A 57,671-nucleotide genomic window follows, 5' to 3' on the forward strand; every position below is an offset into this window, starting at 1 on the left:
CCTGGCCCAATCACGCCCCAATCTTCGAAGCGGCCGGCCTCACGGTCGCGGCACACGCCTATTACGATCACGACACCTCGACGCTCGATTTCGCGGCGATGATGGCCGACCTCAAATCTGCCGTGCGCGGCGATGTCGTGCTGCTGCACGGCTGTTGCCACAATCCCACCGGCACCGGTTTCTCGATCGCTCAGTGGCGCGCGCTGGCCGACGATTTCGCGGCACGCGGAATCCTGCCCTTTATCGACCTGGCCTATCAGGGCCTGGGGGATGGCCTTGAGGAAGACGCCGCCGGCATGCGCATCCTGCTTGAGGCAGTGCCGGAAGCCCTGATCGCCTATAGCTGCGACAAGAATTTCGGCCTCTACCGCGAACGTCTTGGCGCGCTGTGGGCGCTTTCGACGAATGCCGCAGCTGTTCCGCCAGTGCGCGGCAACCTGCTGGTGCTGGCGCGTAGCCTCTGGTCGATGCCGCCGGACCACGGCGCGGCGACTGTACGGGTCATCCTCGAAAACCCGGGCCTGACAGAGCTGTGGCGCACCGAACTGGAGGAGATGCGCGTCAGCGTCGGCAGCTTGCGGACTGCCCTGGCCGCGGCCGAGCCGCGGCTCGCCGCGATCGCGGAGCAGCGCGGGCTGTTCGCTATCCTGCCGATCGACGCGGCTGCGGTCGCGGCGCTGCGCGCGGATCACGGCATCTACATGGCCGGTTCCGGCCGGATCAACGTGGCCGGGCTGCACCTCGACAGCATCGCGCGCTTCGCCGCCGCCCTTGCCCCCTATCTGCCGGCGTAAGCCAGGAGTTTTCAGCGTGCCAATTATCGACGACACCCACGATCCCCGCCGCACAAGCTGGGTCGCCACCGCTGCTGGCCACCGGGACTTCCCGATCCAGAACCTGCCGCTAGGCGTCTTTTCGCCGCCGGGCGAAGCGCCGCGCGGAGGAATCGCGATCGGGGATTCGATCCTGGATCTGAAAGCTCTCACCGAGAGCGGTCTGCTGGAAGGCGACGCCCTTGGCGCGGCCGAGGCAGCCGCGGGACCGACGCTCAATCCGTTGCTGGCGCTTGGGGCCGGGCCCCGACGAGCGCTCCGCGCGCGGGTGTCGACGCTGCTGTCCGACCCGGCCCATGCGGCAGCGATCACACCGCTGCTGTTCGAGGCGGCGGACTGCACGATGCACCTGCCGGCGACGATCGGCGACTATACCGATTTCTATGTCGGCATTCACCACGCGATCAATATCGGGCGGCTGTTCCGCCCGGACAATCCGCTGCTGCCCAACTACAAGCACGTCCCGATCGGTTATCACGGCCGCGCCTCGTCGGTCGGCGTATCGGGCGCGCCCGTGCGGCGACCCAATGGCCAGCTCAAGCTCCCCGATGCGGAAGCGCCGGTCTTCGGCCGCTCCGCCCGGCTCGATTATGAGCTCGAAATGGGCGTGTGGATCGGGCCCGGGAATGCGGCGGGCGAGATGATCCCGATCGCGGATGCCCCCAGGCACATCGCCGGATTGTCGCTGCTGAACGACTGGTCCGCTCGTGACTTGCAGGCCTGGGAATATCAGCCGCTCGGCCCGTTCCTGGCCAAGAGCTTCGCCACGACGATCTCGCCCTGGATCGTGACGGAGGAGGCGCTGGCCCCGTTCCGGATTGCCCAGCCGGAACGGCCAGCGGAAGATCCCCGGCCCCTGCCCTATCTCGATGGCGCGGACGATCAGGCGCACGGTGCTTATGCGATCACGCTGGAAGCCTGGATCGAAACGGCGCGGATGCGTGACGCGGGGATCGAACCGCATCGCCTGAGCCACGGCCCGGCCAGCAACATGTACTGGACGGTTGCGCAGATGGTGACTCACCACGCCTCCAACGGCTGCAACCTCAACCCCGGCGACCTGCTCGGCACCGGCACGATCTCGGCCCCGACCGAAGACGGCTATGGCAGCCTGATCGAGCTCAGCCGGGGCGGACAGCAGGCGATCACCCTGCCCGGCGATGAAACCCGCCGCTTCCTGGAAGATGGCGACGCGCTCATCCTGACCGGACGGATGGAAGCCGAGGGCTTCGTCCCGATCGGTTTCGGCCCCTGCATGGGCGTCATCGGCCCGGCCGCGCCGCGTCCGTGACTGGGGCGCGCCTTTCCACGACGCCCGCGGGGATAAGATTGTGCGCCCTCGACGAGATCCCCGCGGGGACCGCGCGCAATTTCGTCGTACAGCTCGATGCCGGCCGGTTCCACGGCTTCGTGGTCCGGCGCGGGCACGAGGTCAGCGGCTATGTCGATCGTTGTCCCCATGCCGGCATGCCCCTCGCCCACGAGCTCGACCAGTATCTCACGCCGGACGGCACACTGATCCAGTGCGACTGGCACGGCGCGCTGTTCGAGATTGAGGATGGCCGGTGCATCGCCGGCCCGTGCAAGGGGGCAAGGCTGACGGCATGGCCGGTCGCCGTGAAGGACGATGTCATCAGGACGGCCGCTGCGCCGGGAGAGGAGTCGCACGATGGACGCACTGACCCAGCATGAGCGGGACACCGCGCTACAGACAGTGCCGGACTGGAGCTATGACGAACTGCGCGGCGCGCTGTATCGGCGGATCGTGCTCGCGGATTTTTCGGCCGCGTTCGGATTGATGACCCGGATCGCGCTGGCTGCAGAGAAGAGCGACCATCATCCCGAATGGTTCAACGTCTATAACCGGCTCGAGATCTGGCTGACGACGCATGACGCCGGCGGCGTCTCCGTCCGCGATACCACGATGGCGAGCACGATCGACCGGCTGCTGCAGGCCAGCTGAGGGGCGTCAGGCGGGGACGCTGGCCGATCGCTGCTCAGGCAACACACCGAACAGATCAGCGGCCCGCTCGATCAGCGCCGCCGGCAACGACCGCGAACGGCGTGCGGCGAGATCGAAACAGACAGTGCGCGCGACGAGGGTTGCGCACAGCCGGTCATCGGATCGCGCGAAGATCCGCAGCTCCGTCGTGATGGAGCTGCGCCCCAACGCCACCACGCGCCCGTCGATCCGGATCAAGGCACCCATGGGCAGCTCGGCACGATACTCCAGCTCGTGCCGCACATCGGCCCAACCCTGCTGCGCGATCTGGCCGGCTGCCGGATCGTAACCCAGCGCCGCAAAGAGCTGATAGGAAGCGTCGTCGAAAAAGGCGAGGTAATGCCGGGTCGTCAAATGCCCCATGGCATCGCACAGCCAGGGATGGACCACCCCGAATCCGCATTCGACATAGCCGTCAGCCATGATTGCCGACCTCCCAGCCATGCGCGGAGATATTGGCCTTGGCGAAGCTCAGTGGCGTTGCCTCTAGCGGGATGGCCAGGCTGTCGTTCCACCGATTGAAGAAGCCGTACAGCGAGACGACCGCCAGCAATTCGACGATCTCGATTTCGCTATAGTGCCGCTTCAGCTCCGCGACGTCCTCGTCCTGAACGCCGGACGGTGCCTGGCCAGCCAGCTGCGCGAACCGCAGCGCCGCGCGCTCGGCCTCGCTGAACAAGGGGCTGCGCTCATAATCCCAGACCGCGGCGACTTTCTCCGAACCCGCGCCGTGCGCCGCGTTGCTGGCGGTATGCGCCGAGCAATAACGGCACCCGGCCGACATGCTGGCCAGATAACCGGCCAGATATTTGAGCTCGGCGGGCAGCGAGCCTCCACCCATCACGGCCTGCCACAGGCCGAGCGTGCCCTGCAGGATATCGGGACGATAGCCGAGCGTCGCCACGCTGCCCGGCAGTTCGGCAAAATCCTTCAGGAACGGCGCTACGTCGACGCCGCGCTCCTGAAGCTGATCGATGGTGAGCGCCGTGATGCGTGCCATCTCAGCCCTCCCATTCGGCATTGCCGTCGACGCCGACGATCTGGCCAGTGATGTGGTGCGCCGCATCCGAGGCGAAGAACCACGCCATCTCGCCGATCTCGCTCGGCTGGATCTTGGTGCGCAGCGAGATGTAGCCGAGCGCCTCGGCCTCGACTTCGGGCACGGTGCGGCCGCTCCGTTCCGCCGCGCGTGCCATGATTCCGCGCATCCGCTCGGTATCCATGAATCCCGGCCGGATTGCGTTGACCCGGATGCCGGCCGGACCAAGCTCGCGCGCGAGCGTCCGCGTCAGCCCTTCAAGCGCCCATTTCGACGCAACATAGGCGGAACGCCCGGGTAGCCCGGTCACGGTCGACGCGGTTGAGATGTTGATGATCTTGCCGGCTCCCGCCGCGCGCATCGCCGGGACGACCGCTCGGATCATGTGAAAAGCACCATGCACATTGACCGCGAAGCAGCGCGCCCAATCGTCGGGATCGTTGGTCTCGATGCCGCCAACCGGACCGGCGACGCCGGCATTGTTGATCAGCACCTCGACTGGCCCCGCCTCAGCGACGAGTGCCTCAACCGCGGCAGGATCGGACACGTCGGCCCGGATCGCCGCCAGCCCCTTCAGCTGATCGGCGGCGCTGTCGAGCGCCGCCTGATCGACGTCGCACACGATCACGCGGTCACCGCGGGCGACGAAGACCTCGGCAATGGCCAGGCCGATGCCCGACGCTCCGGCGGTGACTAGGACTGAACGCGCGCTCATGCCATCGCTCCACGGGCCTGAGCCGTCGCCGCCGCAGCGACCGTGCCGTCGGCCGACAGCACCACGCCATAGACCGATTGCGCGCGATCCACGCTGATCAGCCCGTCGGCGACATCCTCCGCGACCCGGTCAGCCGATCGGCCGGAGGGCGGACCATAGCCCCCTCCCCCGCACGATATCGCGATGATCCGTTCGCCCTGCCTGATGCGGACCTGAGCGCACGCCTCGAGCGCACCCCGCGTGCCGTCCCGATCGATCAGATATTGGTCGGCCCCGCCGCCGCTGCCCCCGCCGCGAACGCCGGTGGGCGGATTGCAATGGCCGTCGGACAGATAGCCGATATCGATATCGGCACCGAGCGGCCCGAACTCGACGATGGTCGAAGGCGCGCCGGTATTGGTGCCCGCGCCTTCGGTATCGGGCAGGAAGCCGCGCGCATGGACCACGATCGGCTGCGACAGTTCGGCCAGTTCGACGCCGTCGATGCAGCACAGGCCGGCATTGCCGACATGCCCGATCGTCCACCACGCATCGCTCGCCGGGCTGGCGGCGCCGCCGCTCATCGCCAGGAACATCTGGTTGACGAAGGGCTGGCCCGACCGGGGATCGATCCCCGAAACCACGCCAGCGGACGGCGCGATGACCGATCCGACCTCCGCCATGCCGATCCCCTCGCCCAGAGCGGCAAGGCCGGTCTGCACGCTGTTGGCGACGCGGTCGGCGATATTGGTGGTGGCGGCCGAACAGGAGAAGGGATGGATCGGGATACCGGCGATGCAACCCACCCGCAGGGCGACGTCGATCCGGCGGAACGATCCGGCATTCTTCGGCACGCGGTGATCGATGCTGTTGAACACGCCGATCATCGCGGCGGTCCGTGCGCAGGCCTCGGACAGGTTCATGCCGCAAGGCAGGCAATCGGGATTGTCCCTGAGATCGACGGCGACGCGGCCCCCGGCGGGGTCGACATCGATCCTGGCCTGAATCCGCAGACCCTCGGCCGGCAGGCCGGGAAAGGGGTCATGCCTGCTCGATCCGGTCACCGATCCGGCTGGAAGCTTGCCGATCGCTTCCGCCATCAGGGTTTCGGAATAATCGAACCACTGGCCGGAAAAGGCCTCGATCCGATCCCAGCCGATCTCGCCCGCCAGCTGAGTCAGCGCCTTCTCGCCGATGCGCACCGCCCCGACCGTGGAGAGATAATCCCCGCGCCATTGATGCGGCACGCGGATACGCATCTCGCACATGCGAATGATGTCGTCGATGTCCTGCCAGTCGCGCTGCACCTGCACCGCCGGGAAGATCAGCGCGCCCTCGTGATACACGTCGCGCGCCTCGGCCATGTAGGTGGTCGGCTGGGAGTTGCCGATATCGGCCTGATGCGCCTTGGCGAGCACGGTGAAGCGATGGTTGCCGGCCTCATCCATCACCGGCGCGATTACCGTCAGATCGGCCGGGTGCGAACAGCCATGATAAGGCGAATTGTGCAGAAAGGCGTCGCCCGCGCGCTGATCGGGATGAAACAGCGCGACCGAGCGGGCCATCAGATCGGGACCGGAGAGGACATGGATCGGCAGGCTGTCCGCCGCGCTGAGCAGATCGCCGTCCCGCGTGAGCAAACAGCAGGAGAAATCGCGCGCACGGTTGAGCACGCCCGACCGCCCGGTCCGCAGCAGCGTGTTCGACATCTTGCGGACGATCCCGTCCAGCCGGCTGCGCATCACGGCCATTTCAGCGCCGTTCATGATCGCCCCTACAGTTTCGGTCATCGTCAGGCCTCGATCAAAAGCGCGCCGGCAACCGACCGGCGAAAGCGCGCGGGGGGATCGACGACGACCGTGGTGAAGGGAGATTCGATCAGGGCCGGCCCGTCGAAATTCATGTCGGCGGGGATCGCGTCCCAGCGCAGGATCGGCGTCTCGATCCACCCCGCGCCGGCGAAATAGACGGGTCGCGTGCGCAGCGCCGATTCAACGGCCTCGGCCGGTTTGAGCAGGAACGGCGCGTCCGACCGCGCAGCGCAGCGGATGCGGGCCCGCAGCCCGATCAACTCCACTTCGGACGCCTCGTCCCGGATAGTGAAGATCTGCTCGTGCATCGCATCGAAGGCAGTGCGGAACGCCGCGACGTCGTCTGCCGTCGCGAACTCCGTCGAGGCCAGCGGCACGTCGATATCCCAGGCCTGACCCTCATAGCGCGCCTCGGCGATGAACTCGGTGACGCCAGGCAAGCCGGTGCGGGCTGCAAATGCGTCCGCCTCGCCCCGCAATCGATTGATCGCGGCATTGGCGCGCCCACTGTCGAACGCGGCAGTGGACGTGTGCGCCGTCACCGCGAATTCGCTGGTGATGTCGGAGATCATCGCGCCGGCAGCGCTCATCGCTGCTCCGGTTTCGGGGATGAGCAACCGGCGGCAACCGAGCCGGCGCGCGATGAACACCGAATTGAGCCCCGCCGCCCCACCGCCGCCGATCAACACTGCCTCGGCCGGGTCGATGCCCTGGTTGACCGTCAGTTCCTGAATCGCCTGGACCATATTCTCGGTGGCGAGATCGAGGATGCTCCACGCGGCTTCCTCGACACTTGTGCCCAGGCGCCCGGCGACGTCGCGCGCGATCGCATCCCGCGATGCCGCAGCATCGAGCTTCATCGAGCCGCCCAGGAAATAATCCGGATCGAGATAGCCGAGCACCATGCAGGCATCGGTCACCGTCGGACGAGTCCCGCCGCGACCATAGCAAGCGGGCCCTGGCGTCGATCCGGCGCTGTCAGGCCCGACATGCAGCAGGCCCGCGCCATCGAGCGAGGCAATGCTGCCGCCGCCTGCACCGACGCTCTTCACATCGACGGACGGATAGCCGGCGAGATGGCCGCGATAGGGCTCCCCGATCCACAGGTCGCGCGTCATCGGAATGCGCCCGTCGCTGACTAGGCTGATATCGTAGGTCGTACCGCCCGTGTCAGCGACGATCGCGGTACGCCAGCCGCCTTCGCGCTCGGCATAATGGCGCCCGGCGACCGGGGCCATGGACGGGCCCGAATTGATGATCCGGATCGGCGCGGCCGCCACTTCGGACGCCTCGACCATGCCGCCCGCGCTCGTCAGCACCATCACCTCACCAGCAAAGCCTTCCGCCGCAAGGCGTGCCGAAAGGCTGCCAAGATAGCGCGTCATCAGTGGCTTGAGCGACGCATCGATCGCAGCCGACGAAGCACGCCGAAACTCGCGCAGCGTGGCATTGACGGCGTGCGACAGGCTGTAGGGGACACCCGGCAGATGGGCTTCGATCAGTTCCCCGATGCGCAGTTCATGGGCGGGATGCACGGTCGACCAGAGCAGCGACACGGCAACTGCCTCGATCTCCAGGCTCCGCATCTGTTCGAGCACCGCAATAACCGCCGCTTCATCGAGCGGGACCAGCACGGTCCCGTCCGCCAGCAGCCGCTCCGGCGCCTCGAAGGTAAGCGCGCGCGGGATATAGGGCTTGGGATAGGGGATCGTGTGGTTGAACGGCTCGGTCCGTCCGCCTTCGCGGAACAGCAGGATGTCGCGGTGGCCCGCCGTCACGATCAGCCCGGTACGCGCCGCGCGCCCGGTGATGATCGCGTTGATCGCATGGGTCGTGCCATGAATGAAGCTGTCAGCCCGCCCGAGCAGTTCGCGGAGCGTCAGTCCCCGCGCCTCGGCCGCGACGGCCAGCGCGTCGAGCACGCCCGCCACCGGATCGGAGGGAATGGTTGATGCCTTGTGCAGGGTGATCGAGCCGTCATCGTCCTCCACCACCAGATCGGTGAAGGTGCCCCCTGTGTCGGTTGCGAAGCGCATATCAGAAGGCCACCGCGTCGGCGCCCTTGAGGCCGAGCATGACGCGAGCCTCGGCAGGCGTCGCGACTTCGATCTCGAGCACGTCCAAGATAGACCGGAGCTTCAGCACTTGCTGGGCATTGCTCGTCGCCAGTTCGCCCTTGCTGATATAGAGGCTGTCCTCGAGCCCGACCCGCACGCTACCGCCGACGAGCGCGCACTGGGCGAGGAACTTCATCTGCGGGCGGCCGACTGCAAAGCAGGACAGCATATAGTCGTCGCCGAACAGGCGATCGGCGGTCTGCTTGAACATCATGAAATTCTCGAGATCGGCGCCGATCCCGCCCAGGATTCCGAAAATCCCCTGGATCAGGAAAGGCGGCTTGATTAGCCCGAGATCGGCGAAATGCTTGACGTTGTAGAGGTGGCCGATGTCGTAGCATTCATATTCGAAGCGAGTGCCGTGCCCCTGCCCCAGCTCGACCATGATCCGCTCGATCAGCGCGAAATTGTGGTTGGCGGGAAAGCGCTTGGATCCAAGCATCAGCTCGCGTTCCCAGTCATGCTTCCAGTCGAATTTGTCGGCCAGGCCGAAAAAGCCGAAATTCATCGATCCCATGTTGAGCGACGTCATCTCGGGGCTGGCGCGTAGCGGGCCCGCCAGCCGGTCTTCCTCGCTGAAGCCAGGGGCGCCGCCCGTCGTGATGTTGATGACGACGTCCGACGCCTGTTTGATCCGCGGCAGGAACTGCATGTAGAGTTCGGGATCGGGGGACGGCCGGCCATCGGCCGGGTCGCGCGCGTGCAGATGGAGGATCGCCGCGCCCGCTTCGGCCGCTGCGATCGCCTGCTCGGCGATCTCGTCCGGCGTGACCGGCAGATAGGGCGACATCGAAGGGGTATGGATCGATCCAGTCACCGCGCAGGTGATGATGGCCTTGCCGGTCTTGCGCATGGAAATACTCCTGGTTGAATCAGCGCGCAGCCGCGGTGAGCGCGGCGGTGCGTTCGAAGGGGCGCTGGCTGGCGAGCGCGAGGGCGATACCGATCGCGGCAACGCCGGAAATCACGATCATCAGGGCATTGCCGAGTTCGAGCGGCCCGCCGGCGAGATCGCTGCAAATCCCGATCAGCGCCGGGCCGATGCCGATCCCGACCAGGGTCGTGACGGCAAGGAACATCGAGGTGACGATGCCGCGCAGCCGATCCGGCGTCAGCATCTGCACGCCCGCCAGTGACGCGGGCGCCGCCAGCGTGGCGAAGAAGCTGAGCAGCCCGTACGCCGCCAGCGAGACCGGCAGGCTCGAACTCGTCACGAACAGCATCACGCTCGGGATCGCGCAGGCCAGGCCGATCACGATCACTGGCGCGGCCGGCGACGGCCAGCGCCGCGCCTGGAACCAGTCGGTCAGCATGCCGCCGGTCAGATGGCCGAGCGGCGCCGCGACCAGGATGACCGATCCGATCGCGAGGCCGGCCTGCGGCGGCGTCATGTCGAAGAAGCGTACATAGAAGGACGGTGCCCAGGCGCCCAGCGACTGGATGGTGAGCACGACAAGCGCCGAGGCGCCGGTATGACGGATAAAGGCCGCGCGGTTGGCGACGACATAGCGCCAGGCCTCCGCGACGCCCGGCCGTGCCGTCAGGCTCACAGCCCGCGCCGGTTCGCGCACGCTGAACATCAGCAGCGCCAGCACGATGCCGGGGATCGCCATGACCACGAAGGTCCCCTGCCAGGGTGCCAGCCGCCCGAACCCGACCAGGTCGAACCCGCCGGCAATGGTCAGCACGGCAAGGACCGCGCCGCCGCCGATCAGCGCCGCGCTCTTGCCGAGCGAGGCGCCGGTGGTGAACAACGATACGGCGCGGCCCAGCTGGTGCCGCGGAAAATAGGCGGCGAGCAGCGACATCGCCGCCGGCACCAATGCGGCCTCGCCGAAACCCACCCCGATCCGCGCGGCGAAGAGCCAGCCGAACGAGGAGGCAAGGCCGCACATCGCGGTGGCGAGGCTCCACACCAATATGCCAGCGACGATCAGGTTACGGCGATTGACCCGGTCGGCGGTCAGCCCGAGCGGCACCGCGACCAGGGTGTAGAGCACGACGAAACCGGTGCCCTGCAGGAGCCCGAGTTGCGTGTCGCTGACGCCGAGATCCGCCTTGAGCGGCTCCATCATCAGGCTCATCAGATAGCGGTCGATGAACGACACCAGATGCGCCGTGGCGAGCAGCAGCGCGACGTACCACGCATAGGCCGGCGCCGATGGCGCTACTGGCAGCCGGTCCGCCGCGCTCGCCATCACCCGATCGCCGCCGAAATGCCTTCATCGGCAAGCCAAACCGCGCCATGAACCGGCCGCGCGCGCTCCGACAGGAGGAACAGCACGATGCCGGCGATATCAGTGACATCGCTGAAGGCGTTGCCGCTGGGTGTCATCTGCCGCATGCCTTCGGCCATCGCCGGATCGGCCCGCACGCCAGCGTTCATCGGCGTCGCCGTATTGCCCGGCGCCACTGCATTGACCGCGATATTGTCGGGCGCCAGCTCGGCGGCGAGCGCCCGCGTCATCATCGCGACGGCGGCCTTGCTCGCGCAATACAGCGCGAAGCCCTTGATCCCGACAAAGGCCGCGACCGAGGCGAGATTGACGATCCGCCCGCCCCCGCGCCGCTTCATCGCCGGCACCGTCGCCGAGATCGCGTTCCACAGACCCGAGACGTTGATATCGATCATCCGCGAGCCGGCAGCCGGATCGCCATCGGCGACCGGCGTGGGATAAAACACGCCCGCTGCGTTGACGAGCAGATCGACCCCGCCGAAGCGCTCCTCCACCGTCGCGACGAGCGCCGCGAACGCAGCCGCATCCCGCACATCGGCCGCGACGCCGATCGCGCTGCCGCCATTGGCGACGATCGCGTTCGCGACGGCTTCGGCCTTGTCCAGGCTGCTGCTCGCGACCACGGCGACATGCGCGCCGCCAGCGGCCAGCGCCTCGGCAACGGCCTGGCCGATACCAGAGCTGCCACCAGTGACGATCGCAACCTTGCCGGCGAATTCCCCGCTCATGCGTACACCGCCGAGGTCAGGGCGAGGCAGCGCTCGCCGAGACCACCACCGGCACACATCAGAGACGGGCTGTAGGAAAAGGCGATGCCGTTTTCGGGATCGGCGAAACCGAGCGATCCACCGGCGCCGGGATGCCCGAAGGCACGCGGGTTGGTCCCCATGGGGGACATCAGCGGCTCGTTCAGAAAAAAGCCATAGGCATAACGGAAGATCCGATCAGTCATTTCACAGGGTCCAAACCAGCTTTCGGTGCGCATCCGGTCGATCGTCTCCGGGGAGACGAGGCGGACCCCGTCGAGCGTGCCGCCCGATGCGAGGGCTGCGTAGATGCGCGCCACGGCGCGCGCATTGCCGTGCCCGTTGGTCGAGGGCAGCAGGCCGGAGCGCATCCGCGGATCATTATAATGGTCGGGAGAATCCGGCCGCATCCGCCAGGCCCGGCCCATCTTGGTCGAGGGGTCGCGCGACTGGACGAAAGTGTGGCTGTCGGGGTTCGGAATGATATCCGCCACGCGGTCCGGATTGGCCCACGCCGCGCCATAGCCATAATCGGCGCCGAGCGGTGCGGTCACTTCCTCGCGCAGGAACTGGTCGAGCGGTCGGCCATCGACCTGGCGAATGAGCTCACCGAGCAGATAGCCGGCGGTCGCGGAATGATAGCCATGCGCCGTGCCCGGTTCCCAGGCCGGTTCCTGACGTTCGAGCGCGTCGATCATCACGTCCCAGTCATAGCCGGCACCGGCAGGGGCGTGATCGGCATAGAGCAGGCCCGCCTTGCCAGCCAGCAGCGTCCCGACGGTGATGGCGCCCTTGCCCGCTTGCGCGAAGCCCGGCCAGTAGCGCGCCACCGGCGCGTCGAGATCGATCAACCCGCGATCGATCAGCATCCAGACGCCCAGGGCCGCCATGCCCTTGCCGACGGACATCATGCAGACGATCGTATCCTGCTGCCAGGGGCGGGTCTGCGCGGCATCCGCCCAGCCGCCCCACAGATCGACCATTTTCTGCCCGTGCTGATAGACGGCCACCGCGGCCCCAAGCTCGCCCCGGTCGCGAAAGTTGGCGGCGAAGGTCTCGCCGACTTTCGCGAACGCCGGGTCGCAATATCCGATCATGGGGCCGAGCGTCGTTGCCATGGTCAGAACTTCGCCACGGCGCGGATGCCGTAGGTGCGTGGCTCGCCGACCCGCCCGACGATGCCGGAGGCGAAGCTTGCCGTGCTCGTCACATATTCGCGATCGGTGAGGTTGCGGGCGAACGCCAGCAGCTCGAAATTCTCGCCGGGGAAGGTGTAGCCGATGCTGGCGTTTAGAAGGCCATAGCCCGGCTGGGTGTCGAGCCCGGAATTGGACGCGGTGAAGAATTGGCGCGTGCGATAATTATACTCGCCACGGATGAAACCTGAGCCCGCACCGATCGCGGTATCGGCCTCGGCGAACACCGAATAGGACCATTTGGGCGCCAGATTCAGCCGGTTGCCCGATGCGTCATAAGGAATGTTCCCGGGCAGCAGAGCGGAGGTGTAGTTCTTGTAGCGCGCATTCAGATAGGCAAGGTTGCCGCCCAGCTTGAGCCATGAGGCCGGCCGTAATTGCGCTTCGAATTCGGCGCCGTCGACCTTCGCATCGGAGGCGTTGGTGATATCGACCACGCCCGGCGACAGGAAGGACTGAACCTGCAGATCGCTATAATCGTAATGGAAGACCGTCGCGTTCAGCCGCACCAGCCGATCGAGCAGATCGAGCTTGGCGCCGGCTTCGTAGCTCCACAGCATTTCGGGATCGAAACCCTGGGCCGCATTGGCGCTTGAGAAGTTGAAACCACCCGATTTGAAGCCCTTGGTCGCCGAGGCGTAGATCAGGAGGCCGTCGGTCGGCCGGAGTTCGATGCCGAATTTCGGAGTCCAGGCCTTGTACGTGTTCTCGGTGCTGTAAGTGCGCGGATAGGTCGCATTCGGCAGGCCGGTGGCCAGCGAGAAATTGGTCGCGATCTGGTCGAACTTCTTCTTCTCGCTCGTATAGCGGATGCCCGCGGTGAGCGTGATCTGCTCCGTCACCGCAAAGCTGCCCTGCGCGAAGCCGGCGATCGCGTCGGTGTTGATCGTCGGATTGAAATTGGCCCGGACGTTGGTGGCGTAGGTCGTAACGCTCGAATCGACCAGAATGTGCTCGTTGAAGTAGTAGGCGCCCAGGATATAGGTCAGCGCACCTGTCTTGCCGGTCAGGTTCACTTCCTGGGAAAACTGGTGCTGGTCCTCGAACTGGTCGGTCCGCCGGCCGTTCAGCGCGGTGCCGTCGGTATCGCCGACCTGAGTCAGGCGGTTCGCCCGATAGGCAGTGAGGGATTTCAGCTGAAGGCCATCGGCCACGTCATAATTGACCTCGCCCGCAGTGCCCCATTGCCGGCGGTTGGAAGCCGGACGGATATTGACCGCGATCTTGCGATAGTCGCCGAGGGTGCTGTTCGCGAGCGGATCGGTCGTCGTCTGCAGCAGCTTCACATAACCGGCCAAGGCGTCGTCCGAATGGACGTAATCGGCCCGCAGGATGATCTCAAGCGGCGCGCTCGGCGTGAAACGAAGCTGCCCGCGGCCGCCGATCGTGCGCTCGTTATCCGCGTCGCCGACGCCCGGCACGATATTCTTGAGGTAGCCGTCGCGGCGCGAACCGATGAACGAGATCGACGCGGCGAGCTTGTCCTCGACGAGCGGGCCGCTGACATAGCCTTCGGCTCGCGCGAAATTATAATTGCCGTACGTCGCCTGGATCCGGCCGACAAACTCGTTGCCCGGCTTGCGGCTGATCACGTTGATCGTGCCGCCGACCGAGTTGCGACCATAGAGCGTACCTTGCGGCCCGCGCAGGACCTCGATCCGCTCGACGTCGAGGAAATTGGTCAGATAGCTGGCCGGCCGGGCAAGATAGACGCCGTCCAGATGAATCGTCGACGATGGGTCCGATCCGCCGAAGACGTTGTTCGAGCCGATGCCGCGGATATAGATCTGGGAGAAGGATGCGTTCTGGGTGACCAGCAGGTTGGGCGTCACTGCCGCGAGATCGCGCACGTCCTTGACGCCGGTCCGCTCGAGCATCTCGGCGTTGAACGCCGTCACCGCAAAAGGGGTATCCTGCAACAGGGTGGCGCCGGTCTTGCTCGCCGTCACCACGATGTCGCCGGAGTCGACTCCGTCCTGATCAGGCGCCGTCTGGGCATGCGCCGCCGCACTTGTGAGAAGCAAAGCTGCACCAAAGCGCAACGTGAATCCAGTCGCCGCCATGTCTGTTCCCTTTCGTGACCGGACCTGCCGTTCCTGGCCTCGTCCGATAACCAAAAGAGATCATGATTCGTTAACGCATGCAAGCGATTGTCGACGATTCATTCAAAAAGCGTGGCAGAAACAGCCTGACTCGTCCGAAATCATCCGTTATCGTCGACAATTATTGCCCATAAGCCGCTTTCGGATCGAGCAGGGAGACGCACCAGTCAGCATGATACAGCATGATCGCCTCGGCCGATCTCGCGTCTCCGGCGATCAGTGCGTCGGTGATGCGTTGATAATTCGCGACATATTTCCCGGCGTGCTGCTCCAGGTCGATCGCTGCGGCAAGCAGCCTGTTCCAATATTCGATATTCACCGCGCGCAGGACGAGATCGACATGCGGCTTCTCGGCGATGGCATTCACGAGATAGTGGAACTCATTGAGCACCAGAAAAAAGCCGAAATTCGACGGCGTATCATCGCCCGCCGCCCGGATCGCCGCCATTGCCGCGCGGATTCGCTCGGCATTGTCACCCAGATCGATGCGCCGCGCAGCCTCGCGCAAGCCGATAGCGGCGACCGGGGCGCTCACTTCGTAGATCGCCGCGAGATCGCGCACGCTCATCGGTCGCAGCATGGCACCGCGATCCGGCAGCAGCTCGACCAGTCCCTGCCCCGCCAGCACCGCCAGCGCCTCGCGCACCGGCGCCCGGCTCAACCCCAGCCGCGTCGCGAGTTCGGAGGCGATGATGCGGCTGCCCGGCGTCAGTTCGCCCGCGTCGAGCGCCGCCATGATCGTCTCGTAGACCAGCTGGACGAGCGAGGTCTTCAGGCCGCCGTCGGAATCCTGCTTGGGCGATCCGAACGGCAGCCCGCTCGGCCCGGCAAATTCGCGGTCGGCATCCTGCGGCACTCTCTTGGGACGAGTCATGGTTCGTTCGCAGCCTTTTGTACGGATGTTCGACAATCCCCTTACCGGCCGGCGCAGCGCAGGGCCACCATCTCCCGGAGACGACCGCATGGCTGACGACACCACATCCCTTTACGTGGCCATGGCGGCCGCGCTGACAGCCACCGGTGATCGAATCGCGATCGTCGACGACAGCCGCGCCATGAGCGGCGCGGCGTTGCTCGACGGCGCCGAACGCTGGGCAGCCGGGCTTGCCGCACTGGGCGTGGGCGCGGGTGACCGCGTCGCGGTCCAGGCGGAAAAGTCGCTCGATCTGGTACAGCTCTATCTGGCGACGCTGCGCCTCGGCGCCGTCTACCTGCCGCTCAACAGCGGGTATCAGCCTGCCGAGATCGCGTATTTCCTCACCGACGCGAATCCGGCGCTGTTCGTGTGCGATCCGTCACGGGCAGTGCTGTTCGGCGATAGCGGCATCCCCATCGCCACGCTCGGCGCCGATGGTTCGGGCAGCCTCGCCGAAACGGTCGCCGCATCGAATCCGCCCGCGCCACCACACGGCTGCCACGCCGGGGATCTCGCGGTCATCATCTACACCTCGGGCACAACCGGGCGCTCGAAGGGCGCCATGATCACGCACGGCAATCTCCTGTCCAATGCACGGGCGCTGATCGCTGCCTGGGGGATCGGCCCGGAAGACGTCCTGCTCCACGCGCTCCCGCTGTTTCACATCCACGGTCTGTTCGTGGGGCTCAACCCGCTCCTCCTCGCGGGCGCCGAGGTCCGGTTCATGGCCGGCTTCGACAGCACCGGCGCGATCGATCGTTTCCCCGGGGCCAGCCTGTTCATGGGAGTGCCGACCTATTACACCCGATTGCTGGCCGATGCCCGTCTCGACCAGCACGCCGCCGCCGACATCCGCCTGTTCATCTGCGGCTCGGCGCCGCTCACCACCGCCACCTTCGACTCGTTCGAGGCCCGCACCGGCCACCGCATCCTCGAACGCTATGGCATGTCCGAATGCGGCATCATCTGTTCCAATCCGCTCGACGGGCAACGCGTGGCCGGGGCGGTCGGCCGGCCGCTTGACGGCACCACCGTCCGCATCGCCGACGGCAAGGAAATCGGCGTGCTCGAGGTCAGCGGGCCCAATGTCTTTGCCGGTTATTGGCAGCAACCCGATAAGACCCGTGCCGAATTCCGCGACGACGGATTCTTCATCACCGGCGATATCGCCAGCATCGACGGTGACGGCGTCGTCCGCATCGTCGGCCGCGACAAGGACATGATCATCGCAGGCGGACTGAACGTCTATCCCAGCGAGGTCGAGACGCTGATCGATCAACTGCCCGGCGTCGGCGAATCGGCAGTGATCGGCCTGCCCCATCCCGATTTCGGCGAAGTGGTCGCCGCCGTCATCCGGCCGGAGCCTGGCCATGCCGTCGATCCGGACGCGATCGTCGCGGCGCTCCGCCCGCAGCTCGCCGGGTTCAAGCTGCCCAAGGCAGTGTTCGCCGTCGACGATCTGCCGCGCAATACGATGGGCAAGGTGCAGAAGGCGCTGCTCCGAGCCGAATATTCAACCTGGTTCGGGGGCTGACCCATGCATCTGCGGCTGTTCCGGCGGACGCCGGTTTCCTCGCTCACTCATGCCCGACATCTGTCCGAAAAACTGATCGGACGCGCCGGCGAGGCGGAAGGCACCAGCCTCGCCGCCAGCCTCGCCGATCGTTGCCGGTCGTTCGACGATGATGAGCGGCTGACCTATTTCCGGTGGCTGGTCGATGCGCTGCCCCCGCTTCAGCCGGCGCTGCTCGACGCGGCCCGGGCCTATACCGGCGATCCCTCGGTGGCCAACGCCGCGATGCTCACGCGCCACGCCGAACCCCGCCGGCAGAATCTGATGCGCCGGCTTAATGCTGCGCCCGGCGGCACCGCGTTGATCGTCAGCCTGCGGGCGCAACTCCAGCGCCTGTTGCCCGACCATCCCGAACTGCAACCGCTCGAGGATGACATGCGGCATCTCCTGGTCTCGTGGTTCAACCGCGGCTTCCTCGATCTCCGCCGGATCGACTGGAACAGCCCCGCCGCGATCCTGGAGAAGCTGATCGAATATGAGGCCGTCCACGCCATCCGCAGCTGGGACGATCTGCGCGGCCGGCTCAGCGGTAGCAGGCGCTGCTACGGCTTCTTCCACCCGGCACTCCCCGGCGAGCCGTTGATCTTCGTCGAGGTGGCGCTGACCGACGGAATCAGCGACTCGATCGGCCCGCTGATCGATCCCGCCGCGCCCGCCGGCACGACCAAGCCGACCACCGCGATCTTCTATTCGATCAGCAATTGCCAGCGCGGCCTGCGCGGCATCAGCTTCGGCAACCTGCTGATCAAGCAGATCACCACTCAACTCAAGGCCGAGCATCCGTCGCTGCGCACTTTTGCGACGCTATCCCCCGTGCCGGGATTTCGTCGCTGGCTGGATGCTAGGGACGGCGATCCTGCCCCCAAGGATGACGCGTTGCGGCAGTTATGCGCGCAATATCTGTGCGGCGGCGATGGAGTAGGGCGGCAGACCACCGACCCCGTCGCTAAATTCCATCTCTCCAACGGCGCCCGGCTCGAACGGATCAATCTGGCCGCCGATGCTTCGGACAAGGGCCTTGCGCAAAGCCACGGTGTCATGGTCAATTATCGCTATCTGCCCGAGCAGATCGATGCGAATGTGCAGCGCTTCCTCACTGAAGGTCAGGTTGCGGTCTCGCCACCGATCGCGAAGTTGCTCGGCCGCCCCGCGACCCTCCACGAAGGACGGTTCTAGCGCACCGCCGCGCGCGATCGGTGGCGGTCCATCGCCAGCTTGAAGACAGCCCCGACGACGGTCCACCCGGCAAGCAGCGCATAGGGCCGCCAGTCCGCCTCGAGCCCGAGGAACACCAGCGCGAGGGCACAAAGCATGCCGCCATAGGCAAGGCGGCGCATAACCGGCCGGCTGAACTTGAACGCGGCGGATTCATACAGATCCGGATGCCGCTCCGTCACCCGCGCCGCGACCAGGCAGATGCTCGCATATTTCAGCAGATTGGGGATGTTGACGGCCAGAAACAGGAAGGTCAGCTCCATCGGCAGGAACAGCCCGACGCAACCGATCGCGAATACCGTGAACAGCGCGATATGCGGCGTCTGCCAGCGCGGATGGACTCGCCCCAGCGCGCCCGGCAACACGCCGGCAACGCCCATCGCGTATAGGCTGCGGCTGAACATCGCGAATATGGCGTTGAGCGACTTGCCGATCGAAAGCACTGCGGCGAGCACGATCACCGGCGTGCCGATCGGCCCCATGAACGTCTTGGCCGCGTCTAGGATCGGCGCGTCGCTCGCGCCCAGCGCCGCGCTGCCGAGCGTACCGAGCGCGACGAACCCCACCGCCAGATAGAGCAGGGTCGCCGAACCGATCGAAAGCGCGATGCCGAGCGGGATCGTGCGGCGGCTGTCGGCCACCTCGGCGCCCGCCTCGGTCGCCGCCTCGATCCCGAAGAACAAGCCCATCAGCAACGGAGTCGCCGCCAGCATGCCGCGCCAGCCATGCGGGAACACCGGCTCGAGCCGCGCCACATCGACTGCGCTCGCCCCACCCCAGACCACGAACACCGCAAACAACACCAGCATCGCGGTCAGCAGGATCTTCTGCACGCGCGCCGCGATATGAACGCCGAACAGATTGGCGAGCAGCGCCAGCACCAGCACCGCGAACATCGTCGGCTTGAGCGGGAGCGGCACGAGCATGGAACCGTAGCGCACCAGAACCAGCGCGAGCACCACCATCGCACCCATATTGGCGACGATCCGCGCCCAGGCGATGAAAAAGCCCCAGGCAGGGTGAAGGAACCGCGCCGGCCAGACGAAGGAAGCCCCCGAAACCGGGATCGCCGAACCCAGAAACGCATAGCTGACCGCGATCAGATACATCGGGAAAGCCGCGAGCAAGGCCGCCAGCAGCATCGCCGGCCCGGCCAGCGCCGCCGCCGGTGCAAGCGCCGAGAAGATCGAGACTCCCACCGCGGTACCGAGGCCGAGCGCGACGACGCCCCACAAATCGATACCCTTGGCGAGGGTCCGGTCAGCCTGCTCGACGCTCATTTGGCTCCTTCCGGGCGCAGGAATTGCCGGATGTCGGCCACCAGCTTGCGCCAGCTGGCGTCGTCCGAATAGGCGACATGACCCGCTGGATAGCGCTCGTTGCGGAAACGGTCGGGCGTCAGCGACGATTGGGCGAACAGATAATCCGCCGCACCGACCGTGGTGGTGAGATCGTAGAGCCCCGTGCCGACGAACAGCCGAAGCCCGGGATTGACGGCCATCGCCTGCTCGAGCCGCGCCATGAACGGCCAGTCGTTGAACGGAGAATCGCCCGCGCCATAAGCCCAGTCGCCCTCGAACCGCGCGATCACCTGATACCGCGACGCATCGCGCACGCCGATCCGCTCCAACTGGCCGATCACCGCCTTGCCGTAGAGCTCCGAGACGGCCGAGAACGCATCGGGCCCGACCGTATCGCCGGCATTCGCGGCGCGCGGCGCGGTATAGCGGGCGTCATAACGGCCGAGCACCTTGCCCGCGCCGCGCAACAGCTGGACGCGAAATTGCTCTTTCGAAATGCGCAGGTCATGGGCGAGATAATAGGCGCTGGAGATGCCGGTCAGCGCTTCCAGCTTCGCCGCGATCGCCGCCCGCGCGTCGGGCGCAAGCGCCCTGCCGCGGAACAGCGCATCGAGATAGGTCGGTCCGAACGACGTGGCCTCTTGCGCCTGCGCGACGGGATCGCACGGCTCGGGGAGGGCATGATGGTAACAGGCAATGGCGGCCAGCGTCGGCAACGCGATCGGATAGGTAATGGCATTGTCGGGCCGCTGCGACGTCTCGATCATGTTGAGCGCCTGGCCGAGCAGCAGCACGCCGCGCAGCGTCAGTGCCGGATCGAGCGTGTGCAGCGCATCGACCATCGCCGCGGCGCGGATCGTGCCATAGCTCTCGCCGAGGATATAGAGCGGCGCCCCGGTCCGCCCATGCGCGACGAGCCAGGCCCGCGCCGCCTGGGCGACGGCATCGGCGTCGCCAGTGACAGACTGGTAGAAGCTCCGGTCGGCACCCGGCGCGATGGTCGAGAAACCCGTGCCCGGCGGATCGAGAAACACCAGATCGGCGATATCGAGCAACGACGCGTCATTGGCCGCCACCTCGGCTGCGGCCGGAAGCGGCGCGGCCGGGTCCTGCGGCACCCGCGCCCGCATCGGCCCCAGCGCCCCCATCTGCAGATAGGCGGAGGCAGCGCCCGGCCCGCCGTTGAACACGAACAGCACCGGGCGATCCACCGGGCCGGTGTGGAGATAGGAGATATAGCCCGCCGTCGCATCCGGCTGACCGGCCTTGCTCGCCACCGGCACCAGCCCGACTTCGGCTGTGTAGCGCAGCTGCCGCCCAGCGATCCTGGCGGTCTGCTCGCTGCGCGCCTGGACTTCGATCCCCGACTGAGCAACGGCGGCCGAGGCAGTCGCAAGCACGAGTGTGCCGCAAACGATGCGGGCGATCAGCTTCATCATGCGCCCAATCCCTTTTCACGCGTGCGCTGGTCGCGATAGCGCAGCATTCCGTCAGTCAATGCCTGCAAGCCATAGTCGATATCGCCGGGCGCGCGGGCGAACCCGATGCGGATATGCCCGGCGGCGCCGAAATACTCGCCCGGCGCCACGATCACGCCGCAGCGTTCCGCCAGCCATTCGGAGAAGGCAATGCTGTCGCCAATATCGAGCAGCCGCGGAAAGGCAATGCAGCCGAACCGCGGCAGATCGCCGGTCACGAGTCCCTTGGCGCGCCAATGGGTGTGATAGGATTCCATGATCGGGCGGGCGCGAAGCATGATCTGCGCGCGGTAATCGTCAATGGCTTCGGGCTGTTCGAGCACCAGCGCAGCGACGGCGTGCGCCAGGTTCGAAACGCCGAAATCGATCTCCTCCGCCAGCGCACGGATCCGGCGCATCTTTTCCGGCTCGGCGACGATCCAGCCGCATCGCAGCGTGCTCAGTCCATGCGATTTCGTCAGGCTGCTGACGCTGATGATCGCCGGAGAAAGCTTTACGGCCGGTGCCGGGCGAAGATCCGGATCGATATAATCGGCATAGACTTCGTCGACGATCACCGTCACGCCCCGCGCTTCGGCGATCCGGCCGATCGCAGCGAGCCGGTCCTGATCGATGATCATGCCGGACGGGTTGTGCAGGTTGGACAGCACGACGATCCGGGTTGCCGGGCCGATCGCCGCGGCGATCTCGTCGGGATCGACCGTGAAGCCCTCCCCGCGCCGCTCGAACCGGTCGAACCCGAAACCCTGGGCAGTGGCGATGTTGTGGAACAGGTCGAAGCACGGATTTTCGACCAGCACGCGGTCGCCCGGCGCCATCAGCGCGCGGTAGATCAGCGAGAGCGCGCCCGTAGCGCCCGTCGTGCACAGGATCTGCTCGGCGGGAACGTCGTAGCGCAGCGCCAGTTGATCGACCACGAACGGATTGCCGCTCGCGAAAGCGCTTGTATAGCGCGACGTGATCGGGTCCGAAAAACCCTCGAGCATGATCCGGCGCAGCAGATCGACCGGCTCGGGGACCGAGCTGTCGAACAGGCTGACCAGCAGGTTGCGCTCGGACCGCACCGCCCGGATGATCTTGCGCACCCACAGCGAATAGGATTGCGAGACGGGATCGGCGAGGTCCGGTGCGCGCCCTCCCGCCGTGACGGAGGGCGCGCGGACGCTTGAGTCCGGCCGGTTCATCATTCGATCCATTTCCCGTTCGAAACCATCAGCCGGCGTTGGTTGCCGCCCGGCACCGCCGGGCGGTGGCTCATTTCAGCCTGATCTTGGCCCCGACGAAGAAGCGCCGTCCGAGAATGTCGCCATAGGCGATCTGCGGGTAGGACGGGTCCTTGTCGGTCAGGTTGTCGATGCCGGCCCGGATGGCGAAATTGCCCATGTCGTACTGAGCCGAGATATTGTGCACGATGTTAGAATCGAGCACCGGGTTCGGCGTGGTCTCGATCGAAACGTCAGGCCCGGCATCGGTGCGGCTCAGATATTCCAGCTGATAGGTCAGCCGCACCGGCCCCTTGTCGTAGGCAACGTTGAAGCGGCCGACCCATTCCGGGCTGGTATAGGTGTCGTCCGTGCGGGTGAAGGTCGTGCCCGTCACTGATTTGGTCAGCAGCGCATTGTGGGTGGCGCTGGCCGTCAGCTGCAGCCGGCCGAGATCCTTCCCACCGAACAGATCGCCCGGCAGGAAGCGATAATCGACCGTGTACACCTCGCCGCGATATTTGATCACGCCGGCGTTGAAGGTGGTCGTGGTGCCGTTGACGATCGTGCCGCCGGGGCTGATGCCGTCGCTCGCCGCAAGGCGGCTGAACGCACCGCACACCGCAGGATCCGGATTGGGCTCGTCATAGCAGGCCGCCGTGAAATCTTCCGTGGTGAAGGCCGAAAGGCCGTCCTTCAGGTCGATCTCGATCCGGTCTGCGCTGATCGTCAGTCCCGGAACGAACCGGGGCTGCAACACGATACCATAGGTCAACGTGTCGGAAATCTCGTTGCGCAGGCCCGTATTGCCGCCGCTGAGCACCGTCGTGCGTTCGAAATTCTCGGCCGGGTCCTGGAAGCGGGCGAGACGTGCCGCCGCGCTCAAGCCAGCGCCGGTGCCATCGGGATCCACGCCGTAACCGCTGTTCGCCTGGAAGGCGGCCAGGCAATTCGTACGCCGCACTGCGGGGTTCGGGCCACTGTTGATGCGATCCGCATCGCACGGATCGTAACCCGACGAGCCGAGCGTGCTTGAGGTCGGCGCCAGCAGCTGAGCCAGGGTCGGCGCGCGGAAGTTGCGGCTGCGCGATCCGCGCAGCGTGACTCCGTCGGTAACTTCCCAGCGCAGCCCTGCGTCCCAGACATTCTCTTTGCCTGCCAGAGAATTGTCGACGTAGCGGAATGCACCCTTGAACTCGAGCAGCTTGACCAGCGGCAGGCTGAAATCCTTGCCGATCAGCGGCACGACCACTTCGGCCGAAAACTCGTCGGTATTATACCGTCCGGCCTGCGCGACCTGCTGCGATCCGTCACCGAACAGGCCCTGCTGATTGGCCGCGAGTGGCGTGAACTGCGCCTTTTCGTCACGATGCTCATAAGCGGTGCTGAAGCGGACATCACCCATCGGCAAGGCAACGATCGTGCCGCCGAACGTCGCGAGCAGGTCGACCTGCTCATTGACCCAGTCGAGGCCGGCGCGCGTGCTGACGTAATTGCGCGCGGCCGCGCTGACATTGCCGTTGCCGAACGGATTGATCGGCGCGCAGGCTGCGTCGTCATTCGCCGTCGTTGCATCCGCGTTGATCGCGCAGACGATCTGGCCGCCGCTCGACACCGCGTTGATCGCGTTGTTGTACCGGCTGTTGATCACCTGCCAGCTACGCTGCTTGCCTTCGACCCGGGCATAGCTGCCCGACAGCGACCAGTAGAAATTGCGGCTGCCCGCGTCGAAATCGCCGTCGAGCGACAGCGCGCCGCGATAGGTTTGATTGGTCGTCGTCTGCTCGCCGCTCGGCACCAGATCGTAGAAATATTTGGAAAGGAACAGCGGCGCGCCGGCAGCGAAGGAGGGCCGCGCGGCGATCAACGCCGCCTTGGCCTGGCTCGTCAGGTACGGATTGTTGACGGTGAAGGCGATCGGCCCGGCATAGGTGCCGCCGTTCAAGACCGTGCGGCTGTTGCCCTGCGGGATTTCGGTGCCCCGGGTGCGGGCGTATAACAGCTCGGTGGACAGGGTGATGCGGTCGGTCAGGTCGTAATGCCCGACCATATTGGCCGTGTAGCGCTCGACGCCGGTCCGCAGGCCGGCGAGTTCCTGGTACTTGAAGCCGTCGCCGCCGGACGCGAACGGAATACCCTGGATCGTCCCGGTATTATAGGGGATCACGCTGCCGTCAGCGCCGAACTGGAGCGCGTTGCCGCGTGCGTCGCGCGCCAGGAAGTTGGGTGGCGGTGCCGGAGCGGTGAAGATCACGCCATTGCCGTTGAACGGCCAGAATGCCGCGTTGAAAATCTCCTTCACCGCCGGGATGCCGTCGGTGGGGCCGGTATCGGCGCCGTTCGTAACGGTCAGACGGCCGAGATTGGAGAGCGGACGATCGGCAAAGCGCAGCGTCGGCGATTTGGACCAGCCCAGATCGATCGCGACATTGCCGCGATCGCCTGCGAAATTGGTGCCGAAGGTACCGCGCAGGCTGTGCGTCGCATAATCGCCGCGCGACGAAATGCCGTTCTGCGCGTCCAGCTCGATCCCGGTGAAATCCTTGCGGAGGATATAATTGACCACGCCCGCGATTGCGTCCGAACCATAGACCGCCGCGCCGCCGCCCTGATAGACCTCGACCCGCTGCAACAGGCCGAGCGGAATGATGTTGGCATCCACCTGCGCGTCGCCGACGCCACCCGGATCGCCGATGCCCGAGGCGCTCGTCACCATGCGGCGGCCATTGAGCAGGGTAAGCGTGCGGCCGGCACCAAGGTTGAACAGGTTCGGTGCCTGGAAGCCCGGGCCGCTCGCCTCGCCCGAACCGTCGGCCAGGTTGAGCACGGGTGCGTTCGACGGCAGGTCGTTGAGCGCATCGGCAGCACTCGTATAGCCGCGATCGAGCACGCGCTGCTGATCGATGGCCACGATCGGCACGCTATCCGCCGCCGCGCCGCGAATGCGCGATCCAGTGACGACGATCGTGTCGTCGATCGCACCATCGACGCTCGCCTCGGCATCCTGTTCGATCGGTACTGCCTGCGCGAACGCTGACGAGGCCGAAACCGCCGCCAGCAAGGCGGTCGATGCCATTAGGCTGCGGATGGTCGTGCCGTGCTTGTAGATCATCATAACCCCTTTGGTCCCGAGCTGAAGCCGCGGTTCCGGCCGCTTACGGGCCTGTTTGAACCTGGGACGACCATAGAAGAGCGCGCCGGAAGTTTTTTTCCGTTCTCGGCCGCCGAAAAGCGCTGCGTTGCAACAAAACAGTCATCGAACCGAGGTCGCGAGCAAGATTTATGTTCGCTTTGCTACAAAGGCTGCAAAATCGTTCCCGAAACGGGCCCGCTCGCGCAACGTCTCGTACATCATATGGCCTCCGGCATAGCAGCGCAGCACGAACCGCCCGGCCACCGCGCGGGGCAGCGCAGCGACGGTTGCTTCATTCCCGGCACAGCTGTTCAGCGAGTCATAAAGGCCGGTCGCGACCCATACCCGCAGGCGCGGCGCCTTCTGCATTGCCCGGAGCGTCCAGGGCTGTGACGGGCTCGGCGGCCCCTCCCCGGCCATGGCGCGGGCGAGCGATTCCGGCGTGATCGGGGCCTGGTCATATTGCCAGTCGCTCCCGGCATTGCTCTCCGGCGCGTCGATGCCGGCATAGGCACTGGCGCTGTAGCCAAGCTTTTCCCGGTAATATTCCAGCACGAGCGTCGCCTCGCCCTCCTCGCGCGGGGCAGTCTCGCGCATGTCGAAAATGCCCAGCGTCTTGCCCTCCCGCGCCAGCAGCTGCGTGCGGAACTGGCGCGGCGAGACCCACAGGCTGGCATCGATCTTCGCGGGATCGAGACCCTGATACCCCGCCAGCGTATCGACCAGCGCAGCGCGGCGTGCGGGGTCGAGCGCGGCGGGATTCCCCAGCGCGGGGGCATAAACACTCTCTGCCCAGCGACGCGCCTCCGCCAGCGTGCGCTGCTCGTCCGCCTGCAACGCCGGCGACAGGCGCCCGAGCGCGAGCGCCGTCGCCGTGCGGTTGACCAGCGACAGCGCCCGGATCCGGTCGCGATCCGGCATGTCGCCAAGCGGAATGCCGCCGGAAATCAGCGCGATGCCGGCAACCGGCACACCGCGATCGATCAGTCGCTCCGCCACGCCAGCCGCGCGCCACGTGCCGAAGCTTTCTCCGGCGAGGAAAAGCGGCGCGTTGGTGCGCCGATAGACTGTCCGGAAATCGGCAACCAGGCCGGAGATCGACGCAATATCCGCGTTTGTGCCGTAGAAATCCGCCGCATGCGCCGGATCGTCCGACCGGCTGAACCCGGTACCGATCGGATCGACGAAGACGAGATCGGTCACGCCGAGCGGGCTCGCTTCATTGTCGGTGAGCCGCCCGTCGCTGAAGATCCGCGGCCCCAGCGCATGGAACTGCAGCAGCCGGGAATCCGCCCCCGGCCCGCCATTCCAGACGAACGTCAGCGGACGCGGCCGCCCGCCCGGCACCAGATAGGCAGTGTAGAATATCCGCCCCCGCACCTCGCCCCGAAGATTGCGGACGGGCAGCGTCCCGGCACAAACAATATAGCGAAGCGGCGCGCCGCCGATCCGCGCGGAATGCCGCGTCTCCACCGCCCCCGCCTGGCAGATCGACGAGGGGACCGGCTGGGCGCCGGCCGGCAGCGCGAACACCACCGCGGCAAGCGGCAACAGGCAGGCAACGATCCGGCGCAGCATCAATGAATCTCCTCGCGGCAAATCTAAATCCTGCCGACGGGCATTTTTATGCGCAGATCGCGCCTCGCCGAGCCCCCGCCGCATTCCGAACCACCGAACGAGCGGCACCATGGCGCCGAATAGGCGAAATCTATTCGCGGGACTAACGCTAGACTTCATGACACCGTGGGAGAAGTCGGGATGGCGGGAGGTTGGAAAATGACGCGGCGCGGCGTCCTGGCCGGCGCAGGGACCATGCCGTTGCTCGCAAGGGCAGCGGTGGCACAGGCCGGCGCGGCGCTTCCGGACAAGGCGGCCTTTGCGCCGATGCCCGGCCCCTATCTCGATTCAGGGACGATGCACCCCATTCCGCTGGGCGCAGGCGACGCCGTCCGGCGCTATATCGAACAGCGCAGCACGACGGACGGCCATTTTCCGACCGACGCGGTCGAAACCCGCGTGAAGGCGAATTTCGCGCGGCTCATCAACGCATCGCCCGAAGAGATCGCCTTCGTCCAGAGCACCACGGCCGGCGAGCAACTGGTGATCGACGCGCTCGATCTGCCGCGCGCGGGCGGGCGCATCGTCACCGATACGCTGCATTTTTTCGGGTCCTTCTATCTGTACGAAGAACTCGCCCGTCAGGGCATGGACGTCGCGTGGCTGCGTCCGCGCGACAACCGGATCGATCTGGACGAGATGGAACGGGCGATCACGCCCGGCACGAAGCTCGTCGCCCTGTCGCTCGTTTCGACTTATAATGGCTTCGAGCATGATCTGAAGCGAGTCTGCGAGATGGCGCATGCGCGCGGCGCGCTCGTCTATGCCGACATCATCCATGCCGCGGGCACGGTCCCGATCGACGTGCGCACGACCAATGTCGATTTCGCGGCGACCGCTTCCTACAAATGGCTGATGGGGGATTTCGGGCTCGGCTTCCTTTACGTCCGCGCCGATCTGCACGATCGGCTGAAGCGGACGCGCTTCGGCTATTATCAGCTCGAAGGCTTCACCCCGCACGTCTATCCCTTCGATCCGCCGGGCCAGACGATCGCCGACACGAAGCCCCGCGCCGACATGGAAGGGCTGTTCGCCGGCGGAACCCATGCCCATACGGTGGTGGCGCAGCTCGATTGGTCGCTCGATTATATCCTGAAACTCGGCGTCGATCGGATCATGGCGCATCGCCGGCCGCTGCTCGCCCATCTTCGCAAGGGCCTGGCCGAGCGCGGCTATACCATCGTCACGCCGCCCGAAAGCCGCACCCCGCTGCTCACCTGCGTGCTCGAAGGCGCACGGGACAAGCTCGCCGCGCCGCTCGCCGCCGCGAAGATCCAGATCACCCTGTCCCGCAACCGCTTCCGCGTCAGCCCGTCGGTGTTCAACGACATGGCCGATATCGAACGCCTCCTCGCCGCGCTGCCCCGCGCCTAAATCCCCCGCGCCCAAGTCCAAGGAAACCAAGATGCGTCGCGTGACCGTCCTCACCGCCCTGCTTCTCGCCGTCAGCCCCGCCGCCCTGTCGGCCCAGCAGGCGGACGCGCCGATGTCCCCGGCATTCCTGCGCGCGATGGAACCGATGGTCCCGCGCGCCGCAGCATCCGGGCAGGTCGTCACCACCCGCCACACCGTGACGATCGGCGGCAAGCGCATCGCCTATCGCGCGATCGTCACGGAACAGCCGATGCCGGGCCCGGACGGATCGCCGGTCGCGGTTGCGGTCAGCTACGCCTATGTCGCCGACAAGGCGGGCGATCCCGCCAGGCGACCGCTCGTCTTCGTCTTCAACGGCGGCCCCGGCGCGTCCTCCTCCCCGCTGCACATGCAGGCGCTGGGCCCGCGGCGGATCGTCGGCAAGGGCGAGGCGGCGCATCTCGAGGATAATGCGCTCAGCCTGCTCGACGCCGCCGATCTCGTCTTCATCGATCCGGTCGGCACCGGCGCCAGCATGCCGGTCACCGGCAAGGACGCATCGGACTATTGGGGCGTCGGCGGCGACGCGCGGGGCGTGCTCGCGATGATCGACGCCTGGACCACGGCCAATGGCCGCGCTGCCTCGCCCCGCGTGCTGGTCGGGGAAAGCTACGGCACGTCGCGCGCACTCGCGATCCTCAACGAGGCGGCCAAGGTCGGCAAGCCGATGCCGGGCGGCGTGGTGCTGCTGTCGCTGGCGATCGGCGACACCGACGGGCCGGTCGTGTCCGATGCGGTCCTGCTGCCGACCTACGCTGCGGTCGCCTGGTATCATCAGGCGATCGACCGCGCCGGCCGCAGCGTCGACCAACATTATGCCGATGCCCTCGCTTTCGCGCAGACCGATTATGCCGCTGCGCTGATGCGCGGCCCGGCCCTGCCGGCCGACGAACGCCACCGGATCGCCGCAAAGATGGCGGCGCTGACCGGCATCCCGGCCGCGACCATCGAAGCGCAGGATTTGCGCCTCGGCCGCCAGGATTTCATGCTGGGTCTGCTCGCCGCCAAGGGCCTCCGCACCGGACAGCTCGATGCGCGCGCGACGCGGGCCATCGCCGAATCCAATCTGCGGCCGCCTTTCGACGATCCGTCGATGTCGCTCGGTGCCGGCTCATCCCAGCCGATCGAACGCTATTTCAAGGACGAGCTGGGCTACACCCTGCCCAGCCCCTATCGCAGCCTCAATCTCGGCATCAACTTCAAATGGAACTGGGACAAGGAATATGGCGGCAGCTATCGCGCCATGTCCTTTGCGCCCTATCTTAAGACGGCGATGGACGCCAAGCCGACGCTCCACGTGTTCGCCGGCGGCGGCTATTACGACATTACCACCCCAGTCTATGCCGGCCAGTTCGCGCTGGAGCAGGCCGGCATTCCGGGCGATCGGCTGACGCTGCGCCGCTATCCCGCCGGCCATTCGGTGTTCGAGGACGAAGCCGGACTGGCGGCGCTCAGCGCCGACCTGCACCAGTTTCTCGCGGGGCTTCAGACGGGGAAGTGAAGCGGCCCTGAACCTAAACCGGCATCACGACCACGGGTTTGACCACGTCGCCGCGCTCCGATGCGGCAAATGCTTCCTGTATCTGCGCGAAGGGGTAGCAGCGCACCAGCTTTTCAAGCGGCAGGCGACCTTCGCGATAATGGCCGATCAGGCGGGTGATGAACGGGCGCGGATCGACGCCCCCCTCCACTACACCCACGATACGCCGTCCCTTGCTCATGATCGCCGACGGGTCGATGACCAGACCATCGGGGGGATAAGCGCCGACCAGCGCAAGCGTGCCACGCGACGCCAGCATCCCGATCGCTTGTGACAGCAGGGCCGGAACGCCGGTCGTATCCACGATATGATCGAACGATCCGTCCTGTGAGGACAAGTCGTGGGACGTTTCCGTCGCGCCCAGTTCACGCGCCAGGTGAAGCCGGTGCGGATGACGATCGATGACTGCAATACGCCCCGCGTCTGCAATCCGCGCGGCCATCAGCGCCGACAAACCGACCGCGCCCGCCCCCATGATCGCGATCGACTGCCCCGGTCGAACGTTCAGCGTTTGCAGCACCGTGCCCGCGCCGGTCTGAACCCCGCATCCCAGCGGAGCCAGCACTTCGAGCGGCAGGTCGGAATCGATCCGCACCACATTATCCCGATGCGCCAGTGCGTAAGTGGCAAAGGCGGATTGGCCGAAGATGTTGCTGCCGATCGGCTGGTCGCCCCGCCGGATATCGCCCTCCCCGTCCTGCCTCAGCCCCAGGAAGTTGCGCGGCACGAACTCGTCGCAATAGCCCGGCTGGTGATCGTGGCACGCCGCGCAGTGGCCACAGCTGTGAAAGGTCAGCAGCACATGGTCGCCCGGTGCGATGCCGCTCACGGCGGCTCCCACCGATTCAACCACCCCCGCCCCTTCGTGCCCCAGGATGATCGGGAACGGCGTCGGCAACGCCCCGTCCCGCAGAACCATATCGGTATGGCAGATGCCGCAGGCGTGGATCCGCACCCGGATCTGTTCGGGCCCAGGCGGATCCATCTCCAGTTGCTCGAACCGGAAAGGATCGCCCGCCCGCTCCACTACGGCAGCCTCGATATGCATCACGCTCATGGCTCAGAAATCGAACCCGAAGCGCAGATACCATTCGCGGGGCCGGTTATAGGTGCCGAAGATCGCGCCCGCCGCGATGTTCGATCCGCCCGATGTGATAAACCGCTTGTCCGTCAGGTTGGTACCGCCCGCCGTCAAAGACCAATGACCGCCCGGCTCGCGATAGCTGACACTGGCGTTGACGATATCGCTCGACACGCGCCGCAACAGGAAGGTGCGCTGAGTGTCGTTCCACGCACTGCTGCTGTAGGTCCAGTCTGCCAGCATGACGATTGATCCGCCATTGCCCAGTTTCGTTTCATAGCGGGGGCTTATGTTGAGCTTCCACTTCGGCGTCTTCGGCAGTTCCTCTCCTACCAGCGTCCCGGCCTGATAAGGGCTGGGCCCGCCCACTGCAGCGGTCGCGGGCGACACCGAAATATAGTGCGCATCGATGTACCCGACCGAGCCGTTGATGGTCAGGCCGTTCACCGGCGCGGCGACGACTTCCAGTTCGAAGCCGCGAATGCGCGCGTCACCTGCATTGGAGATGGTGGGCGATGTGCCGACCTGGATATTGAGCTGGATATCCCGATATTTGGTCGAGAACACAGCCGCGTTCACCTGGAGGTGCCGATCGAGCAGAGTCGATTTTACGCCGGCCTCCCAGGTCGTTGCTTTTTCCTCGTTGAAATCAGGCGCGACATTGCCCTGCGGATTGGTAAGCCGCGTGGTCCAGCCGCCGGTCTTGTAGCCCTTCGACCAGCTACCGTAGAGCATGATGTCGTCCGCCGGATGGACCTGAACCCCGATCTTCGGCGAGAAGTCGTTGAACTTCTTGCGATTCACGCCCGGCGTATAGACCCGTACCGGATTAGAGGGATCGGGATATTGGAGCCCCACCTGGCACGGGATCGGCGCGAGCGGGAAAGGCCCGTTCGGGAAAATCTGGCCATTGGCGTTGGCGCATCCGAACAGCTTGTAGTTGAAGCCGTTCAGTTCCTGCTGCCCACCTTCGAACCGCTTGCGCTCGTTGGTGTAACGGCCGCCGATCGTGATCCCGATCAGGTCGATCGGCCGATAATCGACCTGTCCGAAGACCGCATAGTTCTTCGTGCTGAGCTCATTGGGACCATCCACCTGAACCAGTCCTTCGGCAAACGTTACATAATCGTGCAGGTCGCCGGATTCGTCGAAATAATACCCCCCCATTACGTAACGGAGTTTATTATCGAAGGCACTGCCGAGCAGCTGGAGTTCCTGGCTGAATTGCTTCTGGTTCATGGTGAAGCTGAGCTGCAGGAAATTCAGCGGTGATCCGTCTGCGTCCAGGCCTGCGTTCCAGTGCAGTTCGCGATAGGCCGTGATCGATTTGAGCGCGACATTCTCGCCCAGATCGAAATCGACGATGCTGCTCACGCCCCACGCCTTCAGGCTCGAATAGCTGTTGCCCGTGGCGTAGCTGCGATCCTTGTCGTTGATCAGATAGCGGCCATCCCAGGGCAGCCGGTCATTGGCAGGATTGCCGTCGACATTGACGCTGGCATAGCTCGGCACCTGGAACTGCGGATTGAACTGCGTGCCCGATACGCCGCACAGGGCGGATGCATTGCGCGCGGCGATCTGCGCGCCAGTGCTGCCGATACAGAAATTATACAGGCCGGCGAACAGGGAGCCGGTCGTGCCGGTCGGATCGAAGGCAGTGCCGGGCAGATTGGTCGTGCCCGCAAAATTGCCCGAAGCGGTTTCCGTCGTGCCGAGCAGCTTGTTTGCAGAGGTGCCCTTGTCCTTGCTGTAATCGCCCGAAAAGGTCGCCCGGATCGCCCCGCCATTGTCCCATTTCAGCTTGCCGCGCACATTCCAGTTGTCGTTCCTGCCCTCCCGCTTGGCGCTGTCATAACCGGCGGCGGAAAAGGCGGTGAAAGACGGCGCGTTGTTCGCGCGCTGGTCGGGGAATGGCACCCGCTTCAAAAAGCCATCGCGCGATTTGACGCCGAAGGTGATCGCGGAATTCAACCCCTCCGTGATCGGAATGGTCACGGACCCACGCGCCTGGAACAGGTCGTAGCTGCCCACCGTGACATCGCCGGTGGCCTTGAACTCCTTGCCCGGATCGCTGGTCACGATGGAAATTGCGCCGCCGATCGTGTTGCGGCCGAACAAGGTGCCTTGCGGCCCCTTCAATATCTCGATGCGGGCGACGTCGAGCAGATCCTGGTTCGCACCGACCGTGCGGGCGAGGTAGACGCCATCCAGATAAATGCCGACGCCGGGATCGATGTTGAACGCGAAATCGTCCGATCCGATGCCGCGGATATACGCGGCGAGAACGGCGGTGGACCCGGAAAAGGGCGTGCCCGCGTCGAGGTTCACGTTGGGCGCGATCGCCGACAATTGCGCCACGCTGCCGATGGCGCGCTCCTGCAACGCTTCCGAGGTAAAGGCCGAGATCGCGATCGGCACGTCCTGCACATTTTCGGCGCGCTTCTGTGCGGTAACGACGATGTCGGCAATCCCGTCGCTCTGGACGGCTGGATCAGGGCTCGGCGTTTCCTGCGCCACCGCATGGCTCGCGATGAAGGCCGTCGACGTCAGCAAGAACTTGAGGGTGGTTTTCCCCATGATGCAATCCTCCCTTTACGGACACGCCTGTCTCGGCGGTTCATAATTTCCGATAGGAGGCGATGAGGTGCCGGTCTTGGATTCGCGCGAACGGGCGACCGGGACAATTGCGAACAGGCGAACGATTCGCCCGCGGCATTTTATGGCAACGCGCGCCCTTCTTGCCGCCACTGGCTTGGCGACAGGCCGAACTGGCGGCGGAAACACCGGGTGAAGAAAGCGGAATCGTTGAAACCGACTTCGAACGCGATATCGGTGATCGTCTGCCCATCGCCCCGCGCCATGAGCTCAACCGCGCGTTCCAGCCGCCTGGCGGTGATGAAGGCCGTGGGCGTCAGCCCGACATGGCGAAAGAAGGATTTCTGCACCGCCCGGGTCGACAGATCCAGCGCTTCGCCGATCGATGCCGTGCCCAGATCGGAATCGCCCAGATGTTCCAGCGCATATTCGACCGGAGATCGCGACGGCCGCTCCGTCGAATAGCGCTCGGGCTGACGACGAAAGGCCATTCTTGCCGCGTCGGCCAGCAAGGCGCCGGCATCCTCGTCCAGATCGTCGGAATGCTCCCGCTGGCTCCATATGCCATTCAGGACATGGCCCAGGAAAGCGACATTGGGATCGTTGGCGGGCAAGCGGAAACCGTGCCAGTTCCGATCGGCGATATCGGCGCCCATCATGGCCACCGGCACTTCAAGGATCAGGCAGTCGTTCGAATGCGATATGTCGATCGCATAGGGCCTCGTGTCGTCGGCAACGATGATTTCCCCGACGCGGCCGGTGCTGCTGTGATCGCCATGCAACAGCGTCAGGGAGCCGCGATGCAGCACGTGCAGCAACAAATGGCGCTCGCCATTGTCATGAGTCACGCGGCTGACGCGGGCCCGCTCGCTGCGCGCGCGCGTCAGCCCGACCGCACCGAGCGACCACCGCGCCAGATCCGCCCTTATGCCTTCCGAGGCACAGACCGTCATGCCGGGAAAGGCTTCGGCGACGACATCGCGCCAGAACAGATGCCGTCGCTGGTGCGGCACCAGCTTGGTGGAAAAGCGCTCGACCACGCTCACGGCCGATGTCCCGCCGTAAAGCTGTAATTGTGGGAATACAGCGCCATGCCCGATACCCCGCCCCGTTTACCATGACATTATCCGCCATGTGCTTTTATGCTTTACCGAAAAGTATCCCAGGCGTGCAATGTACGCAACAAAGTTATCTGGTGGCGGAACCAGCCGGCCCGAAATCATCGCGACGCGGGCCGGGGACGTCGCCGAATGACGTGCACCCGAACGAAGCGATTGCCGTGCGGCGGCGGCGGCGACCAAGATCCACAACCGGACCTCCGCAGGGACTCAAGCGCCTCCCAGCACCGGACATTGGCTCAAGTACCGCTTGGCCGCTGAAACCGGCCGAGAGCCAATCGACGACTGTCTGTTAGCGATCTCGTTTATAGGCGTTTTGATGAAGCCGCTTCCTATCATGACATATTTCAGCCGCGTGCAGGATGACGGAATACGTTACGTGTGGCGAACCAATGTTGCGACACGAAGCAGAATTCCAGTAGGAAAAATCTTCATACTTGCCAGCCCATCCGTTTTGATTGAGAACTCCCGCCCCGGGGAGCATGCTAGGATGGAGTACCGCAGGAACGCGCCGGATGCGTCCGCGCTGATGACGTCGGCGCGCAGTTTCGGCAACTACGACCTGTCGAGCGCTCTCGCGGATCTTCTCGACAACAGCATCAAGGCGCGATCGAAGAAAATTGATATCCGCTGCGTCCGTACAATTGGCGAGCCCGAAGTTCGCATCCTCGACGACGGAACGGGGATGTCTCTCGACGAACTTTGCAACGCGATGCGCCCGGCTAGTACCAACCCGGATGCCGAGCGCGCGCCGGATGATCTGGGCAGGTTCGGATGGGGCATGAAATCTGCATCCCTCTCCCAATGCAGGCTCCTGACGGTGGTCACCCGGAAGGACGGCGTGATAGCCGGGGCGGTTTGGGATCTCGACGACATCGACGACTGGAAAATGGGCGTTCTGAATGATGCCGAGTTCGCCGCGATCGCCAGTAACAGTTTGCAGGAACGCGACGGGACCGAGATTATCTGGCGGCGCTGCGATCGATTGTCAGAGTTCGGCGCCGTCGAGGGGCGCGGGTTCAACGATCTCGTCGCGCACGCAAAATCGAAGCTTGCCATGGTCTTCCATCGCTATCTCGCGGGCGAGGAGGGACTTCGAAAGCTCTCGATCGTCTTCAATGGCGATACGCTTAAGCCGACCGATCCGTTTCTCAGACACCATGAGGCAACTCAGCGTCTGCCTCACGAAACCCTGCTGCTTTCTGGAAAACCGATAGACGTTCAAGCGTTCGTGCTGCCTCATTATTCAAAAATTTCGTCGGCGGACCACGAGCGTCTCGGCGGCGAGGAAGGCTTCGTCCGCAACCAAGGGTTCTACCTGTACCGCCAGCACCGTCTGATCATGTCCGGAACCTGGTTCAGGCTCGTTCGCCACGGCGAGCTATCGCAGCTTGTCCGAATTGCGGTCAACATTCCGAACAGCCTCGACAGCATCTGGAAGATCACGCTCGACAAGGCGGATGCCCAGTTACCCTCGGGACTGCGAGCTCGACTGAAAGACATCGTCGACACGCTCAAGGGCAAATCCGGGAAGGTATTCAGGTCGCGCGGCGGTAGAATCCGCACATCGGACGATGCAACGCAGGTCTGGGCAAAGTACGTCCGTAACGGCGAGATCAGATATTACATCAACCGCGAGCATCCCTTACTGGCGGAACTCCTTGAGTCCGACGACGACGCAATCGCCGGGGCGGTCGGCGCCGCTTTGGGCATTATCGAGGACAGCTTTCCGATCTTCAGCATCGGCGAGGACGTTGGTTCAAGACCGGAAATGATGAATCAGGGCGCGATCGATCGGGATGGTTTTCTCGCGAAGCTCGACGCCGCACTGCCCTCCCTGCTCAACCATGCCGGAGGCACGCTTCCCGCTCTGGCTGCGCTGCTCAGAATCACTGAACCTTGGGCGAGCCAATTTCTGTTTGTCGAAGAACATCTGAAGTCGAAGGGTTGGTGGCAGGATGCTTGATAGCGAATTGGCGTTCTTCCGATCACAGATTGGACAGAAACATGGCGACGCTCTCCAACGTGGCGAGGGGTTGCCGGAGGGCGCCATTTCGGAACTGGTTCGCGGTGGCCCTTTCAGCGGGCTCGACGAGCCCTCGCTGGACTTCATCATTCGCGAACTGGAAACCAGCTTTACCGTAACCCAGCGCCGGGGCGCGGTCATCAGCAAGGGACACCGTCCGTGGCTCGCTGCACGCAAACCTTCGACTGACTTTTACTACTGGAACAGACTGCGCAAATACTACCTCGAGACCGGCATCCTGCCATCCAAGGTGCTGGCGACGCTTGACGCCGACACCGATCAGGTTCTCGACTTTTGCGGCGATCCGCTCGATGCGAATTACGGGTTTGTCCGTGGCATGGTCATGGGCAACGTGCAGTCGGGGAAGACCACCAACTATTCTGCGCTCATCTGCAAGGCAGCAGACGCCGGATACAAGGTGATCATTCTTCTCGCTGGCATCACCAATTCGCTGAGGACGCAGACGCAGGAGCGCATCGACGAGACCTTCATCGGTAAGGTTTCTGTGTTCATGGCAGCTGCCCAGACGTCCCTGCCGATTCAGAACTACGCTACGGTGCGCCGAATTCCTTCGTACGGCACGTCGCGTGACTCTGACTTCTCGGCTGGTCGCGACGGTATTTATTTCAATCTTTCCGGCCACCATGAGCCGATGATTTTCGTGACCAAGAAGAACAAGTCCGTGCTGGAGCGACTGGAAAGTTGGATCGAAGACCAGAGTGAAACCGGGGGCTACGACCTTCCCCTGCTGCTTATTGATGACGAGGCAGACAACGCGTCGATCAACACCCACAAGAATCCAAAGATGACAACAGCGATCAATAATGTTATCCGCCAAGTCCTGAGTAAGTTTCCGCGCTCGGCGTATGTCGGATATACGGCGACACCATTCGCGAACATCTTCATCGACCCCGAGACTACGAAAGAGATGAATAATGACGATCTCTTTCCTTCGAACTTCATCAAGGCGCTGGATCCGCCATCGAACTATGTCGGTTCGCACCGGGTCTTTCGTGAAGATGGCAATCTTCGCGCCGTCATGGTTCGCGTCATCGACGACTATCGCACGCTGCTCCCCCTGAACCACAAGAGTGCCGATCCTGTCGTCGCCCTGCCCGAAAGTCTCAGGCATGCGATCCGCGTGTTCTGTCTTACGCGGGCCATTCGGGTCCTGCAGGGCAAGGGGACCGCGCACTGCTCGATGATGATCAATGTCAGCCGGTTCAACGCCATCCAGGAGACTGTGCTGGGGTTCGTGTATGCGTATCTGAGCGAGCTGAAGGATGCGATTTCGGTGCACGCGTCCCTGCCAGCCGAACATATCCACGACGATGACATGACAGCGGTCCAGACAAGCTTTGAAAAGGAATATCGGGACGCCGGTTTCCAATGGCGGGACGTCCTCGCGAAGCTCAACGAGGGCATTCAGAGTATCGAGGTTCGCACCGTCAACATGCGCGGGGGGCAACTTGATTATTCGCTGAACCGCGAAAACGGGCTTCATGTCATAGCAATCGGCGGTCTGGCGCTGTCCCGAGGCCTGACGCTCGAAGGTCTGACCGTGTCGTATCTTCTGCGAAATACAGCGGCGAGCGACACGCTGATGCAGATGGCTCGGTGGTTTGGCTATCGGCCTGGTTATGAGGAAATTTGTCGACTGTTTTTGCCGGAAGTCTCGCTCAACCACTACGAGTACGTCGATGAGGCGACCGAAGAGCTGCGCAGTGAAGTGAAGCGCATGCAGGCCGCCAATCGTACGCCAGCAGATTTCGGACTGAAGGTCCGGCAGAGCCAGCTCGCAATTCGGGTGACTGCTGCCAACAAGATGCGGACGGCAAAGCTGGTCACAATCGCCCAGGATTATTCAGCGCGACACGTGGAAGGCTATGCGCTCCTCAATGATGGAGATGTGAACCGGCAGAACATGCAGCAGGTCAATGCAATGCTTGTTTCACTCGGCGCGCCAACGGACGTGAAGCCGGGCTACGTGATCTGGGAAGAGGTAAATGTCCGCAAGGTCGTCGATCTGCTCCGCAGTTTCCGCTTCGGTCAGCATCAGGATCTTGCGCCGATCTCGGACCAGTCCCTGTTCCAAGACTATCTGCAGGACAGGGCAGCCGACGAACTGGCTGAATGGGACATCGCAATCCCAATGAAACAATCCGGCACCCCGACGGAGATCGGTGAAGTCTCGGTTCGGCTCCGCGATCGCGATCAGGGCACCGTCAAGGACGGTGTTTACAGAGTTTATGGCAGCAAGAGCCGGGTAGCGGATCCGGGTGACGCATGGATCGCCTTAAAGGAAAGTCAGCGAGCTGTCGCTGAAGAGCGTTTCGCCGCGGACGTATACAAGCGCGAACGTAGTGCCTGCAGCGTTCGAGAACGCCCTCTCATGCTTCTGCACTTTTTCAACGCCAGTCTCGCCAACAAACCGGAAGTCCCAAACCCCTCCGACGATGAGCTGAAAATCAAAAACCCCGTTGTTACGCTGTCGTTCTGCATGCCCGAAACGCACAAGCCAGCAAAGGCGCGCGCCTACCAGGTGAACGCGGTCTACCGGAAGCAACTAGAGCTGTTCGACGAGCCTGACGACGATGAAGAGCTGATCGACGGAGATCAGGATGCTGGCTGAGTGGGAACAGATCCAGGCTACGGGGGAACCAGGGGATCGCAATGTCCGGCTGGTGGACAGTGCGCATCCTCTCAGCTTCCGGATCGGTCGCGATTTCAAAGGAAGGTACGTCTTTCAGCTGGATGCGTCGGGTTCAGCCGATCTGCGAACGGGCTTGCCGCACATATCGGGTATCGACTGCGAGCTTGATGAACAGGGTGCCGGCGCCCTGCGTCTCACACTGACGCTGAAGCGTCAGGAGGACGTGGCGAATTTTCGGCTCATGTGTGCGGGCATGATGCACGCAACCTCCGAACTCTCCGCGCACGAGGCGGAAACCGGGCTGCTTGTCGTTATCGATCAGCTTCACCGTTGGCAGGAAATGCTGCGGCAGCGGCGCGACCGATTGCTGAAGCGGACCGAGATCATCGGCCTGGTTGGCGAGCTCCTGTTCCTTCGCGATATTCTCGCACCTCGGATCGGGATGCTCGGCGCCATCCGTTCTTGGACTGGGCCGGAACGCGATGAGCAGGATTTTGTGCTGGGAGGAACAATAGTCGAGGTGAAAACGCAGATAGTGACCGCCGACCGGCGCATCCGGATATCTTCGGAAGATCAGCTTGATCCCGTCCAGGGCCGCATTATCATCGCTAATCAGGGTGTCGCACCCCTCCCCGGCACGGACCCGACCGCACGGTCGCTCAATGGTCTTGCTGCTGAAGTTCGTGACGTAGCCGCGGCCAGCGGTGCGGCAGCATGCGACCTGCTCGACATAGCGTTGCTTGCAGCGGGGTACGAGCATCGGGAAGAATATGATGAGGAATCCTGGGTGCTGGTCGATCGCGCGTTCTACGAAGTGATGGGCGACTTTCCTCGCATCGAGCGAGCCGAACTTCGGTCCGGTGTCGACATGGTCAAATACTCGATCAGGGTCGCGGATTGCCTGCCGTACGCGGTTGACATCGATGTGACGATGGCGGGTTTCGTACGATGAGCGACATGCAGGAAGCCTACGACGAGCTGCGGGAAGATGTCATGCTTGAGGCGGAGGCCGGCGGGATATTCCAGCAGGAAGCATTCTTCCAGCTCTATGCTGAAGCAGCTTCGGAAAATGGCGATACGATCGATCTGGAGCACGCCCACTGTCACCGCGACGGCGGGCCCCGGTCTTATCGCATCGACGGTCATGCCTTTGACCATGATCGAGGAACCCTCCATCTCGCGGTCTGCGATTATCGCGACGGAGCGGAGGTCGAAACGCTGAATGCTACACAGATCGACGCTGCACTAAAGCGCGCAATCAACTTTTTCGAAAATGCGCTCCGCGCAGACTTCATCAACTCGCTCGAGGATACGAGTTCTGCATTCGAGGCAGCGTATCCGATCTATTCAAGCAGCGCGGCGATCAAGCGCGTTCGCGTCATACTGTTTTCGAATGCCCGCCTGGCGGCGCGTCGTGCGCCGCAACTGGCTGAAGAGGTAGCGGGTGTGCCCGTGGTATACAGCGTGCTCGATCTCGGTCGATACTCCGATATCCAGCGATCCCAGGCTCTGCCGGAGTCGATCGAGGTCGACATCGCTAAAATTGCGGGCGGACCGATCCCCTGTCTTCAAGCATCGGTCGATTCCGACGAATATGTGTCTTACCTGCTGGCCATTCCAGGCAACGCGCTCGCGGAAATCTATGGTCTCTACGGCGCGCGGCTCCTTGAGCAGAATGTCCGGACGTATCTGCAGGCGCGGACCAAGGTCAACCAAGGCATCCTTACTACGATCAAGGACGCCCCGGGGATGTTCTTCGCCTACAATAACGGGCTGACTGCGACAGCCTCCGGCGTTCGTGTCGAGCGGCTGAAGGACGGACAGCTGGGTATCGCCGCGATCAGCAACCTGCAAATCGTGAATGGCGGACAGACCACCGCCTCAATCCTCTACGCCAAGGACATCTCGAAGAATTCGCTCGACCAGGTTCACGTGCCGATGAAGCTGTCGGTGGTACCGGATGATGCCGTCGAACAAGTCGTGCCGAAGATTTCCCGGTTCGCCAACACGCAGAATCGCATTTCCGAGGCCGACTTCTTCTCCAGCCACCCCTTCCATCTGCAGATGGAACGGTATTCGCGTCGGCTTGCTGCACCGCCGCAGGCCGGTGCCCTTTCTGGTTCCAAGTGGTTCTACGAGCGATCGCGCGGTCAGTATCGCGACGGCACCTCCTATGTGACGGCCGCTGAAAAACGGAGATATCTGCTCGAGTTTCCGAAGGAGAAGGTCATCGTCAAGACGGACCTGGCCAAGTACGTGGTCACGTTCGAACGGCGGCCGGATATCGTTTCCCGAGGCGCGCAGAAGTGCTTCATGTTCTTCGCCGACGAGATCGCGAAGCAATGGAAATCCAGTCATGCGAGCCTCAATGAAGGTTGGTATCGCAACGCCTGCGCCATGGCGGTCGTATTCAACTGGACCGACCGCATGATTGCGAAATCGTCATGGTACGCGGTTGATCGCGGGTACAAGTCGCAGACGGTAACTTATACCCTAGCTTGGCTGATGAACCGGATCGCAAACGGCGGAAAAGCCGGGTTGAACCTTCAACAGATCTGGAACACCCAAGAGGTTCCCGAGGAGCTTCGCGTGGTAATCGAAGAGCTGGCGCCGCTTGTTTCAGCTGCAATCCGCGTTGGCTCCGGCGCGGTCAGGAACGTCGGCGAATACTGCAAGATTCAGGCCTGCTGGGAGCGCATTTCGAAGACAGAGTTCGACGTGCCCGAGCTGTCCGATCACCTGCTCTTGGACAAGGAGGAGAACCGAAACGAGCAGAAGGAAGCGCGATCGACTGCCCGAATGGACAGTGAGATTGATCTGGATGTTATCCTGTTCTCGCTAGCGGACAAGGTCGAAATACTTCGGGCAACGGCGAAGAAGCGCGGTTTGCTATCGCCGAAATCGAGCGGAGCACTCGACAAGCTCCAGAGGGGAGCGATAAATCTCGCCCGGCCAGAGAAGACCGCACTGAAGCTGCTCATCCGTCGTCTTGAGGAGGAAGGGGTGTCGATCGAATCAATGGGATAAGCGGAATTTCAATCTGTGCGTCGTTCGATCTGATCCAGCCCGCAACCTTTTCGATCAATGGTTCGAGACCATTCTCGCGGAGTCCACACTCCCACACGATCGCGACGCGCCAGCCCGCTTCGCGCAGAAGCGTTACATTCCGAATATCCCGACCAACATTCGAGTTGAATTTGGTCTCCCAGAATTCAGAGCGCGTGCCGGGCGTTGTCGTAAACCGGCATCCCGTGTGTCGATGCCAGAAGCAGCCTCGGACCTCGATGACGACCCGCCAGCGCGGGAGAACGATGTCGGGACTGCCGGGAAGCGAACGGTCATGAAGCCTGAACCGGAATCCGCTGGCGTGGAGCGCCCGGCGCAATCGCAGTTCGGGTTTCGTGTTGGCCGACCGAATGCCTGACATCATCCTCGAGCGCGTGGCACTGTCTACGACGTCGACCACGTTTTTCCCTGGATCAATCCGTCGCACCTGGTAATGCCCATTGTCATGATCTGGGCCCCTCATCACTAATGTTCAAGGTAGTTGATCTGTTTGCCGGCCCGGGGGGGCTCGCCGAGGGATTTTCGGCGGTTCGTACTGCTGATGGCCAGCGTGTATTCGACATTGCGCTATCGGTTGAAAAAGAATCTTCAGCATTCTCGACACTCAGAATGAGGAGCTTCTTCCGACAGTTCCATCGACCACCGGCAGACTATCGCGAATATGTCCGCGGCAATATGACGCGCGAACAGCTGATAGGCGCCCATCCGGCGCAATGGAGCGCGGCCTGTGCCGAGACGCTTCAACTCGAACTCGGGACTCCGGAAGCAGCCGCAAAGATTGACCCGCTGATCGACCAAATCGCCGCGGAGGCCCGCGATCGCTGCATCTTGGTAGGCGGACCTCCATGCCAAGCCTATTCGCTGGTAGGTCGAGCACGAAATCGTGGTAACGCCGATTATATCGCGAGCGAAGACCATAGGCATTTCCTGTACCGGGAGTACATCCGTATACTGGCGCGCCTCAAGCCCGTGGCGTTCGTGATGGAGAATGTGAAAGGCTTTTTGTCAGCTAGTATCGATGGCGAGAATATCTTTGCGAAGGTGATGGCTGATCTGATGGAGGCCGGCGGCTTCAGGCACAGCTATTCAATCCTGCCGCTGCTTGTAAGCAGCGCCCGCGGTGGAGCAGCATACATACTGAAAGCCGAAGAGCATGGTGTACCCCAGCGACGACACCGGGTCATTCTATTAGGCGTGAGACACGACTTTGCCTCGCGGCTGTCAGTGCTGCAGTCTCCGAGAGAACACTTGAAGCCTCGCGAGGGCTCGCCCACTGTCCGGGATGTTCTGGGTGATATGCCGGCGCTGAGAAGTCGGTTGAGCAAGACCGATGATAGCGGACCCGCGTGGCGCGACGCGGTGCTAGAGGCTTTCGTTATATCCGCCCGGGCCGCCTTTGAAGAGGAAGACGAGCAATTTGACATCATTGCCAAGCGGCTACTCGTCCATGCTGATCGCATGGCGGGGGTTAATGACATTCGCCCAGCCACCTCGACAGAGCCGGCAAGCATCGCCGACGACGAGCTGGCTGCTTGGCTGATTGATCCCGAATTGAAATACTTGCCCAATCACGAAGCGCGCGGGCACATGGAAAGCGATCTCGCGCGCTACGCGTTTGCGGCAACATTCGCCGAACTGAACGACCGCTCGCCGAAGGCGTCGGAGTTTCCGGCTGGCCTCGCCCCCGCTCATCTGAATTGGACCTCGGGCAAGTTCAACGACCGCTTCCGGGTGCAGTGCTGGGACCAACCATCGACAACCGTCACCAGTCACATTGCCAAAGACGGCCACTATTTCATTCACCCTGACCCTCTTCAGTGTCGCAGCCTCACCGTGCGAGAGGCGGCCCGATTGCAGACATTCCCTGACAACTATTTGTTTGAGGGTAACCGCACCCAGCAATACACTCAGGTCGGCAACGCCGTGCCGCCCTTCTTGGCGTATCAGATCGCCAGCGTCGTTCACCGCGTTCTGTCATAGGGCGGGCTGTCGCGGTTAATGGAGCCGGGTCTCGATCATGATCTTGGAAGTTCAATTCCGGCAGACTGCAACCTCGCCCCCGCCGCCCAACACCACACTCACCGCTTCCCCACCCCCACAGCCGGAGCCCCACCCGGCAACCGGATCGCCGGCGCAACAGCAAACGGCTTCACGCCAAAGGCCGGATATATCTCCGACGGGAAATAGATCGTGCCGTCCTTCACCACCATCGCGATGCGATGCAGTTCGTGCAGGTCCGTCAGCGGATTGCCCGGCAGCAGCAGGAAATCGGCGCGCTTGCCGCGCGCGATCGATCCGAGTTCCTGGTCCCGGCCCATATATTGCTCCGGGCCGAGCGTCCCCATGCGCAGCACCTCCGCCGCCGGAATCCCCGCCTCGCCATAGATTTCCAGCTCGCGGTGGACCGAAAGCCCGGACTCGTCGTCCGTGCCGGGCAGCAGCACGATGCCGCGATCATGCAGCATCTTCAGCAGCTGCTTCACCTTGGTGAAGGCGCCCTGATAGGCCTTGTCGTCCGCCGGGCCGGCAATCGGCGCGATCGCCTGGCGGCGGCGGCGCTGCAGCCCGATCGGCAAATGATCGATATAGCTCGCGACTGCCGGGCTCGGCGCGCCGTCGCGGCTCAGCATGAGCAATTCCAGCGTCACCGCCGTCGGATCATGCGCGACATGGCGGGCGACCATCGCATCGATCGTCTTCTGCACGGGGGCCGAGGCGAGATCGAGGCTGGCGGTCCGCCGCATCGCCGTCAGCCGCAATGGCGTGCGGGTATCCTCCGTGGGATCGAGCACCCAGCCCAGCATGAGCTGGTTGATGTGAGTCACCTCGTCATAGCCGTCGGCGATCAGCGCGTCGGCATTGGTGAAGGCGGGCACATGCCCCGTCACGCCCATGCCCAGCCGGTGCGCCTCGCGCGCGATCGCCGGCACCCAGGCCGGATTCATGCTGTTGTAGATCTTGACCTGCCAATAACCGCGCGCCGCGTACCACCGCACGGCGTCCACTGCGGCGGCCTCGCTGTCGGCGACGATGCCGTTGCGCGCGGAAAACGGGCTGCGCCCTTCCAGGAAGCCATTGGCGACGATGCGCGGGCCGGCGACTTCCCCGGCCTCGATCTTGCGCACCAGGCCGTGCAGGAAATCATTGTCGTTGCCCATGTCGCGCACCGAGGTGACCCCGGCGGCGAGATAGAGCAAAGCCGACTGGAGGCCGACATGCGCGTGCATGTCGTGCAGGCCGGGCAGCAAGGTGCCGCCGCCGCCATCGATCTGCGCTTCGCCCGGCGATGCCGGCGCGTCGAGCGGCTGCACGCCCGTGATCCGGCCGTCGGCGAAGACCACCGCCATCGGTGCGCTGAGCGTGCCCGTTTCGGGCTGGAAGATCCGCACGTTGCGGATGCGCACGGGCGCATCGATCCGGTGGGCGAAACGCTGCTGGAGCGCGGCATAGCGCTTTGCTGTCAGCTCGGTCGCCAGCGCGATCAGCGCCGGCACGTCGCCCTCATGTCCCTCGCGCACCGTGGCGCCGCCGGTGCCGAGCACAGCGAACAGCCGGCCCTCGCCATCGAGCAGGATCAACTCGGGCGCCATTTCGATCCCGCTGATCGCATAGGCCTGATAACCCGCGGCGCCGATCGTCGCGGGCCCCAGTTTCTCGATGCTCAGCCGGCCGCCCGGCAGGGCGTCCAGGCTGCTATCGGCTTGTTTGAGCAAGGCCCCGGCATAAAGGCCAAGCGCCCAGGGGCTCGCATTCTGGCCGATATACAGCGCCGTGCCGGGGGCGGGTGCTTGGCGCGGCCCCATCGAGTCCGTCCAGCGCGCGATCTTGCCCTCGCGCACGAAGCGCTCGTGCACCGCGCCGCCGAACGTCGCCGTGCCGTCCATCTCCCAGCGCACCGGCAGGCCGTCCGCGCCGAGCTCCATCGTCTCGCGCATGGTCGGGCCGCGCCCGTTATTCTTCACGTCGTAATCGATCGTCACGCGATCGCCCTGACGGTCGGCATCGACGAAGCCGACCTTTTCGCCATTGGCGATGACGACCAGCCGTTCGTGCTGAGCCATGGCCGGCGACGCCGCGAGCCCGGCCAGCAGAGTCGAGGCGAAGAGCGCGCTACGCAAGAGGGTGAAGGACATCAGGCCAGCAAACTCCGGTAAAGATGGGCAGTGGCGGCCAGGTCCTGCACGACATGGCCTAGCGATTTGTAGATCGTGATCTCGTCCGCGCTGCGCCGCCCGGCGATGCGGCCCAGCAGCACCTCGCCGATCTCGGCGACGATATGATCGTCGCCGATCAGGCCCGCATCGCGGGCGACGAGGAATTCCGCGGCGGCGGCGAGCGCCGAGGCGCGGCTGTCGGTGATGTACCGGCTGTCCGCCACCAGCGCGCTGTCGACCTCGACCGGCCCCGCCCCGCTTGATCCGATCAGGTTGAGATGCGTGCCCGGCCGAATCCATTCGCCGAGCAGGATCGGCTCGGCCGATCCGGTCAGCGTGCAGATCACATCGGCCTGCTGCGCCGCCGTGCGCAGATCGGGTGCGAGCTCGGCGCCGAGCGCGGCGAAGTCGTCGACCAGCGCCTGCGCCTTTGCGGCCGAGCGCCCCCACACGAGCACGCGCTTGAACTGGTGGACCAGCGGCAGGGCCGTCAAATGCGTGCGCGCCTGGCCGCCCGTGCCGACGATCAGCAAGGTGCTGGCATCGGCGCGGGCCAGCGCTGCCGTGGCGACCGCCGAGGCGGCGGCGGTACGGATATAGGTGATCTCCTCGGCATCGGCGATCGCGACCGGCTCGCCCTGGTCGGGTTCGAACAGGATGACGACGCCGCGGTGCCGGCGGTGCGTCGGCGCGTGCGGATCGGCGAACACGCTCAGCATCTTGGCCCCGAACATGTCCTGCTCGCCCAGCGCGCCCGTCATATGGCCGAACGCCCGGCCCGGGCTGAGCGGGATCATCGCGCGCAGCAGCTGGCGCGTGGTGCCGGCGGACAGTGCCTTCATGGCGTCGCGCACCACCCGGATGCAGTCGGGATAGCTCAGCCCCGCCCGCACTGCCTGGCTGTCGAAGATCGTCAGCTGGTCCCGCTTCATGCTTTCTCCCTTTCGCCCCCGCGCCCCGCGACAGGAACGATAGGGCAGTCCGCGGCGGAATGCTTGCCAAGGCGCATGGCGGTCCGTAAGAAATATGAAATATTGATCCAAGAAATCCCGGGATTATGCATAAACATGGCGGAAAATTTCGATCGCTTGGATATCAAGATCCTGGCTCGCCTGCAGATCGATGCCGCTGAGTCCTCCAGCGAAATCGCCGAACGCGTCGGCCTTTCCCAGTCGCCCTGCTGGCGCCGCATCCAGCGGCTCAAGGAGGAGGGCTATATCAAGGCGCAGGTCGCCGTGCTCGATCGCGAGAAGTTCGGGCCGAGCATGTTCATCTTCGCCCAGCTCAAAATGGGTAGGCTCAACGATGAGGGCCGCGAGCGTTTCATGCGCGCGGTCGACGAAATTCCCGAGATCATGGAGGCCTATACGCTGTTCGGCGAGATGGACGTGATGCTCAAGGTGCTGGCGCCCAGCATGGACTGGTATCAGCGCTTCACCTTCAGCACCCTGCTCCGCCTCCCCGGCGTCGAGGACATCCGCTCGACCGCGACCCTGTCCGAACTCAAATGCACCCACCAACTCCCGCTCCCTGCAATGTGAATCGCGCATAAATCATGCGCGCAAGCTCCAACACCACCCCCGATCCGGAAAAAACCCCCTTTTCACCTGCGCTAGAATGGCCCGATCGGAGGACCCTATGGCTGCCCAATATCTCGGACCCGCGACCCTTTTGCTCGCCACCGCCCCGGCGCCGCTGCCCGCCCAGGTCCCTCCAGACCTCGCGATCACCGTCGCCCCGGCCGCGCCCGACGCGCAGCAGCACATCCCCTATGTCGACGTCACCGTCATCGCCCGGAACGTCCACCGCAAGGCCGGCGAGCGCCTGTTCCGCCTGCCGCTCGAAGCCAATACCGTCGTCACCAGCGCGAAGGACCTGCAGAACCTCCGCATCGCCGACGACCGGGGCGAGATCGCCGCAACCATCGCCGACGTGAGCGACGACGCCTCGAACCGCACTCGTTTCTGGCAGGCGCCCCGCGCGATCGATGGCGCGGTCACGGTCAGCTACCGCGTGCCGATCGACGCGACCGCGCCGCCCATCGCCCGCCCGCAATATGAGATGCGCACCACGCAGGGCAGTTTCTCAGCCTCGGCCAATGCCTTTCTGCTGCTTCCCGCTGACGGACTGAGCCGAAAGGCCAGTGTCCACTGGGATTTCTCCGCTTTCGGATCCGATGGGGTCGGCATATCGAGTTTCGGTGTCGGCGAAGCGACCAGCGCCGAGGCGCTGCCGTCGGAACGCCTCGCCTCGGTCTATTATATGGGCGGCCGGCCCGGCGTGTATCGTGCGGGCGACGGCGCGTTCTTCGGCGCCTGGCAGGGGTCCACACCCTTCGCCATGGAATCGCTGCTGAGTTGGGCGGCTGAACTGCACGGCTATTACGGCACATTCTTCGGCTACACCCCGCCCAGCTTCGGCGTGTTCGGCCGCACCAACGAGCGCAATCCGGGCAGCGGGATCGGCCTCACCGACAGCTTTGCCTTCACCTTCAACGACACGTCCAAACCGGAGGATCTGCGGTCGTTGCTTGCCCACGAAATGCTGCACAGCTGGGTCCGGTCGCTCGACGAGTCGATGGATGAAGCCGGCGGCCTCGATCGTGCCTGGTTCGGCGAAGGCCTCGCCGTCTATTATCAGCGCGCCCTGCCCTATCGGGCAGGCAGAATCTCCGCCAAGGACTTCCTCGCCGATCTGAACGAGACGGCCGGGCGCTACTATACGAACAGCAAGATCGGCGTACCCAACGCAGCCATCGCCGAGGGCTTCTGGCGCGACACAAGGGTCAGGGTGCTGCCCTATGACCGGGGATCGCTCTACTTCGCCACGGTAGATGCCGACATCCGTGCCAGCTCAGGCGGCAAGCGGTCGCTCGACGATATCGTGCGCACGATGCTCGACACGCGCCGCGCGGGCAAACCGATGAACGAAGCCCTGTGGCGCACGCTGCTCGAAGCGGAACTCGGAAAGCCAGGAATCGCGGCGTTCGAAGCAATGCTCGCCGGTGCGACGATAATCCCTCCTTCCCATGCGTTCGGCCCCGAGTTCCGTCGCACCACGCGCATGTTGCGGCGGTTCGACCTTGGCTTCGATCCGGAATCGCTCCTTGCGAAATCCAGGGTCGTGCGCGGCCTGAAACCCGGGTCGAACGCGGCGCAGGCCGGTCTCCGGGAAGGCGACGAAATCCTGAACACCTTCTCGCAGGACGGTCTCCAGGGGGATCAGGACGCCTATCTCACCCTCGACATCAAGCGCGGCGGGGAGACGCTGCACTTGCGCTATCAGCCGCGTGGCGAAAGCGTAGCGGCCTATCAGTGGGAGTAGCCGCCGGGTCTATTGACCTTCGCCACCCCCTGGAGCAGTTGCGGCACCGGGACGGCATGCGCCGCTCCGCCCATCGCCAGGACTCTTGATCGGATGAGTATGCGTCAGAACCTGCCGTTCTTCCTCTATCGGCGCCTCGCCGGCGCGGGCCTGGTGAACTGCGTTCTCCGGAAAGACGACGAGCAGATCTGGCTCAGCGACAAATATCAGGTCGCGAGCTTCCAGGACGTGTTCCTCGATCCGAATTACTGGCGTGCCTTCGAGATTTTCTCGGAAGACCCCGACCTGGTCGTCGATTGCGGCGCGCACTGCGGCCATTTCGCTATCCTGATCGACATATGCTTTCGAGCGAAGTTCGGCGCGTCCAGCGCGGAATATATCCTGATCGAGCCGAACGAAGCGCTGCACCCGGCGCTGCACAGCAATCTCGTCAACGCGAAGTTGCGGGACAGGGCAACCATTCTCACCGGTCTGGTTGGCCGGAAAAAGGGCACTGCCACCCTGACGACCGATCCGAAGAACTTTCTCACTTCCCATATCGGCGATGCGTCGGGGCCGGGCAAAGTAATCGAATATCTGGACCTCGCCGTGCTGGCCGGCGGCCGCCCGATCGATCTCCTGAAGCTCGACATCGAGGGTGCTGAATTCGAATTCGCCGCGGCCAACCCCGACGTTCTCGCCCTCACCCGCAACGCCGTCGTCGAGGTACACAACCATGCCGGGACCTTCGAGGATTTCTCCCGCACGCTGCTGCAAAGCGGTCTCGCGCAACACGGGCCGATCATCACCGGCCGGGACAATTTCATGACCTGGTTCGGGCAAGGCGATCGATCGACGGCACGGCCGGCCTGACGCCCGTTCAAAACATCGGAGCGCCCCTATAGCTCTGGCCCTTTCAGGGCAGCGCTATTTCGGGAGGTCCGCCATCGGCACTCTCTCGAGCGAGGAGCGGCGATAATCCCGTGGCGCGACGCCGAAACGATCGCCGAAGCAGCGGGTGAAATGCGCCGCGCTGTTGAAACCCCAGGAAAAGGCAATCTCGATCAGCGTATGCCCGTGCCATGCCGGGTTGCACATCTGCCGCGCGCACTCCTCCAGCCGCCTGCGGAGGATATAGGCCGAGATCTTCTCTCCGGAGACGGAGAATATGGTGCGGAGATAGCGCGTCGACAGGCGGAGACCGGCAGCGATAGAGGCCGGCGTCAGTTCCGGATCGCGCAGATTGTCCTCGATATACCGCACTATCGCGTTGCGGCGTTGCCACAAGATCGCAGATCCGCTCGACTCGCCGCTACCCCCGGTCGGATAGGACATGGAGATCATCTCGAGCAGGTAGCGCGCGATACGCGCTTCGCAGGCCGAGCCGACGCCGCTGTCAGTCACCTCGGCGAGCGATTTCATCATCGCGGCTGCGGTCGCGCTGATCCCCACCGCCTTGCCAAGCGGCACGCCGCAGAATTGTTCGGGCGACGGCAGATACTCCCGCAGCAGATCGGATTGAACGCGCGCCATGATCGTCACCGACACGTCCTGCGTGCGGAAATAATGCGGCAGCGCGGTATCGACCAGAACCAGGTCGCCTTCTTTCAGGAGCGATTCATTCCCGCAGTGGTAGAAGGTACTGCTGCCCTCCGCCTGCAGCAGGAAATTGTACAGCCGCGGCCCGGGCGCCAGTGAGTGCCGCTGGGCGCGCTCGATGCTGCACTTGTCGACCGTCAGGCGTGCCAGCTTCATCGGCCCCAGCTGACCGATCCGCAGCTCGGCACCGAATTTGTCGCGGTCGCCCGGTGTAAATTCGACGTGACTCATCCGAGAGGAATAGAGCGCGTTCCAGGCCGCGGTGCGTCCCCGAACGGGCAACGTTTCGGTCGAATAGCTTTCCATGGCATTCTCTCCCAAGGCCCCAGCGTCTGCGCGTCAGTGAGCCCCCGATTTCCCGATTATGACGAGGATGTGCGAAAGCATTCAGCGGGTCAACAAGGACCGATGACGGCGGCAATTCCCGTGGTTGCGCCGCCGTTATGCTGTCCTGTGCCAACCCCGCACCCACGATGAAACCGAGCAGTCCCGTTCGCGACCGTCTTCATGTTTCGTCGTCCAGGACCGGATTGGTGATGGGGGTATCGCCTTCGAACCAATGCTCGAAACGCCGATAGGTGCACAGCCAGCGGCGGTTTCCGGTCGATCGGACATATTTGTCGGTCGCCAGCGAAATCGTGATCGGCGGATGCGTCGGCAGCGGCTTCACGCCATTGGCCGCATAGAGGAACAGATAGTTGGTGGCCTCGACCGAGGCCGGTCCGGTGTACCAGGCGCGAAAATTGGTAAAGCAATGCACCGCCAGCCGCGGCCCCTGCGCCGCACGCCAATCATAGAATTGCTGGATTTTCGCGGCGCCCTCGTACGAGGCGAACTGACCGTGGAAAACGGCATCCTCGGTGTAAAAGGCACGTGCCCCAGCCCCCTGGTTGGTGTCGATGTCGTTCCAGTAATCGGCCAGCTGCAGCGAAAGTTCGGCATTCAACGCCAGCAAATCGGGGTCGTACATCTCGATGAACCTCTTGGAGAATTTCCGGTGGATATAGCGGCATAGCGACGGCAGACACTTGCCTCAGGCCGACATTGTCCCATGTCGGCGATCGATCCCGCATCCGTCCCCACCAACGAACGCGGATCGTAAGAGATGGCGTACCGGGTCCGCTTGACCGAGAAGGAGTCCGCGCTTGCTTATCGCGGCTTGTTGACCGGGAGCTCAATCCCGTCGATCTCGGGTCCGGTCGGGGGCTGCTGATAGCCGTGCGCAGTCATGCGCGACGTGGGCATCACCTCGGACGGCACGCAGTCCGGCCAATAATATTGCGGCACTCGCCCACTCACCGGGTTCCGGTAATGAAACCACATGGGCAGGATTCCGGGCCATTCGACCATCGTGCCGGTGCCGCCGCGAAAGCCCTCCTCGCGCCGGCCCAGCTCGGTCATCTTTACGTCCGGCGGATAGATGGTCAGCAACTTGCTTACCGGCGGTCGCGGCGCAGCTTCATCGATGGTCGCGCCGGCCCAGCCGGCCTTCCAGTCGGGCGACGAGAAATAATGCTCGTCGATGGTCAGGCTCCACAGCCGCCAGATGCCGTGTTCCAATACCGCCTGGTCATTCGGATACATGCCGCCGTGGATCCCTCCCATGTAGAAGCCGCTGCGGCTGGCGTACGGGTCCTTGGAGGTACGGGGCTGGAACAATCGCGTGCGCAGATTGGCAGAGCGCGCATCGTGCGCGACATGGATGACCGGCTGGGTTCGCCAGTGAAACGAGATCGCCGATCGCATCGTCGGGGCGGGGCCCCAGCTCGCAGTGGCCGCGCCCGCGATGCGATCCCGCCCGACATAATAACCGGCAAACGGCGATTGCTTGTTGCCCTTCTCGGCAAAGATCGCGGCAAGATCCGCCCATTGGAAATCATCAAGGTAGAAACCATAGGCCGAGGAGACATTCTCGACACAGTCGAAGGCGGCCGCCCGCGCGAGCCGGCGACGCAAATCCACTACGTCGCTCGGCGGGGCTGCGGCCGACGCCGGCGCGGGTCCGGTCAGCGGTTCCGTCCCCATCGTCTGCCCGAAACCGATATGGGCTGAGTCCCCGCCCCCTCCCCAGCCGGTGCCATAGTCGGCCTCGATCAACGGCGTGATCCGCAATTCCTTGAGCTTCCACAGCCCGGCTTCATTCACCAAACGGTTGTTGAATGTGGAGAATGTCCAGCGACCCTGTGGGTTTGATGGATCGGCCAGCATTCCGATCTCGATTCCGCGCGCGAACGCCTCGGCGCCACCAGGCAGCACATCGACGACCAGGTCGAAGATCGGCCGCTCGTTCAAATGGCCATGCGTTAGTCGTTCGGGGCCCATGCGCTCCAGCGCGCGACGCACGCCGTCCTTGCCCCGATAAACGCCTGCACCCACGATCTCCGCCGCACAATCGTCAGCAAACAGGTCGACAGCATCGCTCCACATGCGCCGGTCGACATAATAGCCATAGGCGTTCTGGACGTTGCGGACCGCGTCCTCATCATTCAGTCGATATATCCGCGTCGCGAGTTCCGCGATGCCGTGCCGCGTCAGCGGGGCATCGCCGACAGGCGACGATATCGGGACACCGGTCTCGTCGCTGGTGAGGTGAAACGGGATGACCGGCAGGTCCTGACCTGCGACATTGGTCCAGCCATCGGCATAATCGCCCTCATATTGGGGATGATAGCGCATGCTGGAGATGCGCCATTGCCCGGCTTCCAGCGCATAATCGTTCTGGTAGAGCCCGCCCTCGATCCTCGCCCTGCCCTTGCCGTCGCCGAGAAAGCCCATGCTCATCCACCGCACGGTCGCGGTCGTGCCATCCGCCGCCAGCCTGGCAAGCGGCTGATCGATGATCTCCGTATGCAATGATCCCGGCGCGATCCAGTCCATGCCGTCCGCGCGCTGCTCCAGCCAGGCAGCGATCGCCGCCCGGCCCGTCACCACGACCTCGCCCCAATATAGCTCGCCCTGCTCGGCAAACAGCGATGCCATCGCTTCCCATCGACCAAACTGTGCGAGTTGCGCATAGTTGCGCTGCAGATCCTTGATCGACCGTAACGCTTCCAACCGCTCGATATCGCGAGCCAGTACATTTAAGGCCGACGCGCTCGCCTCGACGGAAACCGCGATATCTTCCGTGGCCATGATCCGCCCTCTTTTGCCTGGGATCGAAACCACCGCCGACGATCTTCCCCGAAGTTCGCAGGAGAATTCCCGTCGCGGTGGTTATCTTCTGAACCGATTCAGTCGACGGAAAATATGGTCCGCGCGATGTGGCGTACGCCACCATTCGCCTGCAGCGGATCGTCCTTCGAATTGAAGTAATAGATCACGCCGATCTTGCCATCTTCCATTGACCAGGCGTTCGGGTAGCCCAAGTCCCAGCTACCGCCGTCATCGCGCACGACGATTTCCGGGCCCCAGGTCTTGCCCTGATCCTCACTCACCACGGCGCGGATCCCCTGGGGTTTAAGACGCTGGCCATAGACCACCACCAGCCGCCCGTCCGCCATCTGCACCAGGCTGCCCGGTGCGCCGAAATCATTGACCCGGGACAGGAAGCCCCAGGTCTGGCCGCCATCGTCGCTATAATAGACCTCGCTCCACATCACACCGGTGGGATCGCGCTGGCACCGCATCATGCACAGGATTCGACCATTGGGCAGCATCTGGCCGCGTGGATAGAACCAGCGGTGCCCCCCGAAGCGATAGGTGCAATTCCAGTTGCCGTCAGCTTCGCCATATGGATCGGTCTTGGGGGCAATGAAGGACATGAACCGGAACCCGGTACCGTCGTCCAGGCTGCCATAGACGAGCGGGCGGCGGTTCCAGCCGTCCTCGCTCACTTCGGTCAGGAACAACAGGCAGCGCCCGTCCGGCCGGACCATGTGGGAGTTGATCGCTGAGAGGGAGAACAGCCCGTCGAGCGGAAGCTCGGCCGGCGGGGTCCAGTTATGGCCGCCGTCCTTGGATACACGAATGAACGACCGGCTCTCCGGTTTTCCGAATTCCCAGCTGCCATTGGCGATCAACGTGTTCCCGTCCAGATAGTCGATCGGGCCCCATTCGGAGAGATCCCTGGGGTCACCCTCGCTGGGGCGGGTCAGACGCGGATAGACGTCGTAGACCGGATCGCTCCAGGTCCGGCCGCGATCGGTTGATCGGACCGTCACCATGCGGGTCGCACGCCCGCCGCGCTCGCCCAACTGGTCGTGGCTGATCTTCGACGGATCGCCATATTCGGCCTCCATCGCCATGAAATTCTGCACCAGTTCGCCCGATCCGGTTTCCCAGAAACCCATGGTGTGGGGCCAGGCGCAGAACTCATTCTCACGGCGATAGACGATGGCGTGTTCCGCGTAACTTGGCGGACGGGGGCGCGCAAACTTCCTGATCATTTCATATCCTTGGCAGCCATGGCTCACGCCGCGGCGGAGTAAACGCGGACGGCATTGTCGTGCAGGAACTTGCGCGCCTCCTCTTCGGTCAGGAAGTCGGCAGCCGCCCGGGCCATCGCGGCCTTTTCGGTGTAGTTCCACAACATGCTCTGGCCGATATCGGATCCCCACATCAGGCGATCCGGCCCGAAGCTGTCCACCATCCGCCGCACGATATGGGCGGCCCGGACGTTCTCGACGTGCAACCGCTCCATGTTGATCTCGGTGATCTTGAAAAAGACGTTCGGCACGTCCTCGAACAGCGCGATCGTGCGGTCGATGCCGAAATGCGGCGCCCTGGGCATGATCACTTCCTCGCCGGCCGCCTCGGCGAGACCGACCTCGTACTGCGACATGCCGTAGGGCATGCCACCATGGTCGAGGAGGATCGGCAGATCCGGAAATTGCCGGGCGATGATCTTGATGAGGGGCAGCAGATAGGGAAGCTGCTTCATGAACAGGATCAGCGTCATCGGCGTGCCGAGTTCGGCGCAGGTCTTCCACACCTCCATCGACTGGGGCGAACTGATCCAGGCCGTATCGAGGATGTGCGGCCGGGTATGGGCCATGCGGAAGCCCCGAGCGTGGCGATGCCGCACCATATCGCGATACGTCGCGGGGGTCGCCGGATCCTGGGGATCCAGGATCACCACCGGATGCAGCCGACCGGGATTCTTCTCCGCCGCATCAAGGATATAGCTGTTGTCATAGCCATATAGATGACCGCGCTGGACCAGGCAGGCATCGGTCACCCCGTGGCCGTCCATCATCTCGATCAGCGCATCGACGGTCACCGTGAAACTGGGTTTCGCCGGGGTCGGCAGATCCGGTTTTAGCGGCCTCGGCTGATAGGTCTCCCAATCGTCGGAGATCAGATGTGCGTGGGTATCGTATAGCGGCAGATCCATGGCGCTCGGCTTTCCCTTCAAGTTGGCTTGGTCACGGCGCGTCGGCACCGCACGGCGTACCGCCGCGACGCATCGACCGCGCCGCGACGGCGGTAGGTCAGAACTTCTTTGAAACGGTGAGATACCATTCACGGGGCGGCGCAGGCTGACCGTTCAGCGTGGCATTGCCCAGATCCTGATAGACGAACAGGTTCCGGTAATAGAATTTGTTGAAGAGATTAGTTACGCCCAGCGAGAAGTCGAGATCGTGCTTCTCATTATGGTAAGTCAGGCGACCGTTGAACGTCGAATAAGCGGGTTGATTGGTGTCTTTGCGCGTAACGCTGTACACCAGACTATCCTGATAGAACCAATCGAGACGTGGCGTAATCGATCCACCCAGCGCGTTTGCCGGTATTTCATACTGAATACCGGCACTACCGGTCCAGTCCGGCACGCGCAGGACGCGCTTGTTGGAGGTATCGGGCAGCGCGTCCAGATCGGGGGCGCTGAAGTTGCTGTACCCGACGGACCCGTTTATCAGCAGCCCGCCGGCCGGTCTGATTTCGATCTCGCCTTCCAGGCCTTTAACCTTGCCGG

At 64.1% G+C, this 57,671-nt stretch carries 44 protein-coding genes (2 of these 44 running past the window's edge); 16 read left to right on the forward strand and 28 right to left on the reverse strand.

Annotation, left to right across the window (positions count from 1 at the left end; all coding sequences use genetic code 11):
• The 4 genes in view from U1769_RS21315 to U1769_RS21330 are tightly spaced (at most 38 nt apart) and all read left to right on the forward strand, a layout consistent with a single transcriptional unit that may run on beyond the window.
• Nucleotides 1-794, forward strand: the 3' portion of a protein-coding gene (locus U1769_RS21315) for an amino acid aminotransferase (protein ID WP_332720044.1). Its footprint begins 424 nt before the window's first position; 794 of the gene's 1,218 nt are visible here — the last part of the coding sequence; its start codon lies off the left edge, out of view; its stop codon occupies nt 792-794.
• 16 nt (nt 795-810) lie between these two features.
• Nucleotides 811-2,124: a fumarylacetoacetase gene (fahA, locus tag U1769_RS21320; RefSeq protein WP_332720045.1), complete on the forward strand. Its 1,314-nt coding sequence runs from the start codon at nt 811-813 to the stop codon at nt 2,122-2,124.
• Nucleotides 2,125-2,162: 38 nt separating this feature from the next.
• On the forward strand, nt 2,163-2,525 hold the full coding sequence (locus tag U1769_RS21325) for a Rieske (2Fe-2S) protein (RefSeq protein WP_332720046.1): 363 nt from the start codon (nt 2,163-2,165) through the stop codon (nt 2,523-2,525).
• On the forward strand, nt 2,503-2,796 hold the full coding sequence (locus tag U1769_RS21330) for a 4a-hydroxytetrahydrobiopterin dehydratase (protein ID WP_332720047.1): 294 nt from the start codon (nt 2,503-2,505) through the stop codon (nt 2,794-2,796). Before U1769_RS21325 ends, U1769_RS21330 begins: the two co-directional genes overlap by 23 nt.
• A gap of 6 nt (nt 2,797-2,802) precedes the next feature.
• On the opposite strand, the gene U1769_RS21335 is transcribed toward U1769_RS21330, so the two are convergent.
• The 11 genes from U1769_RS21335 to U1769_RS21385 all read right to left on the reverse strand — a co-directional run bounded on the left by U1769_RS21335 (nt 2,803) and on the right by U1769_RS21385 (nt 15,651).
• Nucleotides 2,803-3,258, reverse strand: coding sequence for an acyl-CoA thioesterase (locus tag U1769_RS21335; protein ID WP_332720048.1), 456 nt, complete (start codon nt 3,256-3,258; stop codon nt 2,803-2,805).
• A complete protein-coding gene (locus U1769_RS21340; protein WP_332720049.1) occupies nt 3,251-3,835 on the reverse strand; it encodes a carboxymuconolactone decarboxylase family protein in 585 nt (194 codons plus the stop codon). The genes U1769_RS21335 and U1769_RS21340 overlap by 8 nt, the downstream gene beginning before the upstream one ends.
• Before the next feature lies 1 nt (nt 3,836).
• The gene (locus U1769_RS21345; RefSeq protein WP_332720050.1) at nt 3,837-4,589 is read right to left on the reverse strand and encodes an SDR family oxidoreductase; all 753 of its coding nucleotides are present in this window, start codon (nt 4,587-4,589) and stop codon (nt 3,837-3,839) included.
• Entirely contained in the window at nt 4,586-6,358 is a 1,773-nt protein-coding gene (locus U1769_RS21350) for a hydantoinase B/oxoprolinase family protein (RefSeq protein WP_332720051.1), read from the reverse strand. Before U1769_RS21350 ends, U1769_RS21345 begins: the two co-directional genes overlap by 4 nt.
• Before the next feature lie 2 nt (nt 6,359-6,360).
• On the reverse strand, nt 6,361-8,415 hold the full coding sequence (locus tag U1769_RS21355; RefSeq protein ID WP_332720052.1) for a hydantoinase/oxoprolinase family protein: 2,055 nt from the start codon (nt 8,413-8,415) through the stop codon (nt 6,361-6,363).
• Between the two features lies 1 nt (nt 8,416).
• Nucleotides 8,417-9,349 carry a 3,5-dioxohexanoate:acetyl-CoA acetone transferase gene (gene kce / locus U1769_RS21360; RefSeq protein ID WP_332720054.1) on the reverse strand — a complete coding sequence of 311 codons (933 nt, stop codon included), beginning with the start codon at nt 9,347-9,349 and terminating at the stop codon, nt 8,417-8,419.
• Nucleotides 9,350-9,368: 19 nt separating this feature from the next.
• On the reverse strand, nt 9,369-10,694 hold the full coding sequence (locus tag U1769_RS21365) for an MFS transporter (protein WP_332720056.1): 1,326 nt from the start codon (nt 10,692-10,694) through the stop codon (nt 9,369-9,371).
• Complete coding sequence (locus U1769_RS21370; protein ID WP_332720057.1) at nt 10,694-11,461, reverse strand: SDR family NAD(P)-dependent oxidoreductase; 768 nt, start codon at nt 11,459-11,461, stop codon at nt 10,694-10,696. The genes U1769_RS21365 and U1769_RS21370 overlap by 1 nt, the downstream gene beginning before the upstream one ends.
• The gene (locus U1769_RS21375; RefSeq protein WP_332720058.1) at nt 11,458-12,597 is read right to left on the reverse strand and encodes a serine hydrolase domain-containing protein; all 1,140 of its coding nucleotides are present in this window, start codon (nt 12,595-12,597) and stop codon (nt 11,458-11,460) included. Before U1769_RS21375 ends, U1769_RS21370 begins: the two co-directional genes overlap by 4 nt.
• A gap of 2 nt (nt 12,598-12,599) precedes the next feature.
• A complete protein-coding gene (locus U1769_RS21380) occupies nt 12,600-14,738 on the reverse strand; it encodes a TonB-dependent receptor (RefSeq protein ID WP_332720059.1) in 2,139 nt (712 codons plus the stop codon).
• 160 nt (nt 14,739-14,898) lie between these two features.
• The gene (locus U1769_RS21385) at nt 14,899-15,651 is read right to left on the reverse strand and encodes a GntR family transcriptional regulator (protein ID WP_332720060.1); all 753 of its coding nucleotides are present in this window, start codon (nt 15,649-15,651) and stop codon (nt 14,899-14,901) included.
• An 88-nt stretch (nt 15,652-15,739) separates the two neighbouring features.
• Between U1769_RS21385 and U1769_RS21390 the strand changes: the two genes are divergently transcribed.
• Nucleotides 15,740-17,227 carry an AMP-binding protein gene (locus U1769_RS21390; RefSeq protein ID WP_332720062.1) on the forward strand — a complete coding sequence of 496 codons (1,488 nt, stop codon included), beginning with the start codon at nt 15,740-15,742 and terminating at the stop codon, nt 17,225-17,227.
• 3 nt (nt 17,228-17,230) lie between these two features.
• Nucleotides 17,231-18,442, forward strand: a complete 1,212-nt coding sequence (locus U1769_RS21395) for a malonyl-CoA decarboxylase (protein WP_332720063.1) — start codon at nt 17,231-17,233, stop codon at nt 18,440-18,442.
• Here U1769_RS21395 and U1769_RS21400 read toward each other — a convergent pair.
• From U1769_RS21400 to U1769_RS21420, 5 genes are all read right to left on the reverse strand, one after another.
• Nucleotides 18,439-19,761 carry an APC family permease gene (locus U1769_RS21400; protein ID WP_332720064.1) on the reverse strand — a complete coding sequence of 441 codons (1,323 nt, stop codon included), beginning with the start codon at nt 19,759-19,761 and terminating at the stop codon, nt 18,439-18,441. The genes U1769_RS21395 and U1769_RS21400 overlap by 4 nt on opposite strands.
• A complete protein-coding gene (locus tag U1769_RS21405; protein WP_332720065.1) occupies nt 19,758-21,221 on the reverse strand; it encodes a S10 family serine carboxypeptidase-like protein in 1,464 nt (487 codons plus the stop codon). Before U1769_RS21405 ends, U1769_RS21400 begins: the two co-directional genes overlap by 4 nt.
• The gene (locus tag U1769_RS21410) at nt 21,218-22,444 is read right to left on the reverse strand and encodes a pyridoxal phosphate-dependent aminotransferase (protein WP_332720066.1); all 1,227 of its coding nucleotides are present in this window, start codon (nt 22,442-22,444) and stop codon (nt 21,218-21,220) included. The genes U1769_RS21405 and U1769_RS21410 overlap by 4 nt, the downstream gene beginning before the upstream one ends.
• 70 nt (nt 22,445-22,514) lie before the next feature.
• Complete coding sequence (locus U1769_RS21415) at nt 22,515-25,574, reverse strand: TonB-dependent receptor domain-containing protein (RefSeq protein WP_332720067.1); 3,060 nt, start codon at nt 25,572-25,574, stop codon at nt 22,515-22,517.
• A 168-nt stretch (nt 25,575-25,742) separates the two neighbouring features.
• Nucleotides 25,743-27,173 (reverse strand): S10 family serine carboxypeptidase-like protein, encoded by a 1,431-nt coding sequence (locus U1769_RS21420; protein ID WP_332720068.1) that lies wholly within the window; start codon nt 27,171-27,173, stop codon nt 25,743-25,745.
• 198 nt (nt 27,174-27,371) lie between these two features.
• Between U1769_RS21420 and U1769_RS21425 the strand changes: the two genes are divergently transcribed.
• Nucleotides 27,372-28,586 (forward strand): aminotransferase class V-fold PLP-dependent enzyme, encoded by a 1,215-nt coding sequence (locus U1769_RS21425; protein ID WP_332720069.1) that lies wholly within the window; start codon nt 27,372-27,374, stop codon nt 28,584-28,586.
• A gap of 31 nt (nt 28,587-28,617) precedes the next feature.
• On the forward strand, nt 28,618-30,126 hold the full coding sequence (locus U1769_RS21430) for a S10 family serine carboxypeptidase-like protein (protein ID WP_332720070.1): 1,509 nt from the start codon (nt 28,618-28,620) through the stop codon (nt 30,124-30,126).
• Between the two features lie 13 nt (nt 30,127-30,139).
• Here U1769_RS21430 and U1769_RS21435 read toward each other — a convergent pair whose 3' ends face one another.
• The 3 genes from U1769_RS21435 to U1769_RS21445 form a co-directional block, all read right to left on the reverse strand.
• Nucleotides 30,140-31,222, reverse strand: a complete 1,083-nt coding sequence (locus U1769_RS21435; RefSeq protein ID WP_332720071.1) for an NAD(P)-dependent alcohol dehydrogenase — start codon at nt 31,220-31,222, stop codon at nt 30,140-30,142.
• Nucleotides 31,223-31,225: 3 nt separating this feature from the next.
• On the reverse strand, nt 31,226-33,823 hold the full coding sequence (locus tag U1769_RS21440; protein WP_332720072.1) for a TonB-dependent receptor: 2,598 nt from the start codon (nt 33,821-33,823) through the stop codon (nt 31,226-31,228).
• A gap of 140 nt (nt 33,824-33,963) precedes the next feature.
• Complete coding sequence (locus U1769_RS21445; protein WP_332720074.1) at nt 33,964-34,887, reverse strand: AraC family transcriptional regulator; 924 nt, start codon at nt 34,885-34,887, stop codon at nt 33,964-33,966.
• A 562-nt stretch (nt 34,888-35,449) separates the two neighbouring features.
• Here U1769_RS21445 and U1769_RS21450 point away from each other — a divergent pair.
• Genes U1769_RS21450 through U1769_RS21465 form a run of 4 tightly spaced genes read left to right on the forward strand, consistent with a single transcriptional unit; the run spans nt 35,450 to nt 42,665 of the window.
• Nucleotides 35,450-36,925 carry an ATP-binding protein gene (locus U1769_RS21450; protein ID WP_332720076.1) on the forward strand — a complete coding sequence of 492 codons (1,476 nt, stop codon included), beginning with the start codon at nt 35,450-35,452 and terminating at the stop codon, nt 36,923-36,925.
• Nucleotides 36,918-39,617 (forward strand): Z1 domain-containing protein, encoded by a 2,700-nt coding sequence (locus U1769_RS21455; protein ID WP_332720077.1) that lies wholly within the window; start codon nt 36,918-36,920, stop codon nt 39,615-39,617. The genes U1769_RS21450 and U1769_RS21455 overlap by 8 nt, the downstream gene beginning before the upstream one ends.
• On the forward strand, nt 39,607-40,590 hold the full coding sequence (locus U1769_RS21460; RefSeq protein WP_332720078.1) for a PD-(D/E)XK motif protein: 984 nt from the start codon (nt 39,607-39,609) through the stop codon (nt 40,588-40,590). Before U1769_RS21455 ends, U1769_RS21460 begins: the two co-directional genes overlap by 11 nt.
• Nucleotides 40,587-42,665: an AIPR family protein gene (locus tag U1769_RS21465; RefSeq protein WP_332720079.1), complete on the forward strand. Its 2,079-nt coding sequence runs from the start codon at nt 40,587-40,589 to the stop codon at nt 42,663-42,665. The genes U1769_RS21460 and U1769_RS21465 overlap by 4 nt, the downstream gene beginning before the upstream one ends.
• Here U1769_RS21465 and U1769_RS21470 read toward each other — a convergent pair.
• Nucleotides 42,616-43,167: a very short patch repair endonuclease gene (locus U1769_RS21470; RefSeq protein WP_332720080.1), complete on the reverse strand. Its 552-nt coding sequence runs from the start codon at nt 43,165-43,167 to the stop codon at nt 42,616-42,618. The genes U1769_RS21465 and U1769_RS21470 overlap by 50 nt on opposite strands.
• Nucleotides 43,168-43,172: 5 nt before the next feature.
• Between U1769_RS21470 and U1769_RS21475 the strand changes: the two genes are divergently transcribed.
• Nucleotides 43,173-44,684 carry a DNA cytosine methyltransferase gene (locus tag U1769_RS21475; protein WP_332720081.1) on the forward strand — a complete coding sequence of 504 codons (1,512 nt, stop codon included), beginning with the start codon at nt 43,173-43,175 and terminating at the stop codon, nt 44,682-44,684.
• 98 nt (nt 44,685-44,782) lie between these two features.
• Here the strand turns inward: U1769_RS21475 and U1769_RS21480 are convergent, their stop codons facing one another.
• On the reverse strand, nt 44,783-46,837 hold the full coding sequence (locus U1769_RS21480) for an amidohydrolase family protein (RefSeq protein WP_332720082.1): 2,055 nt from the start codon (nt 46,835-46,837) through the stop codon (nt 44,783-44,785).
• Nucleotides 46,837-47,790 (reverse strand): ornithine cyclodeaminase family protein, encoded by a 954-nt coding sequence (locus U1769_RS21485; protein ID WP_332720083.1) that lies wholly within the window; start codon nt 47,788-47,790, stop codon nt 46,837-46,839. Before U1769_RS21485 ends, U1769_RS21480 begins: the two co-directional genes overlap by 1 nt.
• A 156-nt stretch (nt 47,791-47,946) precedes the next feature.
• Between U1769_RS21485 and U1769_RS21490 the strand changes: the two genes are divergently transcribed.
• From U1769_RS21490 to U1769_RS21500, 3 genes are all read left to right on the forward strand, one after another.
• The gene (locus U1769_RS21490) at nt 47,947-48,399 is read left to right on the forward strand and encodes an Lrp/AsnC family transcriptional regulator (protein WP_332720084.1); all 453 of its coding nucleotides are present in this window, start codon (nt 47,947-47,949) and stop codon (nt 48,397-48,399) included.
• Between the two features lie 97 nt (nt 48,400-48,496).
• Complete coding sequence (locus U1769_RS21495) at nt 48,497-50,182, forward strand: M61 family metallopeptidase (protein WP_332720086.1); 1,686 nt, start codon at nt 48,497-48,499, stop codon at nt 50,180-50,182.
• A 99-nt stretch (nt 50,183-50,281) separates the two neighbouring features.
• A complete protein-coding gene (locus U1769_RS21500) occupies nt 50,282-51,034 on the forward strand; it encodes an FkbM family methyltransferase (RefSeq protein WP_332720088.1) in 753 nt (250 codons plus the stop codon).
• A 54-nt stretch (nt 51,035-51,088) separates the two neighbouring features.
• Here the strand turns inward: U1769_RS21500 and U1769_RS21505 are convergent, their stop codons facing one another.
• The 6 genes from U1769_RS21505 to U1769_RS21530 all read right to left on the reverse strand — a co-directional run.
• Nucleotides 51,089-52,066, reverse strand: a complete 978-nt coding sequence (locus U1769_RS21505) for a helix-turn-helix domain-containing protein (RefSeq protein WP_332720089.1) — start codon at nt 52,064-52,066, stop codon at nt 51,089-51,091.
• Nucleotides 52,067-52,265: 199 nt separating this feature from the next.
• Nucleotides 52,266-52,730 carry a hypothetical protein gene (locus U1769_RS21510; protein ID WP_332720090.1) on the reverse strand — a complete coding sequence of 155 codons (465 nt, stop codon included), beginning with the start codon at nt 52,728-52,730 and terminating at the stop codon, nt 52,266-52,268.
• A gap of 179 nt (nt 52,731-52,909) precedes the next feature.
• Nucleotides 52,910-54,892, reverse strand: coding sequence for a nuclear transport factor 2 family protein (locus U1769_RS21515; protein ID WP_332720091.1), 1,983 nt, complete (start codon nt 54,890-54,892; stop codon nt 52,910-52,912).
• A 98-nt stretch (nt 54,893-54,990) separates the two neighbouring features.
• Nucleotides 54,991-56,145 (reverse strand): sialidase family protein, encoded by a 1,155-nt coding sequence (locus tag U1769_RS21520; RefSeq protein WP_332720092.1) that lies wholly within the window; start codon nt 56,143-56,145, stop codon nt 54,991-54,993.
• A gap of 23 nt (nt 56,146-56,168) precedes the next feature.
• Nucleotides 56,169-57,092: an amidohydrolase family protein gene (locus tag U1769_RS21525; protein WP_332720093.1), complete on the reverse strand. Its 924-nt coding sequence runs from the start codon at nt 57,090-57,092 to the stop codon at nt 56,169-56,171.
• 97 nt (nt 57,093-57,189) lie between these two features.
• On the reverse strand, nt 57,190-57,671 hold the end of the coding sequence (locus U1769_RS21530) for a TonB-dependent receptor (protein ID WP_332720094.1). It continues 2,110 nt past the right edge of the window; 482 of the gene's 2,592 nt are visible here — the last part of the coding sequence; its start codon lies off the right edge, out of view — the gene reads right to left on this strand; it ends in the stop codon at nt 57,190-57,192.

It is taken from the genome of Parasphingomonas zepuensis, from assembly GCF_036663735.1.
Lineage (GTDB): Bacteria > Pseudomonadota > Alphaproteobacteria > Sphingomonadales > Sphingomonadaceae > Sphingomonas.

Bases quoted from the DNA above. Each gene is read 5' to 3' on its own strand.
- U1769_RS21330 (WP_332720047.1), top strand. From the start codon at position 2,503: ATGGACGCACTGACCCAGCATGAGCGGGACACCGCGCTACAGACAGTG.
- U1769_RS21335 (WP_332720048.1), bottom strand. From the start codon at position 3,258: ATGGCTGACGGCTATGTCGAATGCGGATTCGGGGTGGTCCATCCCTGG.
- U1769_RS21340 (WP_332720049.1), bottom strand. From the start codon at position 3,835: ATGGCACGCATCACGGCGCTCACCATCGATCAGCTTCAGGAGCGCGGC.
- U1769_RS21345 (WP_332720050.1), bottom strand. From the start codon at position 4,589: ATGAGCGCGCGTTCAGTCCTAGTCACCGCCGGAGCGTCGGGCATCGGC.
- U1769_RS21350 (WP_332720051.1), bottom strand. From the start codon at position 6,358: ATGACCGAAACTGTAGGGGCGATCATGAACGGCGCTGAAATGGCCGTG.
- U1769_RS21355 (WP_332720052.1), bottom strand. From the start codon at position 8,415: ATGCGCTTCGCAACCGACACAGGGGGCACCTTCACCGATCTGGTGGTG.
- kce (WP_332720054.1), bottom strand. From the start codon at position 9,349: ATGCGCAAGACCGGCAAGGCCATCATCACCTGCGCGGTGACTGGATCG.
- U1769_RS21365 (WP_332720056.1), bottom strand. From the start codon at position 10,694: ATGGCGAGCGCGGCGGACCGGCTGCCAGTAGCGCCATCGGCGCCGGCC.
- U1769_RS21370 (WP_332720057.1), bottom strand. From the start codon at position 11,461: ATGAGCGGGGAATTCGCCGGCAAGGTTGCGATCGTCACTGGTGGCAGC.
- U1769_RS21375 (WP_332720058.1), bottom strand. From the start codon at position 12,597: ATGGCAACGACGCTCGGCCCCATGATCGGATATTGCGACCCGGCGTTC.
- U1769_RS21380 (WP_332720059.1), bottom strand. From the start codon at position 14,738: ATGGCGGCGACTGGATTCACGTTGCGCTTTGGTGCAGCTTTGCTTCTC.
- U1769_RS21385 (WP_332720060.1), bottom strand. From the start codon at position 15,651: ATGACTCGTCCCAAGAGAGTGCCGCAGGATGCCGACCGCGAATTTGCC.
- U1769_RS21390 (WP_332720062.1), top strand. From the start codon at position 15,740: ATGGCTGACGACACCACATCCCTTTACGTGGCCATGGCGGCCGCGCTG.
- U1769_RS21395 (WP_332720063.1), top strand. From the start codon at position 17,231: ATGCATCTGCGGCTGTTCCGGCGGACGCCGGTTTCCTCGCTCACTCAT.
- U1769_RS21400 (WP_332720064.1), bottom strand. From the start codon at position 19,761: ATGAGCGTCGAGCAGGCTGACCGGACCCTCGCCAAGGGTATCGATTTG.
- U1769_RS21405 (WP_332720065.1), bottom strand. From the start codon at position 21,221: ATGATGAAGCTGATCGCCCGCATCGTTTGCGGCACACTCGTGCTTGCG.
- U1769_RS21410 (WP_332720066.1), bottom strand. From the start codon at position 22,444: ATGAACCGGCCGGACTCAAGCGTCCGCGCGCCCTCCGTCACGGCGGGA.
- U1769_RS21415 (WP_332720067.1), bottom strand. From the start codon at position 25,574: ATGATCTACAAGCACGGCACGACCATCCGCAGCCTAATGGCATCGACC.
- U1769_RS21420 (WP_332720068.1), bottom strand. From the start codon at position 27,173: ATGCTGCGCCGGATCGTTGCCTGCCTGTTGCCGCTTGCCGCGGTGGTG.
- U1769_RS21425 (WP_332720069.1), top strand. From the start codon at position 27,372: ATGACGCGGCGCGGCGTCCTGGCCGGCGCAGGGACCATGCCGTTGCTC.
- U1769_RS21430 (WP_332720070.1), top strand. From the start codon at position 28,618: ATGCGTCGCGTGACCGTCCTCACCGCCCTGCTTCTCGCCGTCAGCCCC.
- U1769_RS21435 (WP_332720071.1), bottom strand. From the start codon at position 31,222: ATGAGCGTGATGCATATCGAGGCTGCCGTAGTGGAGCGGGCGGGCGAT.
- U1769_RS21440 (WP_332720072.1), bottom strand. From the start codon at position 33,823: ATGGGGAAAACCACCCTCAAGTTCTTGCTGACGTCGACGGCCTTCATC.
- U1769_RS21450 (WP_332720076.1), top strand. From the start codon at position 35,450: ATGGAGTACCGCAGGAACGCGCCGGATGCGTCCGCGCTGATGACGTCG.
- U1769_RS21455 (WP_332720077.1), top strand. From the start codon at position 36,918: ATGCTTGATAGCGAATTGGCGTTCTTCCGATCACAGATTGGACAGAAA.
- U1769_RS21460 (WP_332720078.1), top strand. From the start codon at position 39,607: ATGCTGGCTGAGTGGGAACAGATCCAGGCTACGGGGGAACCAGGGGAT.
- U1769_RS21465 (WP_332720079.1), top strand. From the start codon at position 40,587: ATGAGCGACATGCAGGAAGCCTACGACGAGCTGCGGGAAGATGTCATG.
- U1769_RS21470 (WP_332720080.1), bottom strand. From the start codon at position 43,167: ATGAGGGGCCCAGATCATGACAATGGGCATTACCAGGTGCGACGGATT.
- U1769_RS21475 (WP_332720081.1), top strand. From the start codon at position 43,173: ATGTTCAAGGTAGTTGATCTGTTTGCCGGCCCGGGGGGGCTCGCCGAG.
- U1769_RS21480 (WP_332720082.1), bottom strand. From the start codon at position 46,837: ATGTCCTTCACCCTCTTGCGTAGCGCGCTCTTCGCCTCGACTCTGCTG.
- U1769_RS21485 (WP_332720083.1), bottom strand. From the start codon at position 47,790: ATGAAGCGGGACCAGCTGACGATCTTCGACAGCCAGGCAGTGCGGGCG.
- U1769_RS21495 (WP_332720086.1), top strand. From the start codon at position 48,497: ATGGCTGCCCAATATCTCGGACCCGCGACCCTTTTGCTCGCCACCGCC.
- U1769_RS21500 (WP_332720088.1), top strand. From the start codon at position 50,282: ATGCGTCAGAACCTGCCGTTCTTCCTCTATCGGCGCCTCGCCGGCGCG.
- U1769_RS21505 (WP_332720089.1), bottom strand. From the start codon at position 52,066: ATGGAAAGCTATTCGACCGAAACGTTGCCCGTTCGGGGACGCACCGCG.
- U1769_RS21510 (WP_332720090.1), bottom strand. From the start codon at position 52,730: ATGTACGACCCCGATTTGCTGGCGTTGAATGCCGAACTTTCGCTGCAG.
- U1769_RS21515 (WP_332720091.1), bottom strand. From the start codon at position 54,892: ATGGCCACGGAAGATATCGCGGTTTCCGTCGAGGCGAGCGCGTCGGCC.
- U1769_RS21520 (WP_332720092.1), bottom strand. From the start codon at position 56,145: ATGATCAGGAAGTTTGCGCGCCCCCGTCCGCCAAGTTACGCGGAACAC.
- U1769_RS21525 (WP_332720093.1), bottom strand. From the start codon at position 57,092: ATGGATCTGCCGCTATACGATACCCACGCACATCTGATCTCCGACGAT.